Origin of the sequence: Paenibacillus sp. NRS-1781 (assembly GCF_050467745.1) — a bacterium.
GTDB lineage: Bacteria > Bacillota > Bacilli > Paenibacillales > Paenibacillaceae > Paenibacillus > Paenibacillus terrae_A.
Genome location: NZ_JBITPI010000057.1, coordinates 1 through 43071 on the forward strand (window position 1 = coordinate 1; position 43071 = coordinate 43071).

41 protein-coding genes, 1 rRNA gene and 1 pseudogene are annotated in these 43071 nt (G+C 47.4%); 30 read left to right on the forward strand and 13 right to left on the reverse strand.

What is annotated here, in order from left to right; all coding sequences use genetic code 11:
- Positions 1-170: 170 nt before the first annotated feature.
- Positions 171-2882, reverse strand: coding sequence for an aconitate hydratase AcnA (acnA, locus tag ACIFO6_RS20300; RefSeq protein ID WP_430043304.1), 2712 nt, complete (start codon positions 2880-2882; stop codon positions 171-173).
- 457 nt (positions 2883-3339) lie between these two features.
- Here acnA and ACIFO6_RS20305 point away from each other — a divergent pair, with 457 nt between their 5' ends.
- The 13 genes from ACIFO6_RS20305 (at position 3340) to ACIFO6_RS20365 (ending at position 17001) form a co-directional block, all read left to right on the forward strand.
- The gene (locus tag ACIFO6_RS20305) at positions 3340-4335 is read left to right on the forward strand and encodes an amidase domain-containing protein (RefSeq protein ID WP_430043305.1); all 996 of its coding nucleotides are present in this window, start codon (positions 3340-3342) and stop codon (positions 4333-4335) included.
- Between the two features lie 73 nt (positions 4336-4408).
- A complete protein-coding gene (locus tag ACIFO6_RS20310; RefSeq protein ID WP_430043307.1) occupies positions 4409-5497 on the forward strand; it encodes a D-alanine--D-alanine ligase in 1089 nt (362 codons plus the stop codon).
- A 100-nt stretch (positions 5498-5597) separates the two neighbouring features.
- A complete protein-coding gene (locus ACIFO6_RS20315; protein ID WP_044646107.1) occupies positions 5598-5912 on the forward strand; it encodes a hypothetical protein in 315 nt (104 codons plus the stop codon).
- Positions 5913-6238: 326 nt separating this feature from the next.
- On the forward strand, positions 6239-7105 hold the full coding sequence (locus tag ACIFO6_RS20320) for an inositol monophosphatase family protein (RefSeq protein WP_430043309.1): 867 nt from the start codon (positions 6239-6241) through the stop codon (positions 7103-7105).
- A 37-nt stretch (positions 7106-7142) separates the two neighbouring features.
- Complete coding sequence (locus tag ACIFO6_RS20325) at positions 7143-7385, forward strand: hypothetical protein (RefSeq protein ID WP_430043312.1); 243 nt, start codon at positions 7143-7145, stop codon at positions 7383-7385.
- A 174-nt stretch (positions 7386-7559) separates the two neighbouring features.
- Positions 7560-9290, forward strand: a complete 1731-nt coding sequence (locus tag ACIFO6_RS20330; protein ID WP_430043365.1) for a histidine kinase — start codon at positions 7560-7562, stop codon at positions 9288-9290.
- On the forward strand, positions 9268-10827 hold the full coding sequence (locus ACIFO6_RS20335) for a response regulator transcription factor (protein WP_430043313.1): 1560 nt from the start codon (positions 9268-9270) through the stop codon (positions 10825-10827). Before ACIFO6_RS20330 ends, ACIFO6_RS20335 begins: the two co-directional genes overlap by 23 nt.
- Before the next feature lie 174 nt (positions 10828-11001).
- A complete protein-coding gene (locus ACIFO6_RS20340; RefSeq protein ID WP_430043315.1) occupies positions 11002-12294 on the forward strand; it encodes an ABC transporter substrate-binding protein in 1293 nt (430 codons plus the stop codon).
- A 223-nt stretch (positions 12295-12517) separates the two neighbouring features.
- Positions 12518-13426, forward strand: a complete 909-nt coding sequence (locus tag ACIFO6_RS20345) for a carbohydrate ABC transporter permease (RefSeq protein WP_430043317.1) — start codon at positions 12518-12520, stop codon at positions 13424-13426.
- A gap of 5 nt (positions 13427-13431) precedes the next feature.
- On the forward strand, positions 13432-14271 hold the full coding sequence (locus tag ACIFO6_RS20350) for a carbohydrate ABC transporter permease (protein WP_430043319.1): 840 nt from the start codon (positions 13432-13434) through the stop codon (positions 14269-14271).
- 36 nt (positions 14272-14307) lie between these two features.
- Complete coding sequence (locus ACIFO6_RS20355) at positions 14308-15435, forward strand: rhamnogalacturonan acetylesterase (protein ID WP_430043321.1); 1128 nt, start codon at positions 14308-14310, stop codon at positions 15433-15435.
- Between the two features lie 73 nt (positions 15436-15508).
- Positions 15509-16543 carry a glycoside hydrolase family 88/105 protein gene (locus ACIFO6_RS20360; protein WP_430043366.1) on the forward strand — a complete coding sequence of 345 codons (1035 nt, stop codon included), beginning with the start codon at positions 15509-15511 and terminating at the stop codon, positions 16541-16543.
- Between the two features lie 53 nt (positions 16544-16596).
- Positions 16597-17001: a sensory rhodopsin transducer gene (locus ACIFO6_RS20365; RefSeq protein WP_430043322.1), complete on the forward strand. Its 405-nt coding sequence runs from the start codon at positions 16597-16599 to the stop codon at positions 16999-17001.
- A gap of 110 nt (positions 17002-17111) precedes the next feature.
- Here ACIFO6_RS20365 and ACIFO6_RS20370 read toward each other — a convergent pair whose 3' ends face one another.
- The 3 genes from ACIFO6_RS20370 to ACIFO6_RS20380 form a co-directional block, all read right to left on the reverse strand.
- Positions 17112-18071, reverse strand: a complete 960-nt coding sequence (locus ACIFO6_RS20370; RefSeq protein WP_430043324.1) for a DMT family transporter — start codon at positions 18069-18071, stop codon at positions 17112-17114.
- 249 nt (positions 18072-18320) lie between these two features.
- Positions 18321-19637 (reverse strand): glutamate-1-semialdehyde 2,1-aminomutase, encoded by a 1317-nt coding sequence (locus ACIFO6_RS20375; protein WP_430043368.1) that lies wholly within the window; start codon positions 19635-19637, stop codon positions 18321-18323.
- An 84-nt stretch (positions 19638-19721) separates the two neighbouring features.
- The gene (locus ACIFO6_RS20380; protein WP_430043326.1) at positions 19722-20843 is read right to left on the reverse strand and encodes an LCP family protein; all 1122 of its coding nucleotides are present in this window, start codon (positions 20841-20843) and stop codon (positions 19722-19724) included.
- A gap of 104 nt (positions 20844-20947) precedes the next feature.
- Here ACIFO6_RS20380 and ACIFO6_RS20385 point away from each other — a divergent pair, with 104 nt between their 5' ends.
- Genes ACIFO6_RS20385 through bcp form a run of 4 tightly spaced genes read left to right on the forward strand, consistent with a single transcriptional unit; the run spans position 20948 to position 24098 of the window.
- Positions 20948-21997 (forward strand): ABC transporter ATP-binding protein, encoded by a 1050-nt coding sequence (locus ACIFO6_RS20385; protein ID WP_430043328.1) that lies wholly within the window; start codon positions 20948-20950, stop codon positions 21995-21997.
- Positions 21990-22784 carry an ABC transporter permease gene (locus ACIFO6_RS20390; RefSeq protein ID WP_430043331.1) on the forward strand — a complete coding sequence of 265 codons (795 nt, stop codon included), beginning with the start codon at positions 21990-21992 and terminating at the stop codon, positions 22782-22784. The genes ACIFO6_RS20385 and ACIFO6_RS20390 overlap by 8 nt, the downstream gene beginning before the upstream one ends.
- 4 nt (positions 22785-22788) lie before the next feature.
- Entirely contained in the window at positions 22789-23577 is a 789-nt protein-coding gene (locus ACIFO6_RS20395; protein ID WP_430043332.1) for an ABC transporter permease, read from the forward strand.
- Between the two features lie 41 nt (positions 23578-23618).
- Positions 23619-24098, forward strand: a complete 480-nt coding sequence (gene bcp, locus ACIFO6_RS20400) for a thioredoxin-dependent thiol peroxidase (RefSeq protein WP_430043334.1) — start codon at positions 23619-23621, stop codon at positions 24096-24098.
- A 105-nt stretch (positions 24099-24203) separates the two neighbouring features.
- On the opposite strand, the gene ACIFO6_RS20405 is transcribed toward bcp, so the two are convergent.
- From ACIFO6_RS20405 to ACIFO6_RS20420, 4 genes are all read right to left on the reverse strand, one after another.
- Complete coding sequence (locus ACIFO6_RS20405; RefSeq protein WP_430043336.1) at positions 24204-25301, reverse strand: GerAB/ArcD/ProY family transporter; 1098 nt, start codon at positions 25299-25301, stop codon at positions 24204-24206.
- Positions 25302-25320: 19 nt separating this feature from the next.
- Positions 25321-25557, reverse strand: coding sequence for a hypothetical protein (locus ACIFO6_RS20410; protein WP_430043338.1), 237 nt, complete (start codon positions 25555-25557; stop codon positions 25321-25323).
- 65 nt (positions 25558-25622) lie between these two features.
- Entirely contained in the window at positions 25623-26834 is a 1212-nt protein-coding gene (locus tag ACIFO6_RS20415) for a Ger(x)C family spore germination protein (RefSeq protein WP_430043339.1), read from the reverse strand.
- Positions 26835-26851: 17 nt separating this feature from the next.
- Complete coding sequence (locus tag ACIFO6_RS20420; protein WP_430043340.1) at positions 26852-28372, reverse strand: spore germination protein; 1521 nt, start codon at positions 28370-28372, stop codon at positions 26852-26854.
- Positions 28373-28513: 141 nt separating this feature from the next.
- On the opposite strand from ACIFO6_RS20420, the gene ACIFO6_RS20425 reads away from it, so the two are divergent.
- Positions 28514-28903: an MFS transporter gene (locus ACIFO6_RS20425; protein ID WP_430043342.1), complete on the forward strand. Its 390-nt coding sequence runs from the start codon at positions 28514-28516 to the stop codon at positions 28901-28903.
- A gap of 158 nt (positions 28904-29061) precedes the next feature.
- The gene (locus ACIFO6_RS20430) at positions 29062-29607 is read left to right on the forward strand and encodes a hypothetical protein (RefSeq protein ID WP_430043343.1); all 546 of its coding nucleotides are present in this window, start codon (positions 29062-29064) and stop codon (positions 29605-29607) included.
- On the opposite strand, the gene ACIFO6_RS20435 is transcribed toward ACIFO6_RS20430, so the two are convergent.
- Positions 29608-30264, reverse strand: coding sequence for a DedA family protein (locus ACIFO6_RS20435; RefSeq protein WP_430043346.1), 657 nt, complete (start codon positions 30262-30264; stop codon positions 29608-29610).
- Between the two features lie 144 nt (positions 30265-30408).
- On the opposite strand from ACIFO6_RS20435, the gene guaA reads away from it, so the two are divergent.
- From guaA to ACIFO6_RS20450, 3 genes are all read left to right on the forward strand, one after another.
- Positions 30409-31947, forward strand: a complete 1539-nt coding sequence (guaA, locus tag ACIFO6_RS20440; protein WP_283654667.1) for a glutamine-hydrolyzing GMP synthase — start codon at positions 30409-30411, stop codon at positions 31945-31947.
- 237 nt (positions 31948-32184) lie between these two features.
- On the forward strand, positions 32185-33156 hold the full coding sequence (locus tag ACIFO6_RS20445; protein WP_430043348.1) for a helix-turn-helix transcriptional regulator: 972 nt from the start codon (positions 32185-32187) through the stop codon (positions 33154-33156).
- 145 nt (positions 33157-33301) lie between these two features.
- A complete protein-coding gene (locus ACIFO6_RS20450; RefSeq protein WP_430043350.1) occupies positions 33302-33499 on the forward strand; it encodes a hypothetical protein in 198 nt (65 codons plus the stop codon).
- 31 nt (positions 33500-33530) lie between these two features.
- Here the strand turns inward: ACIFO6_RS20450 and ACIFO6_RS20455 are convergent, their stop codons facing one another.
- From ACIFO6_RS20455 to ACIFO6_RS20465, 3 genes are all read right to left on the reverse strand, one after another.
- On the reverse strand, positions 33531-33887 hold the full coding sequence (locus ACIFO6_RS20455; RefSeq protein ID WP_044646080.1) for a HesB/IscA family protein: 357 nt from the start codon (positions 33885-33887) through the stop codon (positions 33531-33533).
- Entirely contained in the window at positions 33871-34212 is a 342-nt protein-coding gene (locus tag ACIFO6_RS20460; RefSeq protein ID WP_430043370.1) for a winged helix-turn-helix transcriptional regulator, read from the reverse strand. Before ACIFO6_RS20460 ends, ACIFO6_RS20455 begins: the two co-directional genes overlap by 17 nt.
- A gap of 163 nt (positions 34213-34375) precedes the next feature.
- The gene (locus ACIFO6_RS20465) at positions 34376-35749 is read right to left on the reverse strand and encodes an MFS transporter (RefSeq protein WP_430043352.1); all 1374 of its coding nucleotides are present in this window, start codon (positions 35747-35749) and stop codon (positions 34376-34378) included.
- A gap of 167 nt (positions 35750-35916) precedes the next feature.
- Between ACIFO6_RS20465 and ACIFO6_RS20470 the strand changes: the two genes are divergently transcribed.
- A complete protein-coding gene (locus ACIFO6_RS20470; protein WP_137061579.1) occupies positions 35917-36582 on the forward strand; it encodes a helix-turn-helix transcriptional regulator in 666 nt (221 codons plus the stop codon).
- 109 nt (positions 36583-36691) lie between these two features.
- Here the strand turns inward: ACIFO6_RS20470 and ACIFO6_RS20475 are convergent, their stop codons facing one another.
- Positions 36692-37822, reverse strand: coding sequence for a Gfo/Idh/MocA family protein (locus ACIFO6_RS20475; RefSeq protein ID WP_430043354.1), 1131 nt, complete (start codon positions 37820-37822; stop codon positions 36692-36694).
- A gap of 131 nt (positions 37823-37953) precedes the next feature.
- Between ACIFO6_RS20475 and ACIFO6_RS20480 the strand changes: the two genes are divergently transcribed.
- The 7 genes and pseudogenes from ACIFO6_RS20480 to ACIFO6_RS20510 form a co-directional block, all read left to right on the forward strand.
- Positions 37954-38799, forward strand: a complete 846-nt coding sequence (locus ACIFO6_RS20480; RefSeq protein ID WP_430043356.1) for a LysR family transcriptional regulator — start codon at positions 37954-37956, stop codon at positions 38797-38799.
- Positions 38800-38819: 20 nt separating this feature from the next.
- The gene (locus tag ACIFO6_RS20485; protein WP_430043358.1) at positions 38820-39263 is read left to right on the forward strand and encodes an SGNH/GDSL hydrolase family protein; all 444 of its coding nucleotides are present in this window, start codon (positions 38820-38822) and stop codon (positions 39261-39263) included.
- Between the two features lie 203 nt (positions 39264-39466).
- Entirely contained in the window at positions 39467-39832 is a 366-nt protein-coding gene (locus ACIFO6_RS20490) for a MarR family winged helix-turn-helix transcriptional regulator (protein ID WP_430043360.1), read from the forward strand.
- Between the two features lie 10 nt (positions 39833-39842).
- A pseudogene (locus tag ACIFO6_RS20495) lies at positions 39843-40351 on the forward strand (NADP-dependent oxidoreductase); the annotation flags it as partial.
- Positions 40352-40416: 65 nt separating this feature from the next.
- Entirely contained in the window at positions 40417-40806 is a 390-nt protein-coding gene (locus tag ACIFO6_RS20500) for a hypothetical protein (RefSeq protein WP_430043362.1), read from the forward strand.
- A gap of 220 nt (positions 40807-41026) precedes the next feature.
- Complete coding sequence (locus ACIFO6_RS20505; protein ID WP_430043363.1) at positions 41027-42397, forward strand: NCS2 family permease; 1371 nt, start codon at positions 41027-41029, stop codon at positions 42395-42397.
- 517 nt (positions 42398-42914) lie between these two features.
- Positions 42915-43071: ribosomal RNA gene (locus ACIFO6_RS20510) — 16S ribosomal RNA — on the forward strand; the annotation flags it as partial.

The following is a 43071-nucleotide window of genomic DNA, read 5'->3' on the forward strand; positions in this document are numbered from 1 at the left end:
ATGGTTAATCAACAGACGTGAAATATTTATAATGTATTGTCCCTTCTTATAACCCTCGTATTTTCATAGGCATATGTTTTCTTTTGAAGGCTTGAAGCATGTAAAAAATCCCCTCTCAATTTGCGGTTTTCACTGCATTTTGAAGGGGATTTTCATTATTCACTCATTCTTTATTCTTGAATCATTTGACGCAATACGGTTTGCAGAATACCGCCGTTGTGGTAGTAGTCGATATCGACGGTGCTGTCCAGACGGGCAATGACCGGGAACTCGAACTTCGTGCCATCCTCGCGTTTGGCTACAACAGTAAGCTCTTGACCTGGCTTCACATCATTGTCGATGCCGAGAATATCAAACGTTTCACGGCCGTTCAGACCCAGGCTGGACCAGCCGTTGCCTTCCTGGAATTGCAGTGGAAGCACGCCCATGCCGACCAGGTTACTGCGGTGAATCCGCTCGAAGCTTTCTGCAATGACGGCTTTGACGCCCAGCAGAAGCGTACCCTTCGCTGCCCAGTCACGGGAGCTGCCTGTGCCGTATTCCTTACCAGCAATAACGATCAGGTTTTGATCAGCTGCCTGATATTTCATAGATGCATCGTAGATGGACATTTCCTCATCTGTCAGCAAGTATTTGGTCACGCCGCCCTCGGTGCCCGGAGCTACGTTGTTACGGATACGAATGTTAGCGAACGTACCACGCATCATGACCTCATGGTTGCCACGACGGGAGCCGTAGGAGTTGAAGTCCTTGCGTTCCACGCCATGCTCCTTCAAGTACAGTCCTGCCGGGCTGGAAGGAGCGATGTTGCCTGCTGGTGAGATATGGTCCGTAGTGACCGAATCATTCAACAGGGCAAGCACACGGGCATTACGAATTTCCTTGATATCCTGCACGCCATCCTGAAGCTTTTCAAAGAATGGCGGATTTTGAATATAGGTTGATTTTTCGTCCCATTCATACAGTTCGCCTTCAGGAACCGGAATGGAATTCCATTTTTCGTTGGCCGTGAACACATTCTCGTATTTACGACGGAACATATCCGGGCTGAGAGACAGGCTGGTCGCTTCCTTGATTTCCTCGGAGGTTGGCCAGATGTCTTTCAGATAGACCGGCTGATTGTCCTGATCGTAACCGAGCGGATCATTCACCAAATCAATGTTCACCGTACCTGCCAGCGCATAAGCGACGACCAGTGGCGGTGAGCCGAGATAGTTGGCTTTGACCTGCGCATGCACGCGGCCCTCAAAGTTCCGGTTGCCGGAAATGACCGCACCAACCGTCAGATCGTTGTCTGTGATGGCCTGACTCACTTCGTCAGGAAGCGGACCGGAGTTGCCGATGCAGGTCGCGCAGCCATAGCCTGCCACGTGGAAGCCGAGTGCTTCCAGCGAACCGATCAGCCCGGCTTTTTGCAGGTATTCCGTCACGACAAGGGAGCCCGGCGTCAAGCTGGTTTTCACATAGCCCGGCTTTTTGAGCCCGCGTTCTACTGCCTTTTTGGCGAGCAAGCCCGCACCCAGCATAACGCTTGGGTTGGAGGTGTTCGTGCAGCTTGTGATCGCCGCAATCACGACTGCCCCAGTACCCAGCTCACTGGTGGAGCCGTCCGGGTGGGTCAGCGGAATTTTCTGTGCGATCTTTTCATCACTCAGTCCGTAGCCGCCTTTGTCCACAGGGGTACGGATAATGCCTTCAAAGGTTTCCTTCATGCGGCTAAGCTCAACACGGTCCTGCGGACGTTTGGGACCCGCGAGACTTGGTACAACCGAAGCCAGATCCAGCTCAATCGTATCGCTGAACACAGGGTCCGGCGTATCAGATGTGCGGAACATGCCTTGCGCTTTGTAATATTCCTCGACAAGACTCACTTGCTCATCAGAACGTCCGGTACTGCGCAGGTAAGCCAGCGTTTCCGCATCAACCGGGAAGAAGCCAACCGTTGCGCCGTATTCCGGTGCCATATTGGCAACCGTTGCACGGTCAGCCAAGCTGATGTTAGCCAAGCCGGGTCCGTAAAATTCCACGAATTTGCCGACTACGCCTTTTTTACGCAGCATTTGGGTTACAGTGAGTGCCAGATCGGTGGCAGTAGAGCCTTCCGTCAGACTGCCTGTCAGCTTGAAGCCGATAACATCCGGTGTGACAAAATACAGCGGTTGTCCCAGCATACCCGCCTCTGCCTCAATCCCGCCGACGCCCCAGCCGACGACACCCAGACCGTTAATCATCGTCGTATGGGAATCCGTTCCGACGAGGGAATCCGGGAAGACGACGGTTTCGCCATCAATGGTTTTGGTGGCGGCCACGGAAGCCAGATACTCCAGATTGACCTGATGGACGATACCCGTGGATGGTGGCACGGCACGGAAGTTGTTGAACGCCGTTTGCGCCCAGCGCAGAAAACGGTACCGTTCCTCGTTACGCTCAAATTCTACATTAATATTATAATCCAGCGCATCGCTGGTACCGAAGGCATCGACCATGACCGAGTGGTCGATAACGAGATCGACGGGTACGAGCGGGTTAATTTGTTTCGGGTCGCCGCCCGCTTTTTTCACAGTATCGCGCATGGCTGCCAAATCGACAACCACCGGAACGCCGGTAAAATCCTGAAGCACGATGCGTGCAGGGATGAATGGAATTTCCTTGTTGGTGTCACGATCCTCAGCCCAGCCTGTAAGCTGCTGCACATGCTCTTCTGTAATCGCACGTCCATCGAATTGGCGCACAGCGGCTTCCAGCAACACTTTAATGGAGAAAGGCAGCTTGGCGATACCGCTTTTTCCTTGTTCCTCCAGTGCCTTGAGACTGTAATAACGGTAAGGCTTGCCGTTAACTTCGAGACTGCGGGCAATGGAGAATTGATCTTTTCCTGACATAAGTATTACCTCCTTAAAGTAGATGCCTGAGGGAAAATAGGGATGTCGTTTTTTTAGACGTCTTGCACAGTTGGCTTAAATTGGTTGCGCTCTCATGAAAGCAGCATAGCTGATCTGAAGAATAACCGATTAACCTATAGATAACCGCTATTTTCATAATAGAGCAGAAGAAGATTTCTGGAGGTTTCATTAGATGAAACTTAATTTCAAAATAATGTTTCTGAATTAAGTATACCGTTTTCACTCGATTCCGTAAAGTTTTTTTAGCCTAATTTATGCGCCGAAGCCTGAAAAATAAAACGTTCCTCTTTCTCGTGTTTCGGTGTTCATACCAAGCTTTAGAGATTCATACTTATAGATAGAGAGCCATATCAGGCTATAGAGGAAATTAAGAAAGTTATACGGTATTCCCGCTATCCCCAAACAAGGATGGCGGGACGGAAATGGAGGGACAGGGATGGGGGAGCGCGAATGGAAGCAGGCCCTTTTTGCTTATGTGAACCAATATAACCGGAGTGAGGTGAACGGCGCTCCGCAGCCGGATGAATATCTGGAGGTAGGCCAGCGGATGGAGCGTGCGGCCCGTACAGCCAGATTGGAACAGTGGTATAACGAGCGGAACGCCGTTCCCTTACGTAGTGAAACACGCGCCAAGCCGCTGCGAATTGTGCAGGATACGCCAGAGGAGGCTATGGTGGATGTACAACTGCATGTCCGGCTCTTTTACGAAAAAGGCGGGATGACTCACCGGGAGGATCGGATTGAACGGGAACGTCTGATGTTCACGCGTGAGGGGGAAGCCTGGCAGGTAGCAAGAATCGAGCGTGATCCGGCAGAAAGGAAGCCAGCGGGGGGAGAGGTTCCTTTTGAACAGGCTTCGTTTAATCAGGGAGGGAATCTGCCGCTGCTGAACCAAGGTGTATTGGGCTTTGGCTCATCAGCACGCCCCAGCCGATATCGCCGGGAAGAGGCGGCAGCCTATGCGGATCAGTGGTGGGATAGCTTCAACCCGGAGTTTGAGGGTTTTGATGTGGATTGCACCAATTATATCTCGCAATGCCTCTTTGCAGGGGGCGCACCGATCCACTATACTGGTAAAAGAGAATCGGGTTGGTGGTACAAAGGACGGGTCGCTGGACGTGAACTGTGGAGCTACAGTTGGGCAGTTTCCAACAGTCTGGAGCGGTATTTGAGCTCCAGCTCGTGGGGGTTGACCGCCGAGCAGGTGAGCCGTCCGGAGCAGCTTATGCTGGGAGACGTCATTTTTTATGATTGGGATGGTGACGGCATCTTTCAGCACAGCACGGTGGTAACGGCCTTTGATGCGGGTGGCATGCCGCTTGTCAATGCGCATACGGTAAGCTCCAGACATCGTTATTGGGACTACAAGAATTCGTATGCGTGGACGGACAACACGGTATATCGCTTTTATCACATCGCCGACTATTTTTAAATGAGATGATTTATAACAGGTACAGTGACGCAAATCAGGCACAATGACGAAAGCAGGAAAGCGGAGGATAGGCATGGCAAAACAAAAATTGACCGTAGGGCTGGTGTACGGCGGCAAATCGGGTGAGCATGAGGTTTCGCTGCAAACGGCGTATGCGGTACTGAACGCTTTTGATTATGAGAAATACGAGATTATTCCTTTTTATATTACGAAGGCTGGCGATTGGCGCAGAGGATCGCTGCTTGACGCACCTTTGGCTTCTGTAGAGCAATTGAAGCTGGAGCGCACAGAGGCCGGTACGAAGGCGGCATTAGATACGTTGTTCGGCAAGCTGTACGGAGAGCAGACGCTGGATGTGCTGTTCCCGCTGCTGCACGGCACCTTTGGTGAGGACGGAACGATTCAGGGCTTGTTCGAGATGGCAGATATGCCTTATGTCGGTGCGGGAGTGCTGGCTTCTGCCGCAGGGATGGACAAAGGCGTCATGAAGAAGCTGTTTGAGCATGCGGGATTGCCGCAAGTGAAATACTGTTATTTTAACAGTACACAGTGGTCACAAACCAGTCATGATCTGGTGCGCAACATGGAAACTGAGTTGGGATACCCGTGCTTCGTCAAGCCGGCGAATCTGGGATCAAGTGTCGGCATTTCCAAAGCCACGAACCGGGCAGAACTGGAAAAGGCAGTTGAGTTGGCTCTACAATTTGATCTGAAGGTCATTGTGGAGGAGTATGTCGATGCCCGCGAGATTGAGGTCAGCGTACTCGGCAACGACGAGCCGATTGCATCGGTACCGGGCGAAATTGTATCGTCCAGCGACTATTACGATTATGCTGCCAAATACACGGACGGCCAATCGGAGATGCTCATTCCGGCACCGTTGGACGAGGAAGTGGCGGATCATATCCGTGAAGCTGCATTGCAAGCATTCCGCGCTCTGGAGGGGTGCGGGATTTCCCGTGCCGATTTCTTCGTCAGACGTTCGGACGGACATATTTTTATTAATGAAGTAAACACGATGCCAGGCTTTACGCCGTTCAGTATGTATCCATTGCTGTGGAGAGAAACGGGCGTATCCTACCAAAGCTTGCTGGACCGCATGATTGCCCTCGCACTGGAGCGTTATGAGCGCAGGTCTGCGCTGCATTACGAGAATTCATAAAACGAACCGAGGGGGAGCTGATCACCCCCCTTTTTGTTCATGTACAGGGTATGCAATAGGATTTGCAAGAATCCATAATCACGAAAGGTGGCGGCTAAACATGGGCTTTCAAACCGAATTTAACTCGGTGTGCAAATTCAAGAGCGAACAGGAATTGTATGAACTGCTGGAATACGGACGTGGCAAAATGGTTAAATCCGGCCTGCGTGTGTTCCCCACAGGTCAGAAGGTCATCGCTTACAGCGTGGACAATGTAGCAGTAGCCATCGTGCAGATTGTTGGCTGTATTGCCGAAATCAATTTTCAGGGCGACGAAGTGACCGAGGTTGAAATGATCCTCATTCGCAAGCTGAATGAAGAGGAAGCAAGAGTTCAGACCGCATTGGCGGATGAAATGTTTTTTGGAGCGCAATAAACAAGTGAAGGGCAGATGAACGCCGAATTAGAGAGTTATGCTGGTAGCCAAACGCAAGGATGAAGCGCTGTTCGGGCTGATGAAGGAACTGCGTGTACGAGAAGGTGACGGAGTAAAGGTGCTAGTTGGGGCTTCGGCGGAAATTACGCCTTAAAGAATAGAATTCTGCGGATAAGTTTCCAAATAGAGAAACTTTATGGAATATATTGTGTATAATAGATTGTGTAACTATAAAAGTTGTACTTTAACAGCGATGGTTAAGAGACTGTGCTGTTGTGCAGCTTCGTAAACCACGTAACAATGATATAGAAAGTAGAGTGAACACGTTGAACGAACATGAAAACGAAAAGGTTCCCTATATTGTATCAGGAAAAAGCTATACCGCCGTGGCCATTAACGCGGCATCCAAAGCAGGGGAATGGATCAAAAGCAGACTGGGCACCGTGGAGCAGTTAAGCACCAAGCAGTCCCCAACGGACCTGGTGACCGAAGTGGATAAAGGTGCGGAGCAGATGATCCGCAGACTGATTCTCACGCATTTTCCCGACCATGCCATTTTGGGCGAAGAGGGGGTAGAGCCGGGTGCCGAGGCTTCGGCCCGTGCATTGGAGGCTGCTCGTGAAGAGGAATATTTGTGGATTATTGATCCAGTAGACGGTACAACCAATTTTGTACACAGCCTGCCGTACTACAGTGTATCTATCGCCTTGGCCCACCGTGGAGAGGTAATTGTTGGTGTCATTTATGATCCGTCCCGCGACGAAATGTTTGTGGCTGAAAAAGGTAAAGGCGCGTATGTACATGGCAATCTGATGAGGGCATCCAGAGAAGAAACACTGGGAGACAGTCTGGTGTGCATCGGCTTCCCGCCGGACCGCACTTTTGCACAGCCGCTGAATATGAAGATTGCACAGGCACTTACACCCCAGGTACGAGGCATTCGGGCACTCGGCTCGGCAGCCCTGCATCTGGCTTATGTGGCATCGGGACGGCTGTCAGCCTATTGTGAAATCGGTTTGAATGCCTGGGATGTAGCAGCGGGCGCTTTGCTGGTACATGAAGCGGGAGGAACGATCACAGATACGCTGGGCCGACCTTATGACCTTAGCGTGCGACATATTGCAGCGACGAATACGGCTATTCATTCTCAACTCATTCAAGTATTGAAAGAAGCAGACGCAACCGGGTTATAATACACCTATATCGCTTATTGCTGAAGGAGGAAGGATGATGGGCCAATCCGAGGAATTGGAGCGTGAGCTCAGTGAATTGCTGACGGAAGGCGAAATTCGTGAGAATGAGGCCAAAAAACGCGAACGGCTCACTCCTAAATATGAGGTGCGGATTCAAACCCATATCGACCCTATTGTGGAAGAGACGCGTAAATACCGCAGCATGGCACGGGAACTGGATGACCGATACGATGAATATATGAGCAAGGCGGACAAATCGGAACCAACCGACCAACGCTGAGCGAACACAAATACCTCTTGCCGAATGACCAAGGCATGGGGTATTTTGTATGATGTACAGCTTTATCGTGCAATCTCCATTCCATGCTGGTACGGGCATGATGAGCGAAGGAGGCGACATCCACTGATCACTTATTTTAAGAGCGCTTTCAAAAATGCCGGAATCCATCATAAAATGGTACTGCTGATTACGGTGCTCATGCTGGTTAATTTTGCGGTTGTTGCAGTCATACTTAAATACGTATTTCATATTTATGATAATCAAATGTATAAAAAGACATCCGAAGTGCTCAATATTTCTTCAATCGGTATTGAAAATGAGCTGAAGGATGTGGAAAAAGTTACCTTCAAGGTGACAACAGACGAACAGCTTCAGCGTTATTTACTACAATTGGAAAGAGAAACCTCGCCTTACGTTAAAATGGTACTGCGTAAAAAAATAACGAACAGGCTTATCGCCTTTGCCGGCTCTGAAACTTATATTTACTCCATGATGGTGATCGACAAAGAAGGGCAAGTCATGAGTGCGGGCAACCGCGAGGGCATTCCCCAGGAGCTTCGCTCCACTCTGTCTATGCTGGCAGACGAATATGACGGCTCCAACGCATGGTATGCGGCAGGTCACTCCTCCTTACTGGCAGCGCGGCAATTCAAATCCTTTACAGATACCAATTTTACGTTAAATGGGCTCGGAACGCTTGCGATTCGTGTGCGGATTGACCGAATTGTAGCGGATCGTGTGCAGACCTCCGGTCGTGATGGACAGCTGATGATTACAGATGGCAAGCAGATGATTTATCCCGAAACCTCGCCTTTGAGTGAGAGTGATATGCAGGCTGAGCTTGCGCGGAAGCAGCCTTACGGAATTGTGACCTACACAGGCGGGACCTTTTTCGCAGCCCAGATCAAATCCTCTTATACGGGCTGGACGTATTTGCATATGACCCCCTTTGATGATATGTTTCGCAGTATTACGATCATCAAAGAAATTGTAAGCGCTATTTTTGTAATAATGCTTCTAATTGCGCTGGCACTGGGAGCCCGATTATCTGGCAGTATTACGAAGCCGATCGTTCAACTAATCCAGAACATGCGTAAAATTGAAAAAGGAGATCTCGACCGTCTGGAGGAGGAAGCACTCGGTGCAGTTCCGCTTTCCACACAGGATGAGGTGGGCTTGCTGCACCGGACCTATAAGAAGATGATCCGCCGTATCCGTGAGCTGATTAATGAGAATGTTGCAAAGCAGCTATTGCTGCGAGAGACGGAGCTAAAGGCGCTTCAGGCGCAGATTAATCCACATTTTTTGTATAACACGCTGGAGTCTGTGAACTGGCTCGCCAAGGCGAATAAGCAGGACCGTATCTCGGAAATGGTAGAGGCGCTTGCATTTCTGTTACGCAGTGCGGTCAGTTTTGAGGAGCAGCTCATTCCACTTCGGAAAGAACTGGACATTGTGCGAAGTTATGTAACGATCCAAAAAACGCGCTTCGATGAACGTCTCGTTTTCCATTTGGATGTACCGGAAGAACTGATGGACGCGCAGATTCCGAAGCTGACGCTCCAGCCCTTGGTGGAGAATGCGATTCATTATGCGCTGGAGCCGCGAATTGAGCCATGTCGGATTGCTATCATTGCCCGGGAGCAAGAAGGTGCGCTGCTGCTGCGAGTCGAGGATGACGGAGCGGGCATGACGCAGGATTTTTTGGAGCAGCTACGGAGCGGGCAGGTTGCTACACGGGGGCAGGGTATTGGGCTTGCGAACATTCAGGAGCGGATTGACCTGACGTTTGGTACACCATGGGGGATAGAACTGCATAGCGAGTCAGGAACAGGAACGTCGATTCATGTCTGTATTCCATATGTGAAAGGGGAACAGGATCATGTACAAGGTGCTGCTGGTTGATGATGAGCGTATGATTTTGGAAGGCATATCACAGGTGGTCGATTGGGGCAAGGCGGGTACGAGGCTGGTCGGTACAGCACGCAACGGGATTGAGGCCTATGATCAGATTCAGGCCAGCCCGCCTGATTTTGTGATCAGCGACATTTCTATGCCTGGATTGGATGGCATCGGCCTGGTTGCCAAAACGACGGAGCATTTCCCGGATGTTCGTTTCATTTTGTTGTCCGGCTATAAGGATTTTGATTATGCCTGTCGGGCCATGCAATACGGTGTAAAACATTATTTGTTAAAGCCCTGCAACGAGCGTCAAATTCATGAGGCGTTGACCGAGTTGGGGCAGGAACGAGAGGAACAGGAGGAACGCAAGCAGTTCGTGAACCGGATGAAGCTTGATTTTCAGCGTATGCTGCCTCATGTGAAGGAGCATTTTTTGAAGGAGTTTATTTCCTATAAAACGTACGGCAGTCGGGATATCGCTTTTTATGAGCGGTTATTCGGTCTGGAGCTGCAAGATAAGCAGGTTCGAATGCTGCTGCTGCGAGTCGAGGAATCCCATGAGCCGGAGCATTTGTTTGCGCTGCAAAATATTGCGGCAGATTTAATGGAGGATGTCCTGCTCGGGACAACGATGCAAGGTCAGCTGCTCATTGTGCTGGAAAGCGGGGGCGATACGTCCGGGCTGATGGAGCAGCTTGACGCGGTACGTGCGACATTTCGCCGTTTTTACAAGCTGGAGGTAACGGTTGCAGTTAGCGAGTCGGACAGTATGGAGCACTCGAGGGGGATGTACAGGGAGACACTGCATTGTATGAATCACCGTTTTTATACCGGGGAGGGCAGCCTGATTACGAAGGAGGATTTGGCGGCCGCAGAACCCCGGGAGATGGCGGATCTGGAGCTGGACGAGGAAAAGTTTGGTCTGCTGATTAAGGCGGGAAATACGGAGGAGGTGGTACAGGAGGTAGATCGGCTGTTCGGTATCCTGTCCCGTATGAAGCTGGAAATTTCGGTGACCCGTTCCTATGTGCTTCAGCTGTATGCCGCCATGATCCGTATATGCCCTGAAGAGGAGCGCTCCGAGTTTACGAGCCGAATGGCTGTGCTGGCAGAGCAAAAAACGCTTGCTTCTCTTAAATCCTTCGTGCAGGAGGCCGCCGGACGAATGACCGCAATCTACTATAAGAGCAATGTGAGCCGTCAATCCTCCACGGTTGATAAAGTGATCACCATTATTGAGCAAAACTATCGAAAATCCGATCTGTCCCTGAACGGAGTGGCAGGCCAAATGCTGTACATGAATTCCGACTACCTAGGAAAAATCTTCAAAAAGGTAACGGGTGAAAACTTTTCACATTACGTTAATCGCTATCGGATCGAACGTGCGGCTGAGCATATTCGGGAAACAGGAGACGTGAAGGTATTCGAGCTGGCCGAATGGTTCGGCTTCGGCGGAAACGCCCAATATTTCAGCCAGGTATTCAAAAAATGGGCGGGCATGACCCCATCCGAGTACATCAAGTCACACGAACGGGGATGAGCGCTGGAGCCCCTCTGTTTTTTAAACTCAGGAAATCTGATTTGTGTATTCCAATGCTTCTCTGCTTTTGGGAAAATAACAACAGGAGCAAATGTAAACGCTATCAATTTTGCGTAAATACGTTGTCACTTGTAACACGGCTCCTTTCTAGAACAGCGAAAAGGGGAGAGATAAGTGGGCAAAAAGGGATGGTTTCTGGTCATGGCTATGCTGCTCGTACTGACGACGGCATGCAGCGGAGCGAGCAACGGTGGCAATTCGGGCACAAATGCAGACGGGAAGGTAAAGCTACGGATCGCTTGGTGGGGATCGGATACGCGTCATGAATATACGCAGAAGGTTGTTGACCTGTATAAGCAGAAAAATCCGAATGTGACGATTGATGTGGAATATGCCTCTTTTGATGACTATTGGAAAAAGCTCGCCCCACAGGCTGCGGCAAACCAGCTGCCGGATATCGTACAAATGGACATTTCGTACATTAGCCAATATGCGAAGAATGGTCAACTGGAGGATCTTGCGCCTTACCTGAATCAAAAAATCCAGGTCGCTGATGTGAACCAAAATGTACTCACAACCGGCGTAATTGCTGGAAAGCAATATGGTATTCCAACAGGTGTCAATGTGCTGGGCTTCCAGTATGACCCGACGTTACTCAAAAAAGCGGGCATAGACAAAATTCCTGACAACTGGACATGGGATCAATACAAAGAGCTGGCTCTGAAGGCAGCCTCCAATAAAGTTCACTTCGATAGCACTATGGCTGCCGATATTTTCTTCCACTACTATTTGCGTACACATGGAAAGTCTCTCTACAATGCGGAAGGAACAGGCTTGGGGTATGACGACGATAAGCTGTTTGCCGAATTCTTTGGCGGATTGGCTGATCTCATTAAAAAAGGAGCGACCCCGACTCCTGAAGTCATGAACCAGACCAAGGGGATTCTTGAGGAATCCGATGTTGTAAAAGAAAAGGGCATCGGCGTTTGGCAATGGTCCAATCAGTATGTAGGCTTACAGCAGGTTGTTAACCGCCCGATGGCGTTGGCTCCAATGTTTGGACCGAATATGGAAAAAGGCATCTACATGCAGCCTACGATGTACTGGGCGGTCGCTTCCCACTCACAGGTGAAGGATGAAGCCGCTAAGTTTATTGATTTCTGGATGAATGATGTAGAAGCGAATAAATTGATTAAAGGTGAGCGGGGCGTACCGATTTCCGCCAAAATCAAGGAAGCTGTAGTGGCAGAGCTGAGCGAGCCTACGAAGCAGGTGTTTGATTTTGTGGCTTCCATGGAGCCAAAGGCTTCTCCAATGAGTCCACCGCCGCCCGTTGGATCACCGGAAGTAATTGCGACCCTGACCGATTATATTGAGCAGGTCAATTTCGGGCAGATGACGGCGGAGGATGCAGCGGCCAAATTCCGGGCTGATGCGAATACCATCCTCGCGAATAACAAGCAGTAATTAGCGCAATGACTTCCTTAGGAGTCTGACACCGTTTTGACATAGGGGCGCAGGTCCGTTTCGTTAAGTTAACCGTGCGTAGTGATAGCATGATTTCGCACGGTTAATACGACGAACAAACCGCAGAAGCTGCTTCTATATATCATAATGAAATACATGTAACAACGAATTATAAATATAATTAGATTGGCTAATCAACAAAATGCAACAGAAGGGAGGCTTGATGAGCTTGCGAAATCATCAGAGCTTGAGAGCCAATATGACCGGATATGCGTTTATCAGCCCGTTTATTTTGGGCTTTCTGGCATTTACATTAATTCCGATGTTTATTTCGTTGTATCTGTCCTTTACATCCTACAACCTGTTCACCCCGCCCAAATGGATTGGTCTGGGGAACTTTGAAAAAATGTTCACAGCCGACCCGAAATATTGGAATTCGATTAGGGTTACGTTTACGTATGTATTGGTCGGTGTTCCGCTGAGACTGATTTTCGCACTGTTTGTAGCTATGATTTTGAATACCAAATCGCGTATGGTTGGCACGTATCGGACGATGTACTATCTGCCGTCCATTATCGGGGGCAGCGTTGCGGTGTCCATCATGTGGCGCAACATTTTCAGTAATGAAGGCATTGTAAACAGCTTGCTTTTGGCCTTGGGGGCAACTCCGGTGAAATGGTTTGGTGATCCGAATGCTTCGCTTGCGATGCTGATTACCTTGTCCGTATGGCAATTCGGCTCCTCCATGCTCATTTTTCTGGCCGGCTTGAAGAATATTTCGGTTGAAATGTACGAGGCGTCCAGCGTGGACGGCGCTTCGCCAGTGCGAAAATTCTTCAGTATCACGCTGCCTCTGCTCAGTCCGATTATTTTATTTAACCTGATTATGCAGACGATCAGCGCCTTTATGACCTTTGTTCCGGCCTACGTTATTTCCAAGGGCGAGGGCGGTCCGATGGATGGAACGATGTTGCATTCGCTATATTTGTTCCGACAGGCGTTTATGTTTAGCAATATGGGATATGCAGCGGCTATGGCTTGGGTCATGCTCATTATGATCGCGATACTGACAGGCATTTTATTTTTAACATCCAAATACTGGGTATTTTATGAAACGGAAAAGGGGCGCTGATACCGATGGCATGGAAAACGTTCAAATGGCCGATCTATCACATTCTGGTCGCTGCGCTGGCGCTCCTGATGCTGTATCCCGTATTCTGGATGCTGTTCAGCTCGTTCAAGGAGAGTCGGACGATATTCGTCACGGCAAGTTCTTTGTTCCCTACAGAATGGATTTGGCAAAACTATGTGACGGGCTGGAAGGGCACAAGTGGATACAGCTTCGGCACGTACATTTTTAATTCGCTCACGATTGTCTTGATTGCAACGATAGGAGCGGTGCTTTCCTCCTCATTAATCGCATTTGGCTTCGGGCGTATGCAATTCAAGGGGCGTAACTTTTGGTTTGCCCTGATGATGATGACGCTTATGCTGCCAGGGGATGTGGTATTGGTACCGCAATATATCATTTTCACCAAGCTCGGCTGGGTCAATACGATTTTGCCACTGGTCGTGCCATCGTTTTTCGGGATGCCGTTCTTCATCTTCCTGATGGTCCAGTTTATCCGAACGATACCGATAGAGCTGGATGAAGCAGCGACGATTGATGGATGCGGTAAATTCCGGCTCTATTTCCAAATTATTTTGCCATTGCTCAAATCCTCGCTGGCTACGGCAGCCATCTTCTCTTTCTACTGGAAGTGGGAGGATCTTCTGGGTCCGGTGCTGTATCTGAATTCGCCGGATAAATATACCGTATCTATGGCACTTAAAATGTTCCTTGATAGCGAATCGGCCTCTAACTGGGGTGGGATGTTCGCGATGTCCATTTTGAGCCTGGTTCCGGTTATCGCTGTATTCTTCGCCTTCCAGAAGCAAATTGTCCAAGGAATGAGCTCAAGTGGCTTAAAGGGATAAAGTGGAGCTAAGGGTTATAGCGGAGAGGTGAGTGGCATGTGGAAGTTTGATTTTGGTCCGGGCGAGCCTGCGGATGGCTACACAGGAGTCCCCCCGGATTGCTCGTATACTGCTGAGCAGGGCTACGGGTTTGAGGACGTGGATCATGTGTATGGTCGGGAAAGGCGATTATACGGCGTAACCGCACCCAAGGATACGCTCGCACGGCTGCAAAGCCGCTTTTGCATCCCGCTGGGAACTGCGTTTGTCGCCGATGTACCGGAGGACGGGATGTATCTCGTCACCGTGCTGCTCGGCGATCCGCTCGCGCAGACGCTCACGCGGCTCAAAGCCGGCGAGGGCAAGCATGTGCTGCCCCCGTTACACACGCTGCCGGGCCAGTTCACAGAGGCCCGGTTTGCGGTGCCCGTCAGAGGCGGCAAGCTGCGCCTCGCCGTATCGGGCACCGCGCCGCGGCTCAATGCGCTGGAGATTGCGCCAGCGCCACAGACCCTCCGGCTGTTCCTGGCCGGAGATTCCACGGTTACGGATCAGGACGCATCCGGCTATCCGTATACAGGCTGGGGCCAGGCTTTGCCAGCCCTGTTCAAGCATGATGTCTGCGTGGATAATCACGCCGTATCGGGAAGAAGCTCCAAAAGCTTCGTGGACGAAGGACGGCTGGACGTCATTTTGGCCGAAATGAAAGCGGGAGATTTCCTGTTCATCCAGTTCGGTCATAATGATGAGAAGCCTGATCCGGAGCGGGCTACAGAGCCTTTTACAACCTATACGGAGCATCTGCGCCTCTATATCGACGGAGCCAGAAGCCGTGGGGCTACTCCAGTGCTGGTTACGCCTGTGCATCGTCGCTATTTTAATGGGGATGGCACGTTATCCGACACACATGGTGACTATGTAACAGCGGTTCGCGAGCTGGCGGAAGAAGCAGATGTGTCGCTGATTGATTTGTCTGCCCGCACGCAGGAGTTATATGAGCAGTTGGGTCCTGAGGAAAGCAAAGAGCTTTTTATGTGGCTGCTGCCTGGTGAATACATGAACTTTTCCGGTGGCTTGGAGGATAATACACATTTTCATGAGAACGGTGCGGTCTGTATAGCAGATATGGTGGCGGATGCTGTGAAGGAGCTGGATTTACAGCCCTTACGCATGTATTTGCGATAGACGGACGGTGATTTCTCGAACGGGTGTCAAGGAGGAAATTAACGTGGAAATTACCAAAGGGGGAGATGAGGACATGCCTGCATTGATTTTTGATGAGGAACAAATTAAACAGGTGATCGACCGGATGGTGGAACGCACATTTCAAATGGACTATAGCTGGGATTGGCCGGGTGGTGTGGCCTTTTACGGTGTGTGTGAAGCCTATGAAGCAACAGGGAACGAGGAGTATTTGATCCAATTAAAGGAATGGGTCGATGAAAATATTGCAGATGGACTTCCACCGCTCTCGGTGAACGGTGTGTCTGTGGGACACTGCTTGCTGACGCTGTATCAGGCTACAGGAGAGCAAAAGTACCTGGATATCGCCACCGAAATGGCGGAATTTCTGGCGAAGAAAGCTGAGCGGTTCGCCGACGGCATTTTCCAGCATACGGTGAATTCAGTTCATGATGTATTTCCGCAGCAAGCATGGGTGGATACGATGTTTATGGCAGGCTATTATTTGCTGCGCATTGGTCATCTGCTGGGTAACAAGGAATATTGGGAGGACGGTATCCGGCAATATCACGGGCATGAGGAATTTTTGCAGGACCCGGATACGAATTTATATTATCACGGCTGGGATCATGCGAACCAAAGCCGGATGTCAGGTATTTACTGGGCACGGGGAAATTCGTGGGCTGCAATCACAATGGCAAAAGCGCTGAAATTCGTGGAGGTGCAGCATCCATCCTACATGATCATCGACGGTTCGCTGCGTGACCAGCTCAGTGCGCTGGTACGGCTGCAATCCCCGGAAGGGCTGTGGCATACGGTGCTGAATGATGAAACCTCCTATCTGGAAACCTCAGGCTCCGCAGGCATTGCGACGGCTTTGCTTATGCAGGGGCGACTGTTTAACAAATACACACAAAAGGCGATCGACGGTATTCTTTCCCGAATCAAGGAGGACGGCACCGTGACGGGTGTATCCGCTGGAACCGCCGTGATGAACGATATTGATGGCTACCGCAACGTACCATACAAACGCATTCAGGGCTGGGGACAGGGACTGGCGCTCGCCTTTCTGGCTCAACTGCTGCGTACCAAGGAGAATCCATTTGGATAATTGAGGACAGTATAGGGATGCGCAAGTATTTTAGGTGAAAGGAGTCGGATAGCATGGGAAATACGGAGCTTCCTCAGGAAAAAGTAAACCAGCCGCGGGGCGGCTTATTCTGGGTGATTCCCGATGGATATATTCCACCCGAAAGCCGGGGAGAGCTGCTTAGTCATGAGAGTATATGTGTGCTGAACTGTGGAACTCAAGCGGCCAAGCTGAGTATAGACATCTATTTTGAAGACCGTGAGCCGCTGGAAGGATTGGTCGAGGTGATAGAAGGAAGACGAACCCGCCATATCCGCACGGCCTCGCTGGAGAGGGATGGCGAACGGATTCCGGCAGGCATTCCCTATGCGATTACGGTCACCAGCGACGTACCGGTGATTGTACAATATAGCAGACTAGACACGACACAGCCGGAACTGGCGCTAATGAGTGTCATGGCGTACCCGGTTGAAGGCTGAAATATGGGTCAAGTAAAATAGATGAGCTGAAAAAGAAATCCTCAAGATGGTGGATTATTCCAACTCGGGGATTTCTTTTTTGTGTTACAACCGTGAGCATTTATATGGCTTCAGTCCACTTTTAGTGGTTTTGCAGCAGACGCTTTTCGCGGCTCGAAGCTTCTCCGACCTCCAAAATTGGTGCCCAATACCCCGATAATGATAATAACTGCCCCGACAATATGATAGTATGCGAGCTGCTCCTTCAAAATATAAGCACCTGCCATCATGGAAATGAGAGTAGATAAATTACCGATAACACTCATTTTCGAGGCTTCGATCCACTTCAAGGCAAAGCTTGATAGCAGCGAGGTGACGAGGGTAGACAGAATGCCCAGATAAGCCAGTGCCAGCCAGTAATCAGGCTTTACCAGGGGAGCGATATAAGTGCTCATGGAGCCGTCTATGGCATGATATCCCAGGGCCACCAAGTTAAAAACGATACATCCCAAAATGGAGGTAACATAGGTCAACTCCATCGGACTGTATTTTTGTGTTAATGGACGAGCCAGCACGTTATAGCCGGATAGGCAAACAGCAGAGAGCACGAGCAAAAGAATACCACCAAAGCTATTGGAGGCCATGGACGCTCCGCTTTTCATCACGAATATAAAAATAACGCCTGCTACAGAGAGCAGCAAGGAAAGCTTTTGGACAACCGTAGTCCGCTCTTTAATAAAATAGGACGCCAGCAGCAGCGTGAAGATGGGAACGGTTGCCTGAATAATGCCTCCTTCCGATGAAGAGGTGCTCATCAGTCCGAAGGCTTGCAATGGAAAATACACTAAAGGCGAGAGCAGCGCCAGCGGTAAAATACGCAGGATATCTCGCCGCGTGATGTTAATCTTGATCCAGCCCAACACTACCGGAACCGTCAAAGCGATAAAAGACAAAGCAAAGCGGTGGGCGATTACATCCAGCGGGCTGGCTTCCGTGACCGTCAGCTTCACAAACAAAAATGAAAAACCGAGTATAGCGGCATAGCTGAGAGCAGCCAAATAGGCGGCTCCAGTTTTGGAACGACTGTGCATGATAAACCTCCGTAATGAATGGCTCAGGCTTTTTTTTAATTAGCCTGCGCTGAATGATTTCAACATGTTGCTCCTCCCAATATACCCGGATGGTGTCATTTGATACAATCCATAAAATGTACAACTGTACGGGTACAGTTGGCAAATTAAAAAAAGCCGGAAGGCAGTCTCAAAGGTGGGATATCCCAGTCCTTAAAGCTGCTTCCGGCCCTTATCCTATCAAGATTCCATCATGTCGTACCGATCTGCTTACTTGCCCTGTGCCATCGCACGGAAAGAATCGTCCGCCGCTTCCAGCGTAGCATCCACGTCTTCATCTGTGTGTGCCGTTGTGAGGAACCATGCTTCGTACTTCGATGGGGCCAGATGAATACCGCGATCCAGCATATGACGGAAGAAGGAAGCGAACGCTTCGCCGTCTGTATCCTGTGCCTCATCGTAGTTCGTGATCGGATGATCGCAAAAATGGGTGGAGAATGCTCCACGGATGCGGTTAATCGTCAACGGCACGCCATGGCGCTCGGCTGAGGAAGCGATGCCGTCCGTCAGTCTCACAGCGAGACGTTCCATCTCTTCATACACGCCTTCGCCTTGAAGGACTTCAAGGCATGCAATGCCTGACGAGATGGAAGCCGGGTTGCCCGCCATGGTGCCCGCCTGATAAGCCGGGCCGAGTGGAGCAACCTGCTCCATTACATGCTTGCTGCCGCCGTAGGCACCGATCGGCAGGCCGCCGCCCATGATTTTACCCAGCGCGGTCAAATCCGGCTGAATCGCATCATGATTGTGCAACCCGGCGTACGTTTGGGTGGAGCCGTAGTGGAAGCGGAACGCAGTAATGACCTCGTCATAGATGACGAGTGAGCCATTCGCCCGTGCCATCGAGCATAGCCCTTCCAGAAAACCGGGCTGCGGCATCACCATGCCGAAATTGCCGACAATCGGCTCGACCATGACGGCTGCCACATCATCGCTCCAACGCTCCAGGGCTTGGCGCAACGCGTCCAGATCATTGAAGGGCACGGTAATCACCTCGCTCGCAATGTTGGTCGTAATACCTGCACTGTCCGGTATGCCCAGCGTGGACGGGCCGGAGCCTGCGGCTACGAGTACCAGATCCGAGTGACCGTGGTAGCAACCTGCAAATTTGATGATCTTGTTTCGCTTCGTATAGGCCCGTGCAACACGGATCGTCGTCATGACTGCTTCTGTGCCGGAATTCACAAACCGGACCTTGTCCATGGAAGGAATGGCTTCCTTTAGCATCTTGGCGAGCTTGATTTCCAATACCGTTGAGGTTCCGTACAATACCCCGTTCGCCGCCGCCTCACTAATGGCCTTGGTAATATGAGGGTGGGCATGTCCGGTAATAATAGGGCCGTAAGCCGCTAAATAATCAATGTACCGATTATCATCCTCGTCCCAGAAATGAGCGCCTTTGGCGCGTTTCATAAATACCGGAGCGCCGCCCCCCACAGCCTTGAAAGAGCGTGAAGGACTGTTTACGCCCCCGACAATATGCTCCAGTGCTTCTTTATATAATGCTTCGGAGGTTTCCCGTTTCATCATCCAAAACTTCCTTTCCGTTCATTAAAATAGGATATACACACGCCAAAGGGCAGCGTTCACGGCTGCCCCCTGTATACATCATTATAGCTCTTTTGGTCCTGTCTTTGTTGTCGATTGTGTGGCAGCAGCATCACTACTGGTTTTGCTGCCACCCGTGAAAGAAGCCTTATCTGTCTTGGACGATGCTGCACTGTCCGGTTGCTTCGTTTTGTTTGGATCCTTATTTTGTTCCTGTGTCTGTTCAGGAGGCTTGTTGAATATATCCTGCACGTACTTTTTCAATTCTTCCGGATCACGGACGGTAAGAACCTGCGCGCCGCCTACATTTTCTTCCCCGAGCAGCTTCATCGGCGGAACCTGCGCGCTGCCAGCAAAGTTGCTTTGGTAGCCGACATTTGCCAGCCTCCACATATCGTTGACACTAAGATTTGTATCAATAAACGGGTTTACCTGCTGCAAAATGCTTGGCAAATTGGCAATGGAGGTTGTGCTCCGCATTTTCTGTGCTATAGCCTCCAAAAATGCACGCTGACGTCCCGACCGGGAGAAGTCCGACATCGCGTCGTGACGAAACCGCACGTATTGAAGTGCCTCTTTGCCGCCCAGATGCTGCATGCCCTTTTTCAAGTCAATATCGTATTCATGCTTATCCGCATTGCTTGTATAGTGCATATCCTTCTCCACTTCAAGATCAATGCCGCCTACGGCGTCCACCAGCTTAATAAATCCTTGAAAATCGGTATACACATAATATTGCACCGGAATGCCCAGCAGGTCACCAGCCGCCTTCATAGCCGTGTTGGGGCCGTGAGTAATGGCGGTGTTAATCCGATTTTTATTGTAGCCGGGAATATCTACGTACGTATCACGCAAAATAGAGAAGAGGTGAATCTTTTTCTTGACGGGGTCCAACGATACGACCATCATGCTGTCCGACCGGGGGACTTCTCCTTTTTGGATACCACGACCATCGACACCCATCAGCAAAATATTGACCGGATCTGTACCTTCCCACTTGGGCGGGTCTGGTGTGCGTACCTGATCGACCTGTTTTACATTTTTGAATGGGGAGTTTGCACCCTCTTTATGCAGATTGTCCAGTTGATTATAAATGGATGAAAAATAATACACGGCAAAGCCGACAATCGCGACGATAATCACGGCTAGAACCGACCATATCGTCCTTTTGGTTCTGCTTGTCATGGATGCTCTCCCTTTCGCTTTTCAATTCATTACATTATAATTTCTTTTTGGAGCACAATCAATTTAACTATGGATTTTTCAAAATCCTGAATGTGAGGTATGACATGCTGGCAATTGATGTGCAGGATCTGCGCAAAACATTTAAAGTGCAAAAAAACCGCGAAGGCCTGAAAGGAGCCTTCCTTGATTTATTCGCCCGCGAATACAACGAGGTGGCCGCGGTCAAAGATATTTCCTTTGGTATTCCTCAGGGAGAAATATGTGGCTATATTGGTGAAAACGGAGCTGGAAAGTCTACCACGATCAAGATGCTCACGGGTATTCTTGTGCCAACGTCTGGACATCTCAAAGTAGGCGGCTTTGTTCCCTACGAGGAACGCGAAAAATTCGTAAGTAATATCGGCGTTGTTTTTGGACAGCGCAGCCAGCTATGGTGGGATATCGGCGTGATTGAGTCCTTTCAACTGCTGCGCAAAGTATATCAGGTTCCGGCCACAGACTTCAAACGCAGACTGGATGAGCTGGTAGAGCGGCTCCAATTACAGGACCTGCTAAGCCGCCCGGTGCGCAAGCTTAGTCTCGGGCAGCGGATGCGCTGTGAATTGGTGGCTGCGCTGCTGCACAATCCGTCCATCGTTTTTCTGGACGAGCCGACCATTGGACTCGATATTATGGTGAAGTCTGAAATCCGTGAGTTTCTGAAGGACATGAACCGGGATTACGGGACGACGATTTTGCTGACGACCCATGATTTGCAGGATATTGAAGCGCTGTGCTCGCGTGTCATTATGCTGGATGACGGGAATATCATCTATGATGGTGGTCTGGAGGATTTGAAGGCACGATGGGGTACAGGTCGTGAGGTACAGTTCCAGTTCGGCGTGCCCACCCGGCTTGAGCAATTACAAGCGTGGACAGCGGACATGCCGCTGGCTTGGACGGCGGATAATGATTTGGCTGCCAAGGTGTGGATTCCACTTCATATTAACGTATCGGATGTGCTGGCCAGTGTAGTCGGGCGTACGGACATTACGGATATCAAAATCATTGAAACGAACACCGATGATATTGTGCGTAGCATCTACCAATCAGGCTCGGCGGAACGCAAGGGCAATCCCGTGCTTCCGGCAGTGGAGGCCAAAGTCCATGCTTAGCGTATATACCGATTTTATTCGTATCCGGTTTCTCACCATGCTCGCTTATCGTGTGAACTATTATACGGGCATATTAATTTATTCCATGAATATTGGTGTATATTATTTCACGTATAAAGCGATTTATGGTGATGCGGGCAGCATTGGTGGCTTTACCGCAGCCCAAATGACGACCTATGTAGCGGTATCGTGGATGGCGAGGGCCTTTTATTTCAACAATCTGGACCGAGAAATTTCGACGGAGATTCGTGATGGCAGTATTGCCATCCAGATGATCCGGCCGTATAACTATGTGCTGGTCAAAGTCATGCAGGGACTTGGCGAGGGAATGTTCCGTTTCCTGCTGTTTATGATCCCGGGCATGGCGATTGCGATGCTGCTGTTTCCAGTGACGTTGCCGACGGACCCTGTAGCATGGATCAGTTTCCTCGTGATGCTGTTTTTCAGCTTTCTGATTAATACCCAAATCAATATTATTACGGGGCTGACGGCCTTTTTCGTTGAAAATAACGAAGGTATGATGCGAATGAAGCGGGTGGTAGTGGACCTGTTCTCGGGCTTGATTCTGCCCATCAGCCTGTTTCCGGGCTGGCTGGCGATCTTCGCCCAATGGCTGCCATTTCAGGCGATTACGTATTTGCCCGGCTCCGTATTTACCGGACGAGTAAAAGGCGTTGGTATTTGGAATGTGCTGGGGATCCAAATCATTTGGCTGGTCGTTCTGCTCGTGCCGATGATCATCATTTGGCGACTGGCGCGCAGACGTCTGTTCGTGCAAGGAGGGTAGGCCGATGATGTACTATTTGGGACTCATTAGCGAATATTTGAAGAATTATATGAAATCGCGGCTAACCTACCGCGCTGACTTTTGGGTGGAGGTCGTTTCGGACCTGCTATTTCAGGCCACCAATCTCATTTTTATTTTGGTTATTTTTATGCACACGGACAGTTTAGGCGGTTGGAGCGAAAATGAAGTCGTATTCGTCTATGGCTTTTTCATGGTGCCTTATGGACTATTCAGCTGCTTCGTCAATCTGTGGAACTTTAGCGAGCGCTATATTGTAAAAGGGGAGCTGGATCGGGTCATGACCCGTCCTGCACATAATCTGTTCCAGATTTTCCTTGAAAACGTGGACCCGCCCGCGCTGGTTGGATCGGCGATTGGACTGGTTATTATGGGAATCAGCGGGGCGCAGATGGACTTGTATATGGCGTGGTGGTTCATCCCGGCTTTAATCATCATGAGCCTAAGTGCCGTAGCCATTTATACGGGGATCTATACCATCTTGACTTCTATTTCGTTCTTTACGGACGCGCCAACAGGAATTATTCCACTCATGTACAATATGCAGAGCTATGGGCGTTATCCGGTGACGATTTATAACCGTGCGATTCAAGTCGTGCTGACCTGGATTCTGCCGTTTGCTTTTGTTGGCGTATATCCGGCATCCCTGTTCCTTCATCGGGAGGATATGCAGCATATGGCGCTTTTGACGCCAGTCATGGGAGCTGTATTTCTAACCTTGGGCTTACTGGCATGGAATTTTGGTATTCGGCGTTACAGAGGTGCTGGTTCTTAGGTCAGATCACATGAGAACCCCACAAGATAGGAGATGATGAGATGTCCACGACATCTACCGCTATTGGACAACCCGCGCCGGACTTTGAGTTGCCGGGAAGTGAAGAGAAAAACGTCAAGTTGTCTGATTTTAGAGGCAAAAGGGTTTTACTATATTTCTATCCGAAGGATTTGACTTCCAGTTGCTCGACACAGGCGTGTGATTTTCGGGATAAACACGGGGAGTTCGAGGGTTTGAACACCGTTATTCTGGGGGTGAGTCCTGATCCACTCAAGCAGCATGACAAGTTTATTACCAAGTACGGACTACCTTTTCAGCTTTTGGCAGATGAGGAACATGAAGTGGCGGAAGCTTACGGCGTGTGGCAGCAAAAGCAGATGTACGGCAAGCAATATATGGGCATCGTACGCTCCACCTTCCTCATTGACCAGAATGGGATTCTGATTCATGAATGGCGTAGCTTGAGAGTCAAAGGGCATATTGATAATGCGCTAGAGTACATTCGGGAACTGGCAAAATAATAAACATCCACACACTCTTTGGGACACTGGCTACTCTTCAGTTCTCAGAGGGTGTTTTTGCTATGTAATCTCCGCCTATTCTTACTTCAGGATGTTGTATAACCCTCATTGTGATTGTTTTCTTTTCTGCTTGATTGTGTAAATGCCCCACAAGCTCAAGGGAATGATGAGCGAGTTGGTCAAATCCCAATCTACCCAGGAGGGGACAAGGGTATCAAAATAGTAGATGACATTGGGTGCAACCATGCTGCTCAAGCCGTAGACAAGCATTGCCGCAGGCATGTTGAAAGGGCGGTAATCCTTTAGACGAAATGTCTGTGCTGTCCCCAATATGAACGCGTAAAAAAAAAGGAAGCTCTTAAAAAAGAGCGACAATCCCCATATAGCAGCTATAAAGGCCTCCATACGTTGGAAAAAATTGAACACGTTTATTTTGGCAGTGAGCATATACGAAGGATACACGCTAGATTCAGTTAGAAAAGGGCCGAGAACAAACAGAGACATAATCACGAACAGACTGAGCAGTACTCCGCCTATAAGGCTTCCTAACAGGATGCTTCTTTTAAAATGTGCTGAATGCTTCACATAGGGAAAAAGCATGAGAAATACGACTAATTCTCCAAATGGATAACTAACCCCAAGAAGCGTACCATGAATAGTAGGGAGAACCCCGTTTTCCATAATTGGCTTTAATTTAGAAAAATCAATCTCGGGAATAAGGCAAGCCACTACAGTAAGGGTCACGATTACAAAGAAAGGCAAGCATAGCTCGCTGGCACGGGCAAGGGCTTCAATTCCGGTAAAAAAAGCGAAGACCAGCATGAGTATTGCCAGCAGCATTAATATCCTTAACGGGGTTAGCACATAAGTCTGTGTAGTATAAAAGTCACCAAATTCCCTAATATATATGGCATCGGACATCAAGAAATAGAAAAGATACCATATCGAGACGACAGGAGCCAACCATTTTCCTAGAATTTCCCTTATAGCTTCAATCAAAGTAAGGCTGGGATACAGCTCATGTACACGCAGCATAAGCCATACAAGCGCCATACCTGCCGGTATACTCAGCAGGGTACTGATCCATGCATCCTGTTTAGCGATATGGGTGCAGATGCTGGGGATGATCAGTATCATATCACCCATTGTACAAAAAATAATCAGGACCGTTACTTGTCCAACACTAATACGGCCTTTTTCCAACGCTGGCGGCCCCCTTTATTTACAAATTGAATAGATGTGAAAACAGGTTATTTACCGGCTTATATATCATCTCAATCAAGCTTAGTGGGCTCCATGTTTCCTTTGATTCACCAGCGATCGTACTGAACCACGCCCCGAATGCGAGTATCACGATGTATACAGCCATGTCCTTAAAGCGATGCTTGCGGTATAAGCCGGGCAAGTCCTTGATTGCAATCAATAGAGCAATGCACAAAACCGCAATGAAGGTCTTCATAGGGAGGCTCCTTCCGTAATCATACTCGTTTTGGGATGCTATGAAGCCGCGAACCTTTATTGGGCTTACTCCTTCATTTTCTTTTGAAAGGACTGGAAAATAGCTCCCATTTTCTTGATTTCCGTATTTGCCTTATATTCAATCTGTAAATTCATAAATGTGTGACTCCAATCCTTTTTAAGTTCTTTCCAGAGCTTGGGATCAGCTTGGTGAATTAATTGACCAAATCCAAAAATGTCTACTTTGAAGTTGCGGCGTACCGTTTCCACGGAATGCTTCATAATCTCGATCAATTTGGCATTACTCTCCATCTCGATTTCTTTAATATCCTCCAGACTTTTTAGTTCCATTTTTCTACAGCTATTCTCTCTAATCGTACTTATGTTTTCTACGGATATCTGGATTATAGGCTCACCGTTGTGTACTAACACTTTAGTCTTCGTATAACTTCTCAAAGTCAGCAGAGCGATCTTACCACCTTCCGGGCAGTTCGTATGTCCTGTCGTTGTATCCACGTTATCCCGGATATAGTTGTATCCTTTGCTATCGTTTTCATCAAGCCACCCGATTAAACGGTCCTTTTTAAACACTCCCAGGCTGGAAAGAGCCAGAACTGATGTTGGTTTAATGGTCTTGATATTGTCCGTACCTTCCTCTATCCCCTTGGATAAATCTCCTTTAGCTTCGAGGGCGGGCAGAGTAGCATGTATTTCGGAGCTGACGAGTTCCTCCATGAGCTGCTCTATAGTCACTTTGCTGACAGGAGCCCAGGTTTTAGATAATACATCCATAGAAGCAAACATTTTGTTCGCGGGAATTTTCTCCAATGTCGTGGCTACCTGAAGTATTTTGGAGGCAGACGTACCTCTCGCAATACAGATATAAAAGTCAGTTCTGGCAAAAGGTTCTCTCATCAGGGATTCCACGACGTCAGCGATTCCTTGTCTGGCGAATTCCTCGCCAAATATCAGCATACGGATTTGTGATAAATAGATGATTCGCGGGCTGATTTCCGTCATTTTTTGGATAGCTTCATAAAGAGTAGGGGCTGTTACCTCATAGGTAGTTACCGTAGGAGCTCCTTTACTGGATCTTGATTTGGAGGCCACCTCCGAAGGAACAACCACCTGTGCCGACACGCGGATTTGATCTCCGTCCTTATCCACACCCAGTCCTACGGTAATTCCGATCTCGTTAAGCTCTCTGCGGTCCCAACAGCCGGTCAAAAGGGAAGCGAGCAGACTGAGTATGAGAATCGTGCTGATCACTGCTTTCATGTACGGTCACTTCCCAATTATTTTTTCTTACCCGCCCGCTTTCTCTGTGTTTTTTGCCGGATCGTATTCTGAACTTGATTCGCATTCGGACGGGTAGTCATCCATGGCCAAGGCAGGCGAAAGATCGTATCCTTCATATCACTTTGCACATAAGGGCCGAACGGGCTCATGTAAGACACTCCGAAGGATCTTAGACTGGTCAGATGAAGCAACAGAGCCATCAAGCCCATTAATATACCTAGAAATCCGAAGGCGGCGGCCAGCATCATGAGGGCGAACCGGACAATCCGTACCGCAATGGATAGCCCATTCTCAGGGATGACATAGCTGGAGATCGCGGTGATGGATACGATAATAACCATGGCGGCTGACACGACGCCTGCATCCACAGCAGCTTGCCCAATGACCAGCGTACCTACGATGGATACCGCTTGTCCCACCGTCTTTGGAATGCGTACCCCGGCCTCACGCAAAATTTCATAGGTAATTTCCATCAGCATTGCTTCCACAAAGGCCGGAAACGGAACGCCCTCCCGTTGCGCTGCCAAGCTGATCAGCAGGTTGGTAGGAAGCATTTCTTGGTGAAAGGTAGATATCGCTATATAAAAGGCAGGTGCCAGCAGAGCGATGAAAAAAGCCAAAAATCGCAGCATCCTCAACAAAGTACTGATATCCGCTCGTTGATAATAATCCTCGGCCGACTGGAAAAATTGGACAAACAATGCTGGAATCAGAAGTACAAACGGCGTCCCGTCCACTAATATGGCCACTTTTCCCTCCAGCAAACTGGCTGCTACCGAATCCGGACGTTCACTGTTGTATATCGTAGGGAAGGGGGTAAAGGTGGCGTCTTGAATTTCCTCCTCGATGTAGCCACTTTCCATAATCCCGTCAATATCAATTCGGTCCAAGCGTTCCCTCAACTCCTGAATAACGCCTTCGTCCGCGATTCCTTTAATAAACATCACGGCCACGTTGGTATGAGTGACTTCTCCGATCTGCCTTGTTTCCATCCAAAGACGCGGGTCGCGAATTCGCTTGCGAACCAGAGCTGTATTGGTACGCAGATTCTCAGTAAAGCCCTCCATCGGTCCACGTACAACCGTCTGCGATTGGGGTTCACTAACATTACGATCCTCCCAGCCGACAGCATCAATCCAAATGCTTTTTGCGTAACCCTCCAGCAAAATGATAATTCCGCCGGATAGCATCCGGTTGAATAACGCATCCATTTCATCCAAAGTGCCTGAATGCCCTGCGATCAGCACCTGATCCTTTAAATAATCGAATGGTTCAGCACCCTCCGGTACATGATGAATTTCCATCCGCATAAATGAGCGCAGTACAGAATCATGCAGCAATTGAGTGTTAATCAGACCATCAATATAAAATACGGCTGCTGGCCATTTCTGCATCCACAGTAGCTCTTTGACAATCAAGTCCCCGCTGTTTCCTATCGAGCTTTGGATATGATTGACATTATCCCGCAAGCAAGAGGATACGTGAGTGAGCGGACAGCTTTTATTCTCATTTGGCATACGTAAAATCCTCCGGTATTGGAGTTAGTTGGTTTAGTGTGCTCTGCATAAATGAATTTATGCTTGACGTTTGTATAAACATCACTTTAAATTAGTTGTATATATAATTAGATAAATATATAATTAGTAGATCATTTTGATTTGGAACTGAAGTACATGGTAAACAAGCAATACAGAAAGTTATTTGCGGCTGGCATCATTAACGGAATTGGAGACCGCTTCTGCCAGATCGCTTTGCTAGCCTTGATGTATCGGCTTACCGGCTCGGGACTCAGCGTGGGGATTATGCTGGGGCTACGGGTGATTCCTTTTTTAATTCTGTCACCCGTGTCAGGACTGCTTATCACCCGCATATCCAGGCGCACCCTTATGCTGACTACAGATCTGCTTAGAGGCGTAGCAGCCCTTGCCTTTTTAAGTGTTCATAGTACTGAGGATATGTGGATCATTTATGGAGTCAGTACCCTGTTAGCCTGTGGGGAAGCGCTGTACGCTCCAGCCCGTAAGGCGTCCATCCCGCTGCTGGTCTGATCGTCTGCAATATTGCATTCCCACCCGTCATCAACGAAGAAGTAGCTGGGGGGGCTGCTCATACTGAATCACGTGGAAGTCGGACGCCGTACGATGATCGAATCCTCGCTAGGTCACACATACTGCAATGCATCCGTATTTCGCTTCCGCTCCAAGTCGTGATTGCATTTGAATTACTGGTTCCGTTCATCAATGGAATTGATAATGTGCTGATCAGTGTATATGCCGTGCAGGAGTTTAAGCTAGGGGATGCCGGAATTGGACTGTTTTACGCCGCTTTGGGGGCGGGTCTGGTTGCCAGCTATGCACTGGTGCGCCTATTCAGCCGCTCTTTATTGAGCGGAGGACTGGTATGCTTGCTATTGGAGGGGATATTGCTTATGGGATTAAGCGGAATTGGTCATGCCTGGGTGGCGGCCGCCATTTACTTTTTCATTTCGTTGGCTGGTGGGGTGGGGGCAATCTGTTTGGATACACTACTCATGCGGGAGACCCCGCTGCATTTACAGGGGCCATTACTGGGCATGCTGACAGCGTGGAGTCAAGGGATTATCGGTTTATCCATGTTTGGAGCCGGGGTGGCGGTGGAAATGATAGAGCCTCGTATGTTAGGTTTAATTGGCGGAGCAGGATTTGTCATGATATCTATTCTGATAACGATTTACTATACAAGGGCTCGCAGCCGTAAGGTGGCGGATGTCTAATTATTCCGGATCGTTTTTGCCACTGGTTTTCACCGATTTGTCGGACTTGCGGAAAGAACTAAACAGGAAGGATCTCCAGCGATAAACGATATATAGCAGAAGGATAATGCCGATGACGACGACGATTCGCAGCGCATACAGCTCTACCAAATGGAACATGGCATCCCATTGCGGACCGAACACCTTACCGATGCCTAAAAACAGGATCACCCAGAACAGAGCGCCGCTGTACGCATACAAGGCAAATTTACGCAGGGGAAGGACGATAATTCCCGCAAAATAACCCGTAAAATGCCGGACACCGGGAATAAAATATCCGAGAAAAATAAGCCAGTACCCGTAACGTTGAAACCATTTTTGCGTTTTTTGAAGCTTGTCCGGCGATAACAAAACCCATTTACCGTATTTTTGGATAAAGGGGAGTCCGGCCCATTTTCCGATAAAGTAGGTAATGGTCATTCCGATGGTTGTGCCCAAAAAGGCCAGCAGCACCAGCTTTCCAAAATCCAGTGTACCCGAATAGGAGAGATATCCCGCATAAGCCATCGTGGTTTCCCCGGGAAAAGGTAAAGCAATAAATTCCAGCAGCAATCCAAAAAAAAGGACGCTGTAGCCGTATTCTTCGAACAATTGCGCGATCCATTTCAGCACATCCATCGTTTACACTCCTACGAACAGAATCATAATTTAGAATTAATTCATTTTAACAATCTTTTCATGTCCACTCAACTCCGGTTGATTTCTTGACGTCTTGTTTTATCGTTGCGTATAATGAAACGAACAATTGAGGGAGGCACGGTAATGAATAAGCCTAATGAAATCGTTGTAGTTCTCGACTTTGGAGGACAATACAACCAGTTAATCGCAAGAAGAATACGGGACCTCGGGGTATATAGCGAGCTCCTTCCATACAATACGCCTGCGGAGAAGCTGAGAGAACTGGCACCGAAAGGGATTGTTTTCTCAGGTGGACCTTCCAGCGTATATGCAGAAAATGCCCCTCAAGTCGACCGGGCAATCTACGATCTGGGAATTCCTATTTTCGGTATTTGCTATGGTATGCAGCTGATGGCTCACCAATTGGACGGTAAGGTAGAACGTGCAGGCAAGCGTGAGTACGGCAAAGCAGACGTGCAGTTCAATGAGGATACGAGATTGGCCAAAGGTCTGGAATCCCGTCAGACCGTATGGATGAGCCACGGAGACCATGTTACGGATCTGCCATCCGGCTTTAAACTGGATGCAGGAACGGAAAGCGCGCCGATTGCAGCGATGAGTCATCCAGAGCGGAATCTGTACGCGGTACAATTCCATCCAGAGGTGCGTCATTCCATTCATGGTAATGAGATGATTAGCAACTTCCTGTATGAAGTGTGCGGTTGTGATGGTAAATGGACGATGGAGTCGTTCATCGAGGACCAGATCCGTGAAATCCGTCAGCAGGTAGGCGACAAAAAAGTATTGTGCGCTTTAAGTGGCGGTGTGGATTCTTCCGTTGTAGCGATGCTCATTCATAAAGCGATCGGCGATCAACTGACTTGTATGTTCATCGACCATGGATTGCTGCGCAAGGGTGAAGCCGAAAGCGTAATGGAAACATTCGTTGGCAAATTTGATATGAAGGTTGTCAAAATTGACGCACGTGAGCGCTTCTTGTCCAAGCTGGCAGGAGTCGATGATCCGGAGCAAAAACGTAAAATCATCGGTAACGAGTTCATCTACGTTTTTGAGGAAGAATCCAAGCAATTCGACGATTTTACATTCCTGGCACAAGGCACACTGTATACGGATATTGTAGAGAGTGGAACAGCCACGGCACAGACGATCAAATCGCACCATAACGTAGGTGGCTTGCCGGAAGACATGAAGTTCAAGTTGATCGAGCCGCTGAATGCACTGTTCAAAGATGAAGTACGTAAAGTCGGCGAGGAATGCGGACTGCCACCTGAGATTGTATGGCGTCAGCCATTCCCGGGTCCGGGTCTTGCCATTCGTGTACTGGGTGAAGTCACAGAGGACAAGCTTACGATTGTTCGTGAATCAGATTACATTTTGCGCGAGGAGATTGCCAAAGCCGGCCTGGACCGGGAAATCTGGCAATACTTCACCGCTTTGCCGAATATGAAGAGTGTTGGCGTAATGGGCGACGCTCGTACCTATTCTTACACTGTGGGTATTCGTGCGGTAACGTCCATCGACGGTATGACTGCGGATTGGGCGCGTATCCCTTGGGATGTGCTGGAGAAAATTTCGGTACGTATCGTAAACGAAGTGGATAACGTCAATCGCATCGTGTACGATATCACCTCCAAGCCACCAGCAACGATTGAGTGGGAGTAGTTGCTATTGAGTTAGAAAGCCTTTTTTAAAGGCGTTTCTAGCTCTTTTTTTATTGCATTATCATTGTGTTTTTTCAAATCTACTTTGGTTTTCACCTTCTTCATGCTCCCAATTATTCTTGATGTGAGTAAATTAAACTTACAAGAAAAAATGAAATAACAGCAAGTAAAATCAAATAATAATCTCTCCATATCTCTATACTAAATGTAGAGCGGTTGAAAAGAGGTGAACAGAAGAATGTACGAGTGGCAGAAGCAAATTCAAATCATCATTGATGAAATTGATGAATGTATTAAAAATTATAGTGATGAAGCTTTGACACTACACTTTCTTTCTCGAAGGTTGGGTTACTCCGAGTTTTATACAACGAGAAAATTCAAGGAAATAGCGGGTATGCAATTTAGGGATTATCTACGGCGTAGAAAATTAGCGTTTGCACTAAAAGAGGTTCGAGATAGTGAAAGAAGCATTTTGGATATTGCTTTTAATTATGGTTTTTCATCACATGAAGCTTTTACCAGAGCTTTCAAAGGAACATATGGTGTAGCGCCAAGTGAATATCGAAAAGCGCCTAAGCCTGTCGTTCTTCGAACAAAAATAAACTCTTTTGATCGCTACTTTTTAGGATTGGGAGAGATTGGTATGATGAAATCTACCGATGATGTTAAAATATATTTTGTAACTATTCCCGCACACAAATTTTTGCACATCAAAAACTATGAGAGTAATGGGTATTGGGATTTTTGGCAAAAACAAAGTCTTATTCCGGGACAGGACTGCGAAACAATTTGTGGATTACTTGATAGTATTAAGGGCAAATTGGATGACGATGGTGGGAGCGAAGTTAACAGCGGCGGCGGTCAGATTATGGCATATATTAATGACCCTGACGGTAGACTATGCGATTGGGGTATTCCACGTACAGAGTGTTATGGGATACGTCTTCCTGTGGATTATAAAGGTGAAGTACCACCACAAATGCTTATGATTGATGTTCCCGAAGCCGAATATATTGTTTTTGAACATGGGCCATTTGATTATGAGCAGGAAAATCGCAGTGTAGAGGAAAAGGTTGAGAAGGCAATGGCAACTTTTGATTTTGCAAATACCAGTTACTGCTTTGATACTTCCCCTGGTAGAATCATTTATTGTTATCATGATCCGGAGCGGTTTTTAAAGTATATCAGACCAGTAAAAACGAATGGTTGAGTTCGTCGAAAACAATAAACTAGCTGATGTATAAGGAATTGTAGTGTCGCTGGTTATGGAGTTTCCAATTTACCTGCAACTATTGAATGTTCAAAATTACTCTCTTTTATCTGCAATGTTTAGTAGATAGAAGGGAGTGTTTTTTATGACCAAAATGAAGGAATTGATTCAGGATTTCAAGCTTAATCAAGAAGTTTTAGGTCGTGTGAAGCAGTATGTTGATGTGTGCATGTTCCGCTTGAACCGTTGGGAAAGGTTCATGGAGAGAGAATTAGGGATTGTTGAGTTGGAGGATGTAAATCAGGTTAAAAGAATGGATAGCTTTTTCAGATACTACAAATGACATAAATAATCTATTCCCCTTTCCAATTTTTTCAATCACATTTTTTAACTTCGCCACGATAATTTGCCATTCTGAAACTAGCTCCACATCCACATGAAGCTCTTGCATTAGGGTTATTCAAGGTGAAACCGCCTAACATACCGCTTTCTTCATAGTCAATTTGAAGACCTTCAATATATTTAATACTATTAGTGTGAACCAAGATACTAAATTCACCTTTATTTAATAAGATATCACCTTCTGTTTTCTGCTCATCCACGATAAGAGAATAGGATAGACCACTGCATCCCCCCTCATCAACGCCTACTCTAAGGAAAGAATTTCGGGCATTAGCACTTGATAAGATTTCGACGATTTTTTCGAATGCTGCTTCACTGACCTGTATCATCGTAGTAATTCCCCCTTGGAACGTCATTTTTTTTAGCTGCATTGTTAACCCAGTCTATTAAACAGGGTATGAATGTAGCAAGAGCAGATCCTTTTGGTGTTAATTCATAAATAGTTTGTATGGGGCGTGTCAAGCTTACAGTTCTTTTAACCAAATTATCGTTTTGAAGCTCTTTTAAACGCTTAGAGAGGATGCTTTCCGAAATGGAAGGAACATTTTCGGAAATTTCGCTAAATTGCTTTGGACCTTGAGAAAGGGAAAATAGTATATGAATAATCCATTTAGTCCCGATTATACAATAAGCTGTAAAAAAGTTTCTCGGTATCTGTAGTCAACATATTATTGATATACCCTCCTTCTCATGATCAGCTTAGATAGACAGGAGACTGATCCCTTTTGTTCTAACTTACGTAGCCGTTCCATGTCTTAAAGGACAAGGAACGGTTCCGTCAATACTCGCTTTTAAAGTGGTAAACATTGTGGATTCCTCATCTGTTTATTAGTTCAGTTTGTGGTGTAATCCGAGTGCTAGCGAATAAACTCATTACGATTAACAAGAGATGAAAACCCATCGTTACAATTAATCCTGATTGCAGTGACATCCCAGCAGATTGACAAACAACAAGGATGGAACCGCCTATTCCGATAACCACGCCCGGTGTAAAAGAATCCGCAAATTGCAAATTTGCCGAAGTTTTTCCAACACCTTCTTCCCCTGTTTGGGAAAATGCCACAACGCCGCTAATAGGATGTGCCAAGCCGATTCCGATTCCAGCTATGATTTGTCCAATAACCGCAACGGCAACAGTTACAACAGGTACCCAAAATACGAAGGCAATCCCAAATGCAAGCAGTAGCACACCCAGTATAATTCTTGTATGACGTCCACGACCTTGGTCTGCCGAATCCCAACGTCCTTGCAGATAAGCAATGACGCACCAACTCAGTGCAGCACTCGCTACAATTAATCCGGCCTGAGAAGGAGTAATACCTTTCACATCTATTAAAGCCAATACCAAGAAATTCTGTGTGCTGGTATAGGCAGCGAAGAACAGCCCACGTGTTGCTAGAATAGCTGGCATGCCTTTTCGGAAAGCAAGAGTTCCCTTGGGTAGCAGTTTGCGCAGCGGATATACCATTAGCACTAAGCCGATAATGACTAAAACAAACCCTGTAATTATCGGCAGCATGCTAAGACCAATTAAGAAAATCCCCGTACCTATCGTTAATAGTAACGCCAACCATGTAGCTGTAGCTCCGTTGTCCCCTTGTGTTCTCTCTGTTTTTAATTTCCTAAAAGCAGGTATACTTAGCAATGCTGAAACAACCAGAATCGGTAATATTCCCCAGAAAACAAACCGCCAGGACCACTGATCTGCGATAAGACCGGCAACGTATGGACCAAGCATGGACGGAAGAACGTAGGCAGTACCGAATGCTCCGAGTATTTTGGCACGTAATTCATCGGGATAACTTAAGGATATTGCAGTGTACACGCAAGTCATCATAGCGCCGGCACCTAAACCCTGCATGGCTCGTGACCCTATCATGGTATACATATCGCCTGCTGTTGCGGCAGCGATCAGCCCGACGATAAACAAAAGAAGTGCGAAAGTGAACGGTGCTGCAGGTCCTCTTCTATCAATGATCCGACCAACGACCAGGGTCCCGATAATCTGCGCAAGCAGATATGTGCTGAATATCCAGCCAAATAGGTCAAGGCCGTTCAAGTCGCCAGCAATGGAAGGGGCAATTGTGGTTACCGATAAGCCCTCGAATCCAACTGCCATCACCGACAGGATAATTCCTATGGACAGTGCAAAATAACGCGGGCTGAAAATACTTTGAGGATTAGACGACATGAAATGTGACCTCCAAGAAATTTTTTATGTATACTTCATATCCGGATACTTAGTAAACATTTTTGTTTATAAAGTTTAAACTACAGTTTAACTTTGACTTTGTCAACATTTTTATTTAAAATGTAGAGAGTGTTGTAGATCCAGTCGCTTTCAAAAGGAGGTTCACCATGAGCCGCAATCAAACGAATAAGGATTCATCAACTGGTACCCGGAGAGGGATCATTGATCTGCTAAAGCAGCAAGGTGGAATGGATGTTGCGACACTATCCTCCAAATTTTTGTTATCTGGTATGGCTATTCGTCAACATTTAAATGCTCTCAAAGAAGAAGGATTGGTTACTTACGAAGAAGAGGCCCGTCCCATGGGACGACCCACAAAGCTCTGGAGATTAACGCCTGAGGCTGATCGTTTTTTTCCAAACGGATATTCTGAGTTGTCAGTCAGTCTGATCAATTCGATGAGAGAGGCTTTCGGAAACGAGGGGCTAGAAAAGCTGCTGTCTGTGAGGAATAAGAATATGCAAGAGCAATATCTTCAGCATCTTGGTAACGCATCGGGCGTAAGAGAGAAGCTGGAGAAACTAGCCGATATTCGAACAAGCGAAGGCTATATGGCCGAGGTCAAGGAGCAAGGCGATGGGAGTCTTTTGTTTATCGAAAAGCATTGTCCGATCTGTGAAGCTGCTGCTGCTTGTACCGGGTTATGTAAGAATGAGTTACATTTATTTGAAACCATTCTTGGAGATAACGTTCATATCGAACGGGTAGAGTATATTTTGGCGGGGGGAAGAAACTGTGTTTACAGGGTTAGGGAAGGCGGACAAGCACATTGATGCTTGCATGAATGACATCGGTAACAAGACAACAAAACCTTCAACTCCACATCCTTCGTGGTTTTGAAGGTTTTTGTTTTAAGGTTTTGTTGTTCTAATGATGTCTTTTTTACCACACGATCTTTCTTCCAGTTGCAGCCGATTCCTCAATGCGGTCCAGTAGCTGATGTAGCTTTAAGGCATGGTTGAAATCGGGAGCGAGACGGGTGTCCGTCAAAATATCCTCGGCAAATACATGGTGAGCCTTGGCTACATTCAGGGTTACCCCTTCTTTGGGGAAATCCATTCCGCTATCAGGCTCATGAACTATATTGATTGGCTCAAAATCGCCATTAGGCGTATGACTCTGCTTACTGTTTGGATCATACACAAGTTTTTCGAGTCTCAGATTCCCAAATTGAACATGCCCAAGCGAAGGATACTGAGTCAAACGCAAAACGCCCTTTTTTCCCTGAATCTCAAGCTCGAATTTTGGATTCACTCCCCCCTGAATGTGGACGGATACCGTTGCCCCCTTCTCCAATGAACCCTGAATCAGAATCTGATCCGCAGTATCCTTGGAAATGACTTCACCCGTTTCCTGAATAGTGGCTTCGTTATAGTGAGATGATGTGATGGCCGATAGCTCACGGAATTCGCCAACGATGTATTGCAGCGCGTCCAGAGAATGTCCCCCGTTAATCGTCAGCAGATTGGCGCCATTGGCTCTATTCAGCAAATAAGCCGTATCCTGATCTGTTCCTCCTCCTTTACCTCGAGTAGATACTTGCATATGACAGGACACAATTTCACCAATCGTTCCGTCTTCCACCAGCTTTTTCATTGTTTGCACTTCAAGATTCTGCCGTGCCTGCAAGCCGACGGTATGATGAATGCCCGCCTGTTCTGCTGCCGTAGCCATTTCAGCGGCTTCCGCAGTGTTTGCCCCCAAGGGCCATTCACAAAAAATATGCTTTCCCTCTTGAATAGTCGCCATCACCGCTCCGTAATGATGGGGAACTTTTACGCTCACCACGACCATGTCCACATCCTCGGAAGCTGCGAGTTTTTTGGCATCATCAAAAGCCAGTGCAGCCCCTACTTCTTCTGCGCTTTGTCGCGCGCTCTCCATACGGGAGGTGCCGACGGCAGTGATAACCAGGTTCGAGTGCTTGAGCAAAGCAGGAATATGCGTTTGACTGGCCCATTTATTATTCATCGAACCTCCTACGATACCTGCACGAATCTTCTTTTTGACCATGTTGCGGAACCCTCCTGAATTTTAAATGTGGCTGGAAAATAGCGCCCAAGGCCAATATAATACACTTAACTCATAAATAATAATGTTTGTTTATAATGTAAGTATCATTTTATTTGATGGGAGGTGGAGACGTGGATATTGAAAATATGCGAGCATTTGTTTCAGTAGCAGAACTGAGGAGCCTTACAGAAGCTGCCCAAAAGCTGAATCACCTGCAATCGAACATGACGGCCAAAATAAAAAAGCTGGAGGCCCATTACGGCACAGCGTTATTTTACCGAAAGCCCCGTGGCATGGAGCTGACACCCGCAGGAGAAACCTTGTACGCTCAGTTCAAACAAATTTTGTTGCTATGGCAAGACACAGAGATGAAAATGAGACCGCAGGAGGAAAAGCTGCGCATCGGCACGATGCAGTCCATCGTAGCGGGGGAAACAACAAGGGCGCTTACGAAGGTATATGAGCTGTACCCGCAGGCTTCTGTTACCTTAAAAACCGGAACCACTACGGAAATGGAGCGATTAATCCGCGATGGGGAACTCGATATCGCTTTTGTTACAGGGTATTCTACTAACCCTTACATTCATTATCAAAAAATATGCCGTGAAGAGCTGGTATTGGTGGGGAAAGGCATTCATGAAGGCTCAGACCTCAAACAGGTGCTGCAAGGAGCCTCTATTATCGTGCTGTCGGATGGCTGCCTGTATCTCACGCATCTGGAGAAGATGTATCAGGACATGCAATTGACTCATGGCGAGGTGGTGGAGGTCGGTGTGTTTGATACGATGGTGGAATTCGCCTTGATGGGAATGGGAATCACCCTTATGTCCAAAAAACTGGCACGGCAATTTAAAGTAACATCCTATTTGCTCATTCCCCCAACCTTCGGCTACATGGATACGTATTTGATAACTCGGCCCAATCATGAAATGACAGCGATTGAACATAAATTTATCGAAATCAATAATACGATCTAAATAGATAAGAGAGACATCGAATGACAATCAATCAAGGCAAATACCAAGGTAGCCATGCCGTATTTCTGGGCGATAGCATTACGTTTGGATATGAATTGTGTGATGGAGAAAAGCCTTACCCCCACCTCGTCAGCAACGCACTGGGATTCCAAGGCTTTGAAAATCACGGCATATCCGGTAGCAGTGTAGCCAGCGGCGGCTTTGAACCGATGTGTGAGCGATATGAAAAAATGAATCCCCATGCGGACGTGATCTTTTTTATGGGGGGAAGAAATAATTTTTCGATGGGAGAAACGCCGTTCGGTCATTTAGGCACACCATCGACAGAAACGCGAACATTTTATGGTGCGCTCAAGCATATTGCCGAGGGATTAGTTAACAGTATTCCTAACGGTCTGCATCCAAATCAGGCAGGTCATGAGCGGCTGGCAGCTCGTATTATTGGATTTATGAACACGCTATAACCTATAAATCATTGCCAGCTGTGAATAGAACACCGAAGTGAAAATACTCAGGCAGGTCGTTTAGCTTGAATATTTTCAATAGAGGTGTATAATACTTGATATATCAATTGATACGTCAATTAATTTAAAGGAGGAGGAAAGTCATCGAACATTGTACGGATAAGAGCAAATTGTTTTATCGTATGCATCTTTTGTGTAAAGAAATGAATACTGCTTTTGAAGCACAATTAAAAACAAGCTTTACCAAGGTGGAAATTTTATATCATATTCATCAACGGCAGGAATTAAGTCAGCTGGAGCTTCAGCATTTACTGGTTCTGGACGGAGCAGCGGTAACCCGGCATCTGAAAAGGCTGGAGGAGGAAGGTCTGATTATCCGCACCAAAAAAGAGCAGGATAAGCGTGTGACCTATATTCGTCTAACAGAATCAGGGGGGCGAGAGCTGCAAGTTTTGTCTGAGCAAAGACAAGCCTTTCAGGACAAGCTGTTACGTGAGTTTGCTGATGAGGAGATTGTTTCTTTGACAAATGCATTGCAGCGCATGTCTACCAATGTGAAGAATATGTAAAATACACGAGGAGGAAATGAATACCTCCATTAATCCGATTGACTGGAAGCTGCATGAAGGTTATTAGAAGCAAATGATGGATTGGGAGTTTCCGATTATCCTGGGCTGGGATGCTGCTGGGACCATCTCGGAAGTAGGCAGCGAGGTAACCGATTGGAAAGTAGGAAATGAAGTGTTTGCCCGTCCAGACACGACACGCTTTGGTACTTATGCGGAGGCGAGCACAATCATGAGCTACTTGCTTCATTAGGAGCCGATCAAATTATTGTCTACCGTACGACCCGTTTCGAGGATGTATTATCCGATGTGGACGTTGTATTCGATACGATGGGTGGAGATGTCCAGAAAAATAGCTTTAAAGTTCTGAAAAAGCACACGGGACGGATCATATCCATCGTTAGCAATTTTGACGCAGAGCTGGTCACTGAGTACGACGTAACGGCCAAAAATATATGGCTGGAGCCCAATGGACAGCAGTTACAGGAAATTACCGATCTGTTGGAGCAGAAAAAAGTAAGATTGCCATTACCTTTTCATAAGAACATATACAACGGTGCGCAACACGAAAGGAATTATACACCACGATGAAGATCCTAGAAGAATATTTTCACTATTATGATTTGGCAAAAGATGATGAGAAAAGCAGAGAACGATTAATCAGCCTGTTCTCCAACGAAATTGAGTTCGTATTGAACGGTGACCGAAAACAAGGCATGAACAGCTGGAAGAGCTTCTTGAACATGTTTTATGAAGGAACACTCGAAATCAAGCATATGTATGATGGCTGGAAGCCAGTTCCCGAGGAACCTGCTGTTTATGAAACCAAATGGGCGGTATGCGGTAAAAAAGCAACAGGCGAAGTGTATACACTTACAGGAGTGGACAAAGCCCGGCTGGATGCAGAAGGTAAGATCGTTTATTTGGAAAATATACCGGATACCACGAATGCTTTTGATAAGTACAAAAATATCTGATTCGCCTAATTGATAACCCGTCAGCTGTAAAACAGCTTGGCGGCCTTTCTATTTTCCGAACAATACATATGTGATCGAATTGAAATATTCGCTTTTTGTATTGACAAGCAGCAGGGGACGGCCTAAAATAACGGATGTAATATAGCACTTATGAATGCAATATTACAGTAAATGAACGATAACAATACGAGTATGCTTTGCGTAGGAGGAATTACGACTCATGGAGCGTTTCTTTAAATTAAAGGAACATGGAACGAACGTACGCACAGAAATTATTGCGGGAATTACTACTTTTATGACCATGGCTTACATTTTGGTGGTCAACAATACCTTTTTGGGGCCGACTGGAGCAGGGATGCCCAGCGAAGCCGTCTTTTTTGCCACTGCGGTAGGTGCAGGACTGGTCACTATTCTAATGGGGTTGTTCGTTAATGTACCCATTGGCATGGCTCCGGGTATGGGTTTAAATGCTTATTTTATGACCGTAGTCTTAAGTTCGAACGGTATGATCACTTGGCAAGCGGCACTTGGTGCTGTATTTATATCCGGTATCGTCTTTCTGATTTTAACCGTGACACGAGTGAGACAGATGTTGCTTGTTGCGGTTCCAGAAAATCTTAAGACAGCTATTACAGTAGGGATCGGCTTGTTTATTACCATTGTCGGTTTTAAGCTATGTAATCTGGTTATGGTAAGTATTGTTCCAGGGACGGATGTAGGTCAGCCGATTCCGGGTCATGCTTTTAATCTGATTTTGGGTAGTCTGGTTCATCAAAAGGATGCGTTGCTGGCGCTGATCGGTTTGCTCATTATCGCTGCTCTGATGGTTGTTCGGGTCAAAGGTGCTTTGCTGATTGGTATCGTAGCTACCACATTGATTGGTATTCCGATGGGTGTAACGAATCTGAGTAGTTTGACAACAGGTCACTGGATTCCTGATTTTAGTAATCTGGCAGTGGGTCAGTTGGATTTGAAGGCTGCTTTGCACATTGGGCTGTTTGATATCATTTTCATTTTCACATTTGTAGAGTTGTTTGATACGTTTGGTACACTGGTAGGTACGGCTACCCGTGCAGGTATAATGAAGGATAAGAAAAAAGGTGAGAAAATCATCGGTAAAGCTATGCTGGTGGATGCTGTTGGTGTAAGTACCGGCGCAGTATTGGGAACAAGCACAATTACAGCATTCGTAGAAAGCTCGGCAGGGGTAGAAGAAGGTGGACGTACGGGTCTGACTGCTGTAACGACAGGCGTTCTGTTCCTGTTGGCTCTGTTTATCGCACCGTTGGCATTGGTTGTGCCTTCCGCGGCTACCGCTCCAGCTTTGATTATCGTTGGTGTGTTGATGATGAGTCAGGTTCGCAACATTGACTGGGATAACTTCCTGCTGGCGTTCCCGGCATTCCTGACCATCGTTCTGATGCCTTTTACTGGCGGAATCGCCAATGGTATTTCTGCTGGCATTTTGTCTTACGTTGTTCTGGCTTTATTCAGTAACCTGTTTACCAGCAACAAAGTTAAAGTTCACTGGCTTATGTGGGTGCTTGCTGTTATTGTAGTGATCCGCTTTGCCTTTATGGGTTCTGAATAACAACTTGATATAACTTGAAAAAGCACTTTGTATATAGAACCTCTTTCCCTGTTGTTTCAGGGTGTGGGGTTCTTTTTTTGTTATGGTTATTCATGATACGAAAGAGAGCGGGGAGTATATATAGAAGAAGAACGAATAACAAATAGAGATTTTCGAGAATTAATGCAGTAAATGCTTGCAAACTTATTTCGTCTATGATATATTCTAATTCCGGCCAAGAAATACAATATTGCAAGCGAGTGTTGAAAAAAAGATTTAAAAAAATGCTTGCAAAGTTGGTTCGGACATGATAAGATATAAGAGTTGATAAGGCGACGAGCTAAATTAACGAAAAAGAAATGTTTGATCTTTGAAAACTGAACAACGAGTGAGTATGGATTTTGCTTGCAAAATCCAAAGCTGAGATTTTGGTACATGCCATCAGGCTGTATAAAATGGAAGCGAACAATGAGATATTTTATCTCGTCAGTTTCAAAATGAGCATATCGCTCTTTCTATAACCAGCTTCGGTTGGTTTTTAATGGAGAGTTTGATCCTGGCTCAGGACGAACGCTGGCGGCGTGCCTAATACATGCAAGTCGAGCGGGGTTGTTTGAGAAGCTTGCTTTTCAAACAACCTAGCGGCGGACGGGTGAGTAACACGTAGGCAACCTGCCTATCAGACTGGGATAACT

Excerpts from the sequence above, each read along its gene's own strand:
- acnA (WP_430043304.1), bottom strand. The coding sequence starts at position 2,882 with ATGTCAGGAAAAGATCAATTCTCCATTGCCCGCAGTCTCGAAGTTAAC.
- ACIFO6_RS20305 (WP_430043305.1), top strand. The coding sequence starts at position 3,340 with ATGGGGGAGCGCGAATGGAAGCAGGCCCTTTTTGCTTATGTGAACCAA.
- ACIFO6_RS20310 (WP_430043307.1), top strand. The coding sequence starts at position 4,409 with ATGGCAAAACAAAAATTGACCGTAGGGCTGGTGTACGGCGGCAAATCG.
- ACIFO6_RS20315 (WP_044646107.1), top strand. The coding sequence starts at position 5,598 with ATGGGCTTTCAAACCGAATTTAACTCGGTGTGCAAATTCAAGAGCGAA.
- ACIFO6_RS20325 (WP_430043312.1), top strand. The coding sequence starts at position 7,143 with ATGGGCCAATCCGAGGAATTGGAGCGTGAGCTCAGTGAATTGCTGACG.
- ACIFO6_RS20330 (WP_430043365.1), top strand. The coding sequence starts at position 7,560 with ATGGTACTGCTGATTACGGTGCTCATGCTGGTTAATTTTGCGGTTGTT.
- ACIFO6_RS20335 (WP_430043313.1), top strand. The coding sequence starts at position 9,268 with ATGTACAAGGTGCTGCTGGTTGATGATGAGCGTATGATTTTGGAAGGC.
- ACIFO6_RS20345 (WP_430043317.1), top strand. The coding sequence starts at position 12,518 with ATGAGCTTGCGAAATCATCAGAGCTTGAGAGCCAATATGACCGGATAT.
- ACIFO6_RS20350 (WP_430043319.1), top strand. The coding sequence starts at position 13,432 with ATGGCATGGAAAACGTTCAAATGGCCGATCTATCACATTCTGGTCGCT.
- ACIFO6_RS20355 (WP_430043321.1), top strand. The coding sequence starts at position 14,308 with ATGTGGAAGTTTGATTTTGGTCCGGGCGAGCCTGCGGATGGCTACACA.
- ACIFO6_RS20360 (WP_430043366.1), top strand. The coding sequence starts at position 15,509 with ATGCCTGCATTGATTTTTGATGAGGAACAAATTAAACAGGTGATCGAC.
- ACIFO6_RS20365 (WP_430043322.1), top strand. The coding sequence starts at position 16,597 with ATGGGAAATACGGAGCTTCCTCAGGAAAAAGTAAACCAGCCGCGGGGC.
- ACIFO6_RS20370 (WP_430043324.1), bottom strand. The coding sequence starts at position 18,071 with ATGCACAGTCGTTCCAAAACTGGAGCCGCCTATTTGGCTGCTCTCAGC.
- ACIFO6_RS20375 (WP_430043368.1), bottom strand. The coding sequence starts at position 19,637 with ATGAAACGGGAAACCTCCGAAGCATTATATAAAGAAGCACTGGAGCAT.
- ACIFO6_RS20380 (WP_430043326.1), bottom strand. The coding sequence starts at position 20,843 with ATGACAAGCAGAACCAAAAGGACGATATGGTCGGTTCTAGCCGTGATT.
- ACIFO6_RS20385 (WP_430043328.1), top strand. The coding sequence starts at position 20,948 with ATGCTGGCAATTGATGTGCAGGATCTGCGCAAAACATTTAAAGTGCAA.
- ACIFO6_RS20390 (WP_430043331.1), top strand. The coding sequence starts at position 21,990 with ATGCTTAGCGTATATACCGATTTTATTCGTATCCGGTTTCTCACCATG.
- ACIFO6_RS20395 (WP_430043332.1), top strand. The coding sequence starts at position 22,789 with ATGATGTACTATTTGGGACTCATTAGCGAATATTTGAAGAATTATATG.
- bcp (WP_430043334.1), top strand. The coding sequence starts at position 23,619 with ATGTCCACGACATCTACCGCTATTGGACAACCCGCGCCGGACTTTGAG.
- ACIFO6_RS20410 (WP_430043338.1), bottom strand. The coding sequence starts at position 25,557 with ATGAAGACCTTCATTGCGGTTTTGTGCATTGCTCTATTGATTGCAATC.
- ACIFO6_RS20415 (WP_430043339.1), bottom strand. The coding sequence starts at position 26,834 with ATGAAAGCAGTGATCAGCACGATTCTCATACTCAGTCTGCTCGCTTCC.
- ACIFO6_RS20420 (WP_430043340.1), bottom strand. The coding sequence starts at position 28,372 with ATGCCAAATGAGAATAAAAGCTGTCCGCTCACTCACGTATCCTCTTGC.
- ACIFO6_RS20435 (WP_430043346.1), bottom strand. The coding sequence starts at position 30,264 with ATGGATGTGCTGAAATGGATCGCGCAATTGTTCGAAGAATACGGCTAC.
- guaA (WP_283654667.1), top strand. The coding sequence starts at position 30,409 with ATGAATAAGCCTAATGAAATCGTTGTAGTTCTCGACTTTGGAGGACAA.
- ACIFO6_RS20445 (WP_430043348.1), top strand. The coding sequence starts at position 32,185 with ATGTACGAGTGGCAGAAGCAAATTCAAATCATCATTGATGAAATTGAT.
- ACIFO6_RS20450 (WP_430043350.1), top strand. The coding sequence starts at position 33,302 with ATGACCAAAATGAAGGAATTGATTCAGGATTTCAAGCTTAATCAAGAA.
- ACIFO6_RS20455 (WP_044646080.1), bottom strand. The coding sequence starts at position 33,887 with ATGATACAGGTCAGTGAAGCAGCATTCGAAAAAATCGTCGAAATCTTA.
- ACIFO6_RS20465 (WP_430043352.1), bottom strand. The coding sequence starts at position 35,749 with ATGTCGTCTAATCCTCAAAGTATTTTCAGCCCGCGTTATTTTGCACTG.
- ACIFO6_RS20470 (WP_137061579.1), top strand. The coding sequence starts at position 35,917 with ATGAGCCGCAATCAAACGAATAAGGATTCATCAACTGGTACCCGGAGA.
- ACIFO6_RS20475 (WP_430043354.1), bottom strand. The coding sequence starts at position 37,822 with ATGGTCAAAAAGAAGATTCGTGCAGGTATCGTAGGAGGTTCGATGAAT.
- ACIFO6_RS20485 (WP_430043358.1), top strand. The coding sequence starts at position 38,820 with ATGACAATCAATCAAGGCAAATACCAAGGTAGCCATGCCGTATTTCTG.
- ACIFO6_RS20490 (WP_430043360.1), top strand. The coding sequence starts at position 39,467 with ATGAATACTGCTTTTGAAGCACAATTAAAAACAAGCTTTACCAAGGTG.
- ACIFO6_RS20500 (WP_430043362.1), top strand. The coding sequence starts at position 40,417 with ATGAAGATCCTAGAAGAATATTTTCACTATTATGATTTGGCAAAAGAT.
- ACIFO6_RS20505 (WP_430043363.1), top strand. The coding sequence starts at position 41,027 with ATGGAGCGTTTCTTTAAATTAAAGGAACATGGAACGAACGTACGCACA.